This window comes from [Scytonema hofmanni] UTEX 2349 (assembly GCF_000582685.1).
GTDB classification, from domain to species: Bacteria; Cyanobacteriota; Cyanobacteriia; order Cyanobacteriales; family Nostocaceae; genus Hassallia; species Hassallia hofmanni.
This window is the reverse complement of sequence record NZ_KK073768.1, coordinates 4505901-4563571: the sequence shown is the minus strand read 5'-3', so window position 1 is coordinate 4563571 and position 57671 is coordinate 4505901. Positions and strand designations below refer to the sequence as shown.

The window sequence follows — 57671 nt, the reverse complement described above, 5'->3', positions numbered from 1 at the left end:
CCACCAATAGCGATCGCATTAACTACAGCAGCACCAGTTTTAGCTGTTGTTGGTGCTGTGGGTATGGTTTACGAGTTTTTCAAAATCCTCGATGACCATAAACAAACGGTGAGAATCTATTATGAATCTTTAACTCAGCAAGAACTAGAGCATTTGCAAGCAATTGAAAATGAACTGATTTATGAACATAATAAAAATTTAGAGTTTTTGGCTGAAGCGGAAACAATTAATCAAGAAATTACAAATCGTCCAATTGCACCCGGAGTAGAGGCAGCTATGCAACGGTTACGTGAATCAGTTGCTATTGCTGAATCTTTAGGACTCACATCAGCAGATAGTAAGTTATTGCCTGATTCTCAACTTGCTTCCCTTCCTCCTCATTCCTAGATAATTAGTCAAAAATTCCATGATTTTTATACTACCTTTTGTGTTCGGTGCTATAGGGGCAGCGGTTGGTGCTGTTGCAGGTGCTTTTACTGCTCATGCTGCTAGCGAAAAGGACAGACAAGCAGCCAAGCATCACAGACAAGTTGCCAATGAATTAACGGACAAATACGCAAATTTAGAGAAAAAATATTATGAATTTGCCGATGAAAGCAAAAGGCAGATTAATGATTTAACTCGCCAACACGCATTAGATGAAGTTGAAAAAGACTGTTTGCGTTTCGCAGTCCGATTGCAGCAAAATCTCATTTCCTTAATGTGGGAGATTGATAGAGAACCTACAGCAGATGCTTTAAAAAAATTTCAAGCAGCAGTGGAACAAACTAATCAAGTTCTCTACGAATTAAAAGAGGAGTTAATTATTGTTCCTGATGACTACAATGCACGTCTTTTAACAGCAATAGCAGCAACTAAAACAATCAACTCTGTCAAACCCAACATTCTCAGTGTTGATTTAGGTAGAACTTCCACCAAGACTTGTGTAAGCCGCGAACCGAACAATGTGATGTTCATACCTGCCAATGTGAAGCAAATTTCATTTGAAGAAATTCGTAGTGATGTATTTGAAGCTAGAGCTACTGACCCTTTAATGGATTTGTGGCTGGAACATCAAGGCAGTGGTTATCTTGTTGGTCAATTAGCAGCTGACTTTGGTGCAAATCTCGGTGTTGGGCAATCTAAGCTAGAAGATGCATTGATTAAAGTTTTGGCAAGTGCTGGCTATTTTAAACTTAAAGATGAAATATCCGTAGTGATCAATTTACCTTTCTTCTGCTCAAAACAATTTGAGATAGAGAAAGCACAGTTAATTAGTATGATTGCTGGTCCTCATGTAATGAACTTCCGTGGTGAATCTGTTTATTTAAATATTTCTAAGGTATGGGTAATGCCAGAAGGCTATGGCAGTCTTTTATGGTGTGAAGCTCAACCGAAAAAAGGACCCGGAGTTCCCGATTTTACCAAAGTTTCGGTGGCGGTCGTCGATATCGGACATCAAACCATCAATTTTTTAATGGTTCATAACTTCCGCTTTTTTGCACGCGATTCTAAGAGCAAAGACTTTGCGATGAGCCAGTTTTATGAAATACTTGCCAAAGAGATTGAAGGAGGTGATAGTCAGTCTTTAGAGTTAATTTCAGCCGTAAACAAGCCCAAAGGCGATCGCTTCTATTTTCCTAAAAGTGCTAGAAAACGAACTAACCTAGATGATTTTCTCCCCTGTTTTACAGAGCAGTTTTATCGTCAGATATGCGATCGCGTGCTAGCATGGGTGCCAGAATGTGTCACTGATGTGATTATCACTGGGGGTGGTGGTGAATTCTTCTGGGAAGATATGCAACGGCTGCTCAAAGAAGCGAAGATTAATGCCCACCTAGCTGCTCCCTCTCGCCAAGCTAACGCTTTGGGGCAGTATATTTATGGTGAGGCGCAGTTAGGAATAGAATTTAAGAGACTTTTTGCGTAAGTGCTGAGAAATTCCCCAAATATTGTCTAATATCACGTTATGCAGTAGAGACGTTCCGCGCAGAGGCGTCTCTACAATAGACATCTACGGAAATGAGGTGTCAACCCTTACTGCACAAGGCTTTTATATTCTTTTTCGGAGATGTCTAATAGTAAAGAGCGATAACCAAGCTGCACTTGTAGGTGGAATTGCAAGATAAGGAAGAGGGGGAGATGGGGAGAAAGAAGAATTATTCTCTAAGGAGTCCCCTTGTGCCCCTTGTCTCCTTGTCTCCTTCCCACCGCGATCCAATGGTAAACCCTAAGTAATTTCCGAGCTTACACCCCTCTTGACTATTCAAGCGTGTCAGTATATTTTATTAATCAAGTAAGTGGGTAAAATCGCCTAATTCAATCTAGCTTTCGCTAGATTAGAAGCGGAGGAACCAGTAATTGGGGCGAATCTCTTTTTAGAGAAAGACACCTTCCAGTCTTAGCCCGTCAGCTAACTCCGTCGGCATTGGGAGTAGTACCTTTGACATAAGCTTGTTTTTAAGCATTTGTCTTTTTGCTCTTCTAACTGGCATTACTGTTATTATTAGCAGTGATGTATTCTGTTTTTTCACCCACCTCGCCAACCGCAACAAATACACGGAGGCTAGGATGATTAATTACAAACAGTCGATACCGGAATCGAACACTGAGTTGAACGACGTTAGTGTTGATTATACTGAGGCAGAAGAAAAACAGTATCCAGAATCCCAAAGCTATTTTCTCACAGATGCTGAGGCATTGAATTTCGGTAAAGTTTGCATTGAGCGATTAATCAAATTAAAGTCTAAATCCATTAAGAAAGCCTAATTTATAGCTGGGAAAACACGGATAATGTTTTGCAGCGGTTTGATTAGGGAAAAAGCGATCGCTATCAGCAAGCGTGTTTCACTGCTGCATTGCCTCTTCGGTCAGAATAGAGCTGATTTGTTTTGCAGTCACCTGTGTAGTGCTAGGTTCGACTCTGCCAAGCTTGTGTGTCTCTCTGAGCATGGAAAATTGCTATTACAATCACTCGACTCGACACAAAGAAGTAATATACAGCATAGGGAAAGCGTCGCACTAATGAACGTCGAACATCCCGATGTACTACAGCATAAGCTTCAGGAAGAAGACAAATTTGATTCAGTTTATCGTCAACACAATCTAAAAAATCATCTCCAAGTCCCGATTGCTGACTTTCATACCAGTTATAAGCCTCATCCAATTCGTCACGCACCTCTGGACGAAATACTAATACGTAGTTCATTTTTATCTCTTGATCGAGGCTTTAATTTCTTCCCATGTCAACACATTCTCAGGATTAGCTTCATAATCGGTAATGCGACTATCCATTTCTTGCTTTTGCAATTCTGTGATCTCGGGGTAAATTTGCTCTGCTGCAATACTGTCCCAAATTGCTTGCACTAAACGAATCCTATCTTCGATGCTTAAAGTTTTAATCTCGTTCAAAGTGACAGCAATGTCCATATAGCCAAAACCCATTTTATTAGTACACCTCAAATATACCTAATGGGTTAGGCAGACGAAAATATTCAAGCATAAATCGAATTAGGAGAAAAACTAGCCGAAATTGGATAAACCGTCTCAAGAATGTGCCAATCGAGTAATGGATGCGATTCCATTGGTGATGCGGTTTATCCGAGCGGATATGCGCGAAAATAGTCTAATTTGAATGCTGATCAGTTCGTGTCTATAAATACTTCTGCAACAGCAATTCTAACTTCTGTTTCGTTAGCGCCGGCGCTTTTTCTAAATTAGTCAAAATCGCATACTTCAAGGCTGAATGAGCATCACTAGACGGCGGATTTTGACTCAAACGATGGACAGTTTCTTGAATCACTTTTTGAGCATTTACCGCATTTCGCTGTAAATTTGCAATCACCATTTCCACCGTTACACTATCGTGATCTGAGTGCCAACAATCATAATCTGTTACTAGTGCCAAAGTTGCATAGGCGATTTCTGCTTCTCGCGCTAATTTCGCTTCTGGTAAATTGGTCATCCCGATTACCGTGGCACCCCAACTGCGGTAAAGATGTGATTCTGCCTTAGTTGAAAATGCTGGTCCTTCCATACACACATAAGTACCACCGCGATGCAGGCTGACATCTGGTAAATTGAGAGAAGCGATCGCATCCATTAAAACACCAGCTAAATTAGCACAAATCGAATCGCCAAAAGCAATGTGAGCGACAATTCCTTCCCCGAAGAAAGTCGAAACCCGATTTTTGGTTCGATCAATAAACTGATCTGGAACTACCATATCCAGTGGTTTAGCTTCTTCCTTCAACGATCCCACTGCACTAGCGGAAATTAAATATTCCACACCCAATTGCTTCATCGCATAGATATTCGCACGAAACGGCAATTCAGAAGGCAAAAGCGTATGATTGCGACCATGACGCGCCAAAAAAGCTACCTGCGTCCCGTCCAAAGTTCCCAGAATCAAAGCATCAGACGGTGAACCAAACGGTGTATCAACATGCACCTCCTCTACATCTTTAAGTGCATCCATTTTGTATAAACCGCTGCCACCAATAATCCCAATCTTCGCTTGAGCCATGATTCTTAACCTGTAAATTTGCGACAATGCCAAGTTATTTTACTAGGAATTGGGGATTAGTCAATAGTCAACAGTCAATAGTCAAGTGAAGGCAATTTTCAATCAGATTCGCACTTATGATTTTTACCCCCTCAACACTTGCTATTTTACCTGTTTTTGGGAGTGAAACAGCCTTACCCTGGAAGGGCAAGTGGGCGTTGCGCGTAGAAAGCCAGACGAGCGCCGGCTATGATAAGCTAACCTTCTATTAATTTCTTAAAGCGATCGTCTTGGCGAATGGCGTCAAAGTCGGAATTAGTTTTTGCTAATTCTCGGTGTTTATCAACTTTTAAATTAATTGCTTGTTGCAGGCTTTCAAATGCTAAATCATGATTACCTTGTAATGCATGACAGCGGGCTTTATGATGCCAAGCCCAATGAAAATCAGGTTGAAGTTCTAGAGTTTTATTATAGGAGGCGATCGCATCATTATATCTTTGTAATTTTCTCAGGGCATTACCGCGACCAAACCAGGCTATATATTGGTCATATTGTATTTCAATTCCTTTATCATAGGATAAAATTGCTTCTTCGTAACGCCCTAATTTTCTCAGCGTCCAGCCACGATTTACCCAAGCACAAGAAATTTCCGGTTGTTTTTCAATTACTAAATTATAACTGGCAAATGCTTCGTTATATCTAGCTTCAACAAAGAGAGCATCACCTTGTTTTAAATAATCAATTGCTGTAAAAAACAGTTGCGGATTACCACCTTTTAATTTATCTAGTTGTGCAGTTAATTCTTGAAGCTTTTGCTGTATTTCTGGATGAATATAATCTTGGATTAATGTAGGAGGAGGTGTCAATGCAGAAATTTGTTGAAAAATTTGCTCTTTTTGGGTTTGGGCATCTACAAAAAGGTTGTTTAATTGAGATAATTGTCCGACAAAATCTGACTTTAAGTTTTCTAATTCTTGTTTAAAAGCTTCCGTTTGTTTTTGCAGTTCTATTGCTACTTCTTTTTGTAGTTGTGCGTCTACTTCTTCCTCTAATCGCTTTTTTGTTTCCGCTACTAATTCACTAATTACGCTGCGACGAAGTAGCCAAAGACCAGCAGCGGCTAAAATTGGTAACAGAGTTAATACAACTAGCATAATATTCAGCATGGTTGTAGTGTGCCCAAAAGCACGGTCTACTTCCTGGTCAACTTGATCGCTTATTTCTAATTTTTCTTGAGCCGATAGGGTTGGTATCGCTGTAGGTGTTTGGCTCGGTTGGGCTGTAGCAGCACTAGCAGATAATAGAATGAGAGAGAGCGCTAAGGCAACTCGATTCTTGATTCCCATGAAAATTTCCCTAATATAAGCTCAATATACATAGTTATATACAAAGCTAACTAAGTAAATTACGCAAATTTAAAAGTAAGAGAAGAGAAAGTGTAAGTGCTTAATTACTCTTGACTCTTGACTCCTAACTTTAGTACAGACGTTCCGGCGGAACGTCTCTACAACTTCTAATTATTAAACCACCTGAAAAATAAAGCTGAGGCTTGCCCAATTATTCACATTTAAGGCGTAAAAATCGCTACTTTGGCTTGTTGTTTCGGTAGCTGCACTGGCATTGTGTAAGTCAAGGAGAAGGGCTTGGGCTACTTCTAAGGGTTTCGACAATTCGATAATGGGTTGTTTATCTGCGGTGGAATATTTAGCAGCTTGAAGGGCAGCGAGGGTTTGGGTGAAGGGTGCGGTGCTAAAAATTACTTGGTGTTCGCATTCATCAGCGGAACCGGGAATTACCCATTCCGAGTTAGTGGCACTTTTTGGTAAGGTGATAATTTCACCAGGGGCGATGACGACTTGTTTGAACTGTGGTTTTGTTTCGGCGTTAAGTTCTTGGCTGCGGGAAGGGGGGTAAAATGCGATCGCTGTTCTAAGACTCTTTAATCCTAGCAGCATGAAATATATCGGGCGATCGCTCAAATTTTCTACGCGGTATTGCAATCGGCTACCTATTGGTACGATGGGAAGATATCTGGCTTCACTGCTGAGTAATTTGTGATTCGATTGTCCAGTTACTCGCACTGTCTCCCGTTCCATGACTACGCGAGGCGTAATACCCTTAATTATCTCTAAACTAGCTTTGAGTGCCAAGCGAGAAGAACCTTCGTTTTCTGTCAGTCGCCATAATTTCGCTGCTAGCAAAGTTTGCAATCTTCCCCCTAAGCGTTGTACTGCAACTTTTGCCGCTTCTCCCTCAACGCCGGCGGTATTGGGAATCAATTCCCCTGTCAGAGAAAATAAACCGTAGCGAGTGGGAGATGCTGGGGAATCAGAAGGTTTTATTTCTGGTAATTTCCCAAATAGATAATTGGCTGGTTGTTCTCCTGCAATTACAATAGACATGCGAGAAATCGTCGCAAAACCACTAGTAGCATCTACGCGCTCAATTCTTTCTAGTTTAGTATCCAGAGCAACGCTTAAGTTAATATTTTTGGGTAAAACTCGCTCTTGTTCTTGGACTAATTCCCCGACTTGTAAAGGAGTTGCACTTTCAGTTTCGTTGAAGATTTGCGCTTTTGCGATTAATCCGTTACGCGATCGCAATACAATTTGTATATCGGCATTTTCTGTGACTAAACTTAGTCGCGAATTCGCTCCGTAATATTCCACCACTTGTGGAGGTATCCCACCTAACCACACTTGAACCGTTTTGCCGTTTTCTTCTGTTGCGATCACTACCCCTTCAGCACCAATAATGCTTTCTGCAATCAAATTATCGCTCAGTAACCTTGATTGATTTTTTTTCCTATTTAATAACCCTGGCTGCTGTTTCCCATCAAGTTGGCGGATAGAACTTCCTACCCGCGACAAAGTGTGAATAATTGTTGTTGCTGGAGTTGCTTCCCACAAATACTGCGTCAAAGCGTAGGTAAATAATCCAGCGCTGAAACCAGATAATAGTATTTCCCTGGCAAACTCTTGAGAATTCGAGGTGGCAGATAGCAGTAACGGTGGGGTTGGATCGCTTATACCCTCGGTTTTACTTTTAAGTTCTTTTTGAAAGTCTAATTCTGCTGTTGCTAATTCCGCTTCTGCTGGCATTTGATAGGCGCGAATTCGCGATCCTGTTGAAGGAGCGACTAATGGAGCATAATAGCTCGTATCGAGTATTGCTGTTGCTCGTGCAGTCTGCGATCGCCACAATAACATCAATGTTTCTTCTAATAAACAATTGACTATTTTGTTATTTTCTGATAAGTAAGTTCCATCAAAGGGAATGAGAGTGTTTACTGGGGATTCTTCTGCTGGGTTTAATTTAATCTGGCTACCATAACCGCTAAAGTGGAATGTAACCACATCTGATGGTTTAGCATCCAAAACCAAATGATTTAAAAAAGCATTTTCAATGGCTTCTCTTGTCGCTTGTTCATCAGTTAAAGTCAAAATATCTGACTCTTGAAAACCAAAGCGGTAAATCAAAAGTTCCTTTTGCAGTTCGACATCAGTTGAACAACCAGCAAGTGCTAAATTTTGGGGATATTTATTGATACCGATCAATAATGCCAGTTTACGCGGGCTGGGTTGTGCCAAAGCTTGGTAATAGCGATTACCTAAGGACAACCACCCAGCCTCAGTCACTCCCAACGCCGCGATTATAAAGCCAATCCGTTGTAAAAACGTTCGTCGCTTCATCATTATTATTTATCAACCTACCCTACTAGGAGCCACTTCGGGTCTAAGGAACATTAGCTATCAGCTTAAAGGGCTGAAGTCTGTAGGGTAAAGAAAAACTTAGACTTGTTTAACTTTACTATATATGCATATACCAGCTATCTTCCACGCGCATTGCCCGTGTCAACTCTGCTGCTACTTCTGGACGAGAGAATTCTGGTGGAGGTGATTCACCTCGACGCAGCATTTCGCGTACTTTTGTTCCCGACAAGTGAATCCGTTCTTCTGGTTTGCTGGGACTGGTTTTCGTTGTCGCCATTTGCTTGGTGCGCGTACAATAGAAAGCGTGTTCAAACTTCATCGGCACAATCCCTAACTCATTAGGATCAAACTCATCGAAGATATGTTGAGCGTCGTATGTACCATAATAGTTACCTACGCCAGCATGATCCCGTCCGACGATAAAGTGGGTACAGCCGTAGTTTTTGCGGACTAAAGCATGAAAAATCGCTTCCCGTGGACCTGCATAACGCATGGCTGCGGGATTAATTGCTAAAGTTACGCGATCGCGCGGATAATAGTGTTCCAACAAAATTTCATAACAGCGCATCCGCACATCAGCAGCGATGTCATCATCTTTCGTCGCTCCCACCAAAGGATGCAAAAATAAAGCATCCACTGTTTCTAAAGCGCACTTTTGGATATACTCATGAGCGCGGTGAATCGGGTTGCGAGTTTGGAAACCAACGATTGTTTTCCAGCCATTGACTTTAAACATCTCTCGTGATTCGACTGGATCAATTTGGTAGGTGGGAAACTGGGGATGGGGTTTCCGTTCCAATAGCCAAATGTCGCCGGACAGATTTACAGAACCTTGCTTATATAGTACTTGTACCCCTGGATGGTTAATATCATCGGTGCGGTAGACATTAATTGCTTCGCGCTTTTTGTCGTAGTGATACTTTTGCGTCAGTTGCAAAACCCCGATAAACTCACCTTTGGAATTATCCAACCGAATCAAGTTGCCTTCAGTCAGGGGGGAAGCAATTTCTTCAGTTACCGACAGTGTAATGGGAATTGACCACACAACACCGTTAGTGAGACGCATTTGGCTGACAACGCGATCGTAGTCTTCTTGATTCATAAAACCCGTCAGAGGACTAAAAGCACCGATCGCGATCATTTCTAAATCAGAAACCGCTCGCTCATCAAGCTGCACTTGCGGCAAAACATCAGCTTTGGAGAGAAATACCTCTCTTTGCTCTGCGGTAGCGATGCGATTCACTAACTCTCCACCGTGGGGGGCAATGGTATCTGGATAGTAAGTCAACGTAACCCCTTTTTTGCAATGTAATTATTTTCAACCCACGTACTAATTTATCAAAATGCTGGTACGTAGAGAAAAAAAGATTATGGAAAGGGGGAGGGGGGGAGACAACTAACTACTAACAACCATCAGCCAACTACTAACAATTAACCGCTAACATTAAAACAGTCAACGAGCATTGCCCCTTATGACTGCTATATCTCCCGTAGTTAAACCTGTCAGCCAAATGCGGCTATCTCCTGGAAGTGCAGTGACTATCGAGGATGTGACTTGGGAGGAATTTGAGTCTATCTTGCTTGAATTGGGAGAAAAGCTATTCACCAAACAGTGGACAGAACCAGACAACTAGTACTGCTACTGGACAGGTAGCCAGCCAAGCGTGAAAACTACGTTTTGAGAATCATGACACCTCCGGGTGCTTTCCAGCTTGTAGCTCTGTCGTCAACCATCAAACACCTGTATTTGGTTAAGGGAGCGTGGTTGACTTAACAAGTTCTCAAAACATTGGCGTTCGCGAAGCGTCTCCCCTTGGGAGAGGAAAACTTTACCTGAGTTAAATCAGAGGACAAAATGTCTAATTTTGTATTTCTAATTGATGCTAATAAGCAACCACTTGACCCTATTCCACCAGGACAAGCAAGGCGATTATTGAACCAAGGACATGCTGCTGTTTATCGACGTTATCCGTTTACGCTCATTCTAAAAAAGATAATTTCTGATCCTAAAGTCAAGCCACATCAATTAAAAATTGACCCAGGTTCCAAAGTGAGTGGCTTGGCAATTTTGCAAGAAGATAAGGTTATTTGGGGTGCTGAATTAACTCATAGGGGTCAGCAGATAAAAAATGACTTAGAATCTCGCAGAGCCATTCGCTGCAACCGTCGGAATCGCAAAACTAGGTACAGGCAGCCGCGCTTTCTTAACCGCACTAGGCAGAAGGGATGGCTACCTCCAAGCCTAGAGTCTAGAATCAAAAACATTTTGACTTGGGTAAACAGAATAATCCGATATGTACCAATCACTGGTATATCTCAAGAATTAGTAAAATTCGATCTTCAAGCAACAGAGAACCCTGAAATATCAGGTAAGGAATATCAACAAGGAACCCTTGCCGGATATGAAACAAGGGAGTATTTGCTCGAAAAGTGGAATAGAAAGTGTGCTTATTGCGGTGTCGAAAACGTCCCCTTTGAGGTTGAACACATTCACCCAAAATCGAAAGGTGGAACTGATAGAGTTTCCAATCTAACTCTTGCTTGTCATGAATGTAATCAAGCCAAAGGAAACCTAGATATTAAAGAGTTCTTAGCCAAAAAGCCTGCCATCCTTTCTCGGATTTTAAGTCAAGCAAAGCAGCCATTAAAAGATGCTGCTGCTGTTAATTCAACTCGTTGGGCACTGTTTGACAGACTAAAAAAGACGGAACTGCCATTAGAAATTGGGACGGGAGGCAGGACTAAATATAATCGAGTTCGCCTTGAACTTCCAAAAAAGCATTGGATAGATGCCGCAGCAGTGGGCATGGTAGAAAGCTTGCAACTTCTTGCCTCTCAACCCTTGCTAATTACCGCTAAGGGGTGGGGTAGCCGCCAGATGTGTACACCAAATAAATATGGTTTTCCCATAAGACATAAAACGCGATGTAAGACTTTTTTTGGCTTTCAGACTGGCGACATGGTGCGAGCAATCCTTCCCTCTGGCAAGTTTGCAGGTACTCATATTGGCAGGTTAACTGTTAGGGAAAGCGGAGTTTTTGAGATGAAAACGCCAAAACAGAAGGTTAGCCCAGTCCGCTACAAGTATTGCAAGTCGGTGCATCGCAATGACGGATACATGTATTTTTTTTCCACTAATGTCCAGTAAATTGCGTTCTTTGAGGAATAGCGATCGCTACGAGTTGGTTACAGCAAGTGTACATTACGGTTCAGATAAAATTAACCGAACCGTATTGGATGCTAACCTACATCATCATGGGCAAAGCGGTTAAAGAGAAAGTCTAAAGCATAGTTACGCAGTTGATAATATTGGGGATCTTCCATAATCCGAGAGCGATCGCGTGGACGGGCAAAAGGAATAGTCATCACTTCGCCAATTTTCGCATGGGGACCGTTGGTCATCATCACCAATTTATCTGCTAAAAAGAGCGCTTCATCGATATCATGGGTAATCATCAACACTGTACAGCGGTTATCACCCCAGATTTTCAGCAATTCTTCTTGTAATTCTTCTTTGGTAATAGCATCTAACGCCCCAAATGGCTCATCTAAAATTAAAACTTTCGGACGAATTGCCAAAGCACGAGCGATAGAAACCCGCTGTCTCATCCCCCCAGACATCTGCGGTGGCTTTTTGTCCATTGCGTCACCTAGTCCCACCATCGCTAAATGATCCCGGACGATCGCTCTTTTTTCGGCTTCGGGTTTGTTGGGAGAAACAGCATTCACAGCCAAGTATATATTTTCAAAGGCAGTCCGCCAAGGTAACAAGGCATAATTTTGAAATACAACCATCCTATCAGGACCGGGTTTGGTAATCGGTTTTCCTTCTAGCAGCACTTGTCCGGAAGTGGGAAAGTTAAAACCGGATACCATATTTAACAGTGTCGATTTACCACAGCCTGAGTGACCGATGACGCAGATAAATTCCCCTTGTCCCACATTCAGGTTAACACCATCAAGTACGGTGAAGGGTCCTTTCTTGGTCGGATATACTTTGGAAACGTCTTTAATTTCGAGAAAAGGCTTGCGGACGTCGTTAATTTGAGTATTTAATGGTTGTCCGATGTCGGTTGCTCTGTAAGTTCGGTTTTGCATGGGGTTTTAGAAGTTAAAAAGGTCATCGTTCTTGTTTCAAGTGAGAACGTTCTTGTTTCAAGTGAGAACGTTCTTGTTTCAAGTAGGAACGTTCCTGTTTCAAGTAGGAACGTTCTTGTTTCAAGTGAGAACGTTCCTGTTTCAAGTGAGAACGTTCCTGTTTCAAGTGAGAACGTTCTTGTTTTAAGTGAGAACGTTCTTGTTTCAAGTGAGAACGTTTTTGTTTTAAGTGAGAACGTTCTTGTTTTAAGTGAGAACGTTCCTGTTTCAAGTCGGAATGTTCAGGAAAATAACAGTAGTGAGCGCTTCAGCGCTCAAATAAATAAGCACTAAAGTGCTTACTACGCTACTTTTCTCATGGGTGTATCTAGAATCACCTCTGCCACAGAAACATCGCGTTTAATCTGTAAGCTGTTGAGATAAGCTATTGGATCGTCAGCATTAAAGGGAGTTCCATCGAACAATTTAATCGGTTGACGAGTGTAGCTAATATCTAAACCTAATTCGCGAGCTGCGGTGCTGAAAACCCGAACTCGACACACTCTTTCGACAACTTCCACCCAATTTCTCGGAAAGGGAGTATCACCCCAACGTGCTAATTGACTCATGATCCAAATTTGCTCGGTGCGACTGGGACGATTGATGGCAGAATCAGAGTAAAATTGATGATGGGCATAATCCCGCAGTGGATGGTCTAAGCTACAGGTGGCATTATTCGGATCTTCGATTTGAATGTACTCAATATCGTTGCTGACATACTCCCGCCGTGCTAAAATTTGCCGAATTTCTTGGGCATTTGCCGGAATTGAACAATAATAACAAGCTTCTAACAAAGCTTTGGTTAACGCGATGTGGGTGTTAGGATAATTTTCTGCCCAATCTTCACGCACACCGAGAACTTTACCAGGATGTCCAAACCAAACTTCTAAGTCGGTAGCGATAGTAAAGCCAACTTGCTCCACCGCAGCGCGATAATTCCAAGGTTCGCCCACGCAATAACCATCTATACTGCCAGCTTTCAAGTCTGCAACCATTTGCGCTGGGGGAATAGTCTTCATATCCACGTCTAAATCGGGGTCAATTCCCCCAGCAGCTAGCCAGTAGCGCAGTAGCAAATTATGCATTGAGGCGGGATGCACTACGCCCATTGTATGCCGTAAGTCGCGGGTGCGAAGCAGGTAATTTTTGAAGTCTGATAAGCTTTGCACACCTTCTTCATAGAAGCGTCTCGCTAAGGTGATAGCGTTACCGTTGCGGGTCATGGTGAGGGCAGTAACCACGGGCAAAGGTTGGTTGTTATGTCCTCCTAAGGTCAACCACATCGGCATTCCTGAGGGCATTTGCGCGGCATCTAAATAACCGCCGGTCATCCCATCAACGATACCACGCCAGCTACTTTCGCGCACGAGGGTAACTTCATCTAAACCATGTTTGGTGAAGAAGCCTTTTTCTTTAGCGATCGCTAAAGGAGCGCAAGCAGTCAGGGGTAAAAAGCCAATTTCTAAGTTAACTTTTTCTAAGCCATGACGGGCAATATTAGCAGTTTTCCGCGCTCTAATTTTCTTGATGCGTTTTTGCTGGTTGAGGAAGTAAATCATCTCACTTCGCAAGCTGTAGTAACTCGGATGTTCTACTACTTCCATGCGCTTGCGGGGTCTGGGAATATCAACTTCTAAAATGTCACCAATTTTCGATTCGGGTCCATTGGTCAACATGACAATTCTATCAGACAACAGCACCGCCTCATCAACATCGTGTGTCACCATCACGGCGGTAACTTGATTTTCTTGACAAATCTGCATCAATTGTTCTTGCAAATTGCCGCGTGTCAGAGCATCCAATGCACCAAATGGCTCATCTAGCAATAGTAACTTAGGACGAATTGCTAAAGCGCGAGCGATCGCTACCCGTTGCTTTTGTCCACCAGATAACATACCGGGTTGCTTATCTGCGTGGGGACGCAACCCCACCATATCGATATGTTTTTCAACAATTGCTTTGCGTTCACCTGCCGGTAAACCCTTCATTACTGAGTCTACAGCAAGGGTAATATTTTCTCTCACAGTTCGCCAAGGTAACAGCGAATAATTTTGAAACACCACCATTCTATCTGGACCTGGTTTGGTGATTCTTTGTCCTTCCAAAGTTACAACACCTTCGCTTGGCAAATCCAGACCGGCAATCATATTTAACAAAGTCGATTTTCCGCAACCGGAGTGACCAATTAGAGAAACGAATTCTCCTTTTTTAATCTCCAGATTAATCCCTTTGAGGGCAATATATTTTCCACCGCCGGTTAATTCAAAAACTTTATCAATTTCTTCAACAGCAACAAAGATAGACATGGCAATTTGTTAAATGATATGGGGCAATGGGCAATGGGCATTGGGCATTGGGCATTGGGCATTGGGGAGCCAGTGCGTTGCGGAGGTTCCCTCCGTTGAAGCATCTGGCGTCATTGGTAATAATTCTTTCCCTTTGCCCTTCTTCTGATTCCTTACTTACTTCTGTTCTGCTGGTAAAATCTTGTTTTGAATCCAACTCATGAGTTTATCTAGCAATAGACCGACAATGCCGATATAAACTAGAGCCAAAATAACTTCACTGACGTTATTATTTTGATAAGCATCCCAGATGAAGAAGCCAATCCCGACAATACCCGACATCACAATTTCTGCGGCAATAATTGCTAACCAAGCCAAACCAATCGCAATTCTTAATCCGGTGAAAATGTAAGGTAAAGCCGCTGGAATTAGTATGTTTGTGAAATATTCTTTGCGGCTAAGTTGCAGAACTTTGGCGACGTTGTTGTAATCTTGGGGAATTTGAGTGACGCCGACAGCAGTGTTAATTAAAATGGGCCAAATTGCGGTGATGAAAATTACGAATAAAGCAGCCGGTTCGTTTTGTCGCAAAGCTGCTAAGGAAATTGGCACCCAAGCCAAAGGTGGTACAGTCCGCAGTAGTTGAAACAGAGGATCTAAAGCTTTGGACATTGTTTGGTTAACACCGATCAAAATGCCGACACCAATACCGACAACTGCCGCTAAAGTATAGCTAATGGCAACTCTTTTCAAACTAGCTAAAATCTGCCAAAACAAGCCCTTATCTATGCCACCGTTGTCATAAAAGGGCCAAAATATCAAGATCCAAGTATCTTGGACAACCTGTATTGGTCCCGGTAAAGTTGCCCCAGGAATGAAAGCAAATAATTGCCAGATAATTAAAAAGATAGCGATCGCAACAGCCGGAGGAATCAAATTAGGAAACTGCTTCTTCAACCAAGAAATAAAGCTATTATCTAACCTTGCACCAGCAGGACGTTTTTGAGCGATTGTCATTGTCTATATCCTCCTCTTAATTACTTTCTTTCTTCTAGTCCGCGCAGGCGGACTTCGTTTGTGTAGCCGCGACTTCTTTCTTCTAGTCCGCGCAGGCGGACTTCGTTTGTGTAGCCAAGCCACTGCGTTGGGCGGCTCTGCCGACTTGAAGCATGTGGCGCGCGACTTCCAGTCGTCCGGGCTATTATTTACTTCTTAATCTTCAAACTCTTGAGATATTCCTCTGGCTTCTCCGGGTCAAACTTAACCCCATCAAAAAACTCTTCCACCCCACGCGAAGTACTTGTAGGAATATCAGCAGCAGCAATTCCAGCTTCTTTCGCAGCTTCTTTCCAAATATCTTCGCGGTTGACTTTATCAATTAATGCTTTAGCTTTCGTCAAGTAATCTTTCGGCAAAAATCCCCAGCGAACATTTTCAACTAAAAACCACAAATCATGACTCTTATAAGGATAAGAAACACTACCTTTTCCATCTTTCCAGTAATAAGCAGCCATTGATTTATCATCAATTTTGCGACCATCACCCATGTCATACTTACCTTGGAATGGTTCAATCAAAACTTCCGCAGGCAGATTAAAATAATTTCTGCTAGAAAGAATTTGAGCCGCTTCCTTCCGGTTATCAAAATTATCTAACCATTGTTGAGCCGCCATAATTCCTTTTAAAATTGCTTTGGTTGCCTTAGGATTTTTATCAACCCACTCCCCTTTCATGGCAAAATATTCTTCAGGGTGATTCTTCCAAATCTCTGCGGTTAATGCTGCCATGTAGCCAATTTTGTCTTTGACAAGCCGATTGCACCAAGGATCGCCGGTACTAAAGGCATCCATCGTACCCGTCTTCATATTCGCGACAGTTTGCGCTGCTGGTACTGTGAGCAATTTGACATCTGCATCCGGATCTATACCACCGGCAGCTAACCAATAGCGAATCCACAAATCTTGGTTAACATGGGGAAAAGTAAATGCAGCGGTGAAAGGTGTTGAAGATTTGAGTTGTGTAAATAAAGACTTAGCGCCGGCAAGTTGCAAACTAATACCTTTGCCTAAATGCTTGTTAGCGATCGCAATTCCATTTCCATGCGTAATCAATTGACACAGCACATACATGGGAATCTTTTTATTACCTTTGGTAATTAAACCTTCGGTAATTAAATGCGGCATAGGCATTTGCCATTGTCCACCATCAATCCCACCACCAGCAGAACCAATTTCTACATTGTCCCGTGCTGCACCCCAAGAAGCTTGTTTAGCAAGGTCAACATTGGTCATGCCATACTTCGCAAAAAAGCCTTTTTCTTTAGCAATAATTAACGCAGCCGCTTCAACAATCGGGATATATCCTAACTTAACTGTAGTCGTTTCTGGTGTTTGTTCTGGAGTTAAATTGGCAACAGTTTGAACCACTGGCTGTGCTTTGATGCTATTACCTGTAATGCTTGGCGGAGGATTTCCCAAACAGCCTTTGAGAAACACAGTACCCGCAGAGGCTCCGGCTGTTAAGATAAATTTACGGCGGGAAAATTGATCAAAAAATTCTGTCATAATATCTCCTTGATTGGGAAATAAGTTGTTTTTAAGTACGACAAATTAAGCAGAGAAACAATCTTATGTTTCTGGCGTTTTCAATGACACTTTTCAGCTATAACTATAAGCAAATATGCGCCTTTTCCAGTAAAAAAGACTGCTCAATTGCTTACAGAGAAACTGTGGTTAAGTTATTTATTGCTCTTTGGTGTGATGTTTGGGGATCACTTACCTTGTTGAAAACAGTTTACAGGTTTTAATGACAAATTGATATCTTTGAAACTGTAATTATTAAATAAATATTATATTGGAACTATAAGTAAAAACTTATAGTGAAGTTGCAAATGCCGGATTTTTTTTAAGATATAGCTTTTTATTTATGATAATTATTACTCTGAGACTATGAGTGAATGCTTTTAAGCTATATTTATTCGTTTTTAATCAAGATATATAGATAATTATTTATGGAAACTGTCAAGTAAATTTATAGGTAATCATGACTTACGCAGAATAATAAGAAAACGAACCTTACTAGTAAAGGTCGGCGTAAATAAAGCTACCATTCAAAAAAGCCAAAAAGCTTGTATTTCAAGCTTTTTGACTTTTGACTTCTTAATTTTGACTTCCGCGTTCAGGTAGCGTCTCCGATAGGAGAAGGGAAGCGAAATGTTCGCGGAGCGTGTCGCAGACAAGCAATCGCAAGGGCTGGGATTGCTTCTCCTGTCGGAGACGCTTCGCGAACGCTTCATTTCATTACGCTCGCAATGACTGTAAATATTTTTGTCCACCTACTTATAGCGGTTCACCAATCTGTTTGGGTAAAAGGGGAAAGGAAGAAATATTTTAAAATAATTCGACTGATTTTAAATGACTCCACCCCCTTTCCCCTTTACCCCTCTTCATGAAGGTGATAGCCATCGATTCTGACTCGCTAACCATCTTGCAGCAACCAGGTAGCACCACAGACATCCAACTAGGACTATTCTGGCAAATGCAATTGATGCTCTTGATGAAGCTATAATTAAAGGCAAAATGAGCAATCAAATTCCTCAAATTCAAATTGCAACACAAATAAATTCTCAACAAATGGTTGTAATTAAAATTGCTGACAATGGGATTGGTATTCCTGAGCTGGTCAAACAACGGCTGTTTGAACCGTTGTTTACCACGAAACACATTGGTAAAGGCACTGGACTTGGCTTGTCCATAGCCCATCAAATTGTGGTCAAAAAACACGATCGCAATTCCAACTTCCTAACGCGATCGCACTCCTACGCTCTTAAATCATTAGATAATTCCACAATACCCCTATAGCCATCGATTCTGACTCGCTGACCATCTTGCAGCAACCAGGTAGCACCACGGACATCCATCACCGCTGGTATACCATATTCACGAGCAACGATCGCCCCGTGAGATAATCTGCCACCAACTTCGGCAATTAAGCCACCGGCTCTAACTAATAGCGGTGCCCAGCCGGAATCGGTATAAGGTACTACCAATATCGTATCCCGGTCAATCTCTGGTATATCTTGTAAATTTCGCAACACCTTGACTATTCCCTCAGCTTGTCCGTGACTTGCGGGAATGCCTTGTAATATTTGATTGGAAGTGAGTTTAGAAAGAGCTAGCGGCACCGGGGGAGCATTGCCATAAACTAAAAGAGGTATTTGATTTAATTGACTGTCTTCTGTGAGTTGCGATCGCCTAACTAGTACTAAGTCTTGCAACTGCAAAATCAATCGAGCATCCCAACTCTCTATCAATTGCCGTATTTCATTCAATTCTAGAAAAAAGATATCTCCTTTTTCCTTCAACAAGCCTACTTCTAACCAAATCTTCTCTAAAGCCAAAAAACACCAGCGCAACTCACCTAACAAGCGTGAGTATACCTCAGTAACTCGTCCTTTGAGATCCACGCGCCTTTGCACAAATCCTCGCTTTTTATTTCTTTTTTGCGGACGATAAATTCCTTCTAAATTGTCTATCAGCGGTTGGTTATCTTGCATCAGCTGCACAAATAACTCCTTTATCGCTTGGGGATCTTCTTTCCAAGTGGGAACGGCAATATCAGTTCCCACTTCACTTAAATAGCCGTAATCTTGAAGCAATTCGTCAAATTTATGTAAAATTTTCTGCCCTTCTGGGGTTGGTGCTAATTGCTCAAATACTTGCTGTGGTTCGACTTCAGGTAATACCTGTTTGGCATCTGCGGCTAATGCACTTAGCGATCGCATTGCGGCTACTTCTGGTGTCAGGCTGTTATCAATTTTGCCATCTTTGACGCGAAAAATACCTTGGCGCAGCGCTACACTCAAGGGTGCTAAAATACTGTAATAAGTCCCCAGGCGAAGCAATCCTAAAATAAAGTCAATTCTATTTAACAGCTTTGGCGGATCGAAGTCATCGATAAATTCTTGCGTCAACTGGGACAAAGCAGGCACAAAGCGTCTATGATAATCGCGCTTAAAGTCTTTTTCTAAATTTAATTCTCGTCTGAGTAACTTCGCCAATCCAGGTAAATTCTTTAAGGTGGAATTCCAAGGTGGTTTACTCATCTTGGAACCCCTAGTTAAGAATTCTAAACTTTCCGGCGGTAAACCCATTCTTAAAAAAATATGCCCTAAGAGGGATGCATTAAAATATGCTCTAGAATAATGAAGTGTGGCGGTTTCTTTAAAGTCTAATCCTTCAGCGCGATCGCCTAAAACCACAGTAAAAAGTTCTCCCCAGACTCCGCAAGTTAAAGGACGGTTAATCGACCAAGTTAAAGGACGAATCAATCCGGGAATTACTTCGGCAGCGATTTTGCGAGTCCAAATTGGTAGTAAAGTGGTGATAGGTCGTGCTTGTAATATCCAAAGAGTTTGACCGTCATAACTCCACTCGATATCTTGGGGAATGCCGTGAAAACGTTCTTCTATATGTCGGCATAAGTAAGCGACTTGTTTAAGTAAAGCTTGTGGTACAACTCCAGTGCCTTCTAACTGCACAAACTTAAAATTTTCGGTTTCGACAACAAAAGCGCGATATTGTTCTGGTGTGACTCGTCCGGAAACGATTTGCGTCGGACTTCCTGGTAAAGCTTCAATGACGATCGCGTCTCCTTGTCGAGTAATCGGATCGCGGCTGAAAGCTACCCCAGAATATACACTTTGGACTTGTTGTTGAACTAGCACTGCCATTGCTGCTTCTTGGGAACCGCGATCGCGTCGATATTGCATGGCAGATGCATCGTTGTAAGAAGCTTGAGTGCGAGCGATCGCTTCTCGCAACTCTTGTTTGTTGGTAACATTTAAAATTGTTTCATATTGTCCGGCAGCAGAAGCTTGTTCTGAGTCTTCGCCAATCGCCGAGGAACGCACCACTAGAGGCGATAATTCAGAAGGATACATAACTTCTACTAATACTTCTGCATCGTCTTTCGGTGCAAGTACCCACCCTTTTGGTACTGGATAACCCCAGCGCTTAACTTTAGATAAAGTAGCTGCTTTTTGTCCATATAACGCAGCATCCAAATCATCATCTAAAGAAACAATATTTGTCTGACCGCGAAAAAATTCTAAAGCAGCTTTGGAATTTTTTTGGGCGTTTTCGGTTGGTAAATTCAAATCATCCGGAATTCGTTTATAAATCCAGCCAAGTAACACCCCCAAAACAACAGCAGCCATGATTTTCGGTAAATCTTGAGCGTGCATAAGTGTGACAATCAAAGGAAACAACACCAAAACGCCGTATTTTCCCAATTGTCTGTTGGGAAAAACACTAAAGGTAATACTTACCAGAAAAAGTACAAAACCAGCAATCAGCGGATCGTGTACCGCAAATCCCCAAACAACATTTGTCGTTCCTGCCCCTTTTCCTACCCAGTATCGTCCTAATACTAAAGCAATCAGGGCAATCAATTCCCAAGCCGATCCCTCTCCAAAGAAAGCACGGGCAAGTAAGACAGCGGCAATTCCCTTCAATGCTTCTGACAATACTGCCAGAATTCCTACCAGTCTTCCTCCGTGATAAAATGCGGCTGAAACACTAATATTACCAGTGCCCATTTGTGCCAATTGCCGCCCAATCATCGCTTGGGTAATCCAGTTAATTAGCGGTAATGCCCCCAGGAGAGGGCAGACAATTAAAATAATTATGGCACCCCAGAGTTCAAGCATTGTAAATTGTGGGTTTGAGATTTATAGCTTTCTTCGCTCTTTGTGCCGTCAATAAAGGCGATTTTTTCATATATAAACAAGTGGCAGATGCATCTAAAATTTTCGATGCCTTTGCCGATGAGAGTTACGTAAATTAATAAATATAAATACTTTGGAATTGAAACTTAAGTCAATTACTATAAGTAATTTAAAAAGATGTAGACGCGTGCCTTGACGTTTGACTCGGTTTATGTATCGGTCACATCTAGGATACATTTCACACCCTGTTTTGACAATAGCCAGATTTCAATTTTTATATGTGAAGTTTCTACTCGAAAATATAAAATTTTTATAAATTATTTTCAGAGCGTTTTAAGTAGCTGGTGAGAAACACTTAAGACAAAGATAAATTAGTCCAAATAAATAAATTTGGCAAACTGTCCTTGCCAGTGTCCCTCAACAGCTGTTAATATCCTTAGTTTACTGCATAGCCAGCTTGCAGCGCCCAAATAATTAGAGCAGCGATCGATCCCAAAAGAAGCACGGTAGAGATAGTTACCGCTTTTGGAGAATCTGCGCCCTTAAACTTCATGATTCCTCGGTTTAAGTCGGACATAGCGATGTGCGCCTCCTTTGATAAGCGTGCTCATTTGCCCGCTTTGATTGTAGTCTTTCTATTTGCATCTGCAACTAAACTTATAATTAATTTTCAATCTTGCTGGGCAAAATTTACATCAATAATATTATTTATGCCTTTAGAGGTAGATTAACGCTAGGACAATTTTGTAACTGATATCAATAATTTTCACCGTAAATACACTTGAAGCGGAATACAAGCAAGATTGAGGTAGCTAAGTATATATTGCAACTCGTTTTTCCGATTTTTTGGTAGAATTTATTACTTTGTGTCTCCGTTATTTTTCAGGAATCATTTGAGGGCGTTGAAAGGTGAAAGTTGCGCTTATAATAATTTTGACGGTATTAGCCGCACTGTTTGTAATCATAGAAGTAGGACTGCGATCGCTTTTTGGTTTTGGCAATCCTCTAATTTACATCGGTGATGATAAAATTGGCTATTTGTTAGCACCAAATCAGCGTACTCGTCGTTTTGGTAATCGTATCGAAATTAATCAGTATTCCATGCGAAGTGCGCCAATAGAAAAGACTGCTTCACCCTCAACGCTGCGGGTACTGCTGTTAGGCGATTCTATCGCAAATGGTGGCTGGTGGACAGACCAAGATAATACAATTTCTAGCTTGATGATGCGTTCTTGGAACGCGGTAAATACCAGTAAATATCAAAAAGTCGAAGTGCTGAATGCTTCCGCAAACTCTTGGGGACCGAGAAATGAATTAGCCTATTTGCAGCGGTTTGGAACTTTCAACGCTGAGGCGATAGTGTTACTAATTAACACTGATGATTTGTTTGCGACGACTCCCACATCTTTACCAGTAGGACGCGATCGCAACTATCCAGATAGTAAACCGGCTTTGGCATTGGTGGAAGTATTTCAGCGATATCTGACAAAACAAAAGTTAATTCCCGAACTAAAAGCAGTGCAAGACGAGAAAGGCGATCGCGTCGGGATTAATCTCGAAGCAATTAGCAAAATTCAAGCACTGACTCGTGAAAATAACTGCCAATTTCTGTTGGTCATGACTCCCTTACTGCGAGAAATTGGTAAACCAGGTTCGCGAGATTATGAAATTACCGCACGTCAGCGGCTGAAAGATTTTACCGAAGCGCAGCAAATTACTTATATAGATTTTCTCCCGACATTCAACGCCATCAAAGAGCCAAAAGCTATCTATCAAGACCACATTCACTTCAACTTGCAAGGCAACCATTTACTGAGAGAGAAAATTGAGCTGAAGCTTCTTGAGTTATTAAAGGATAATACAGCATATCAAGTTTGATTGAATAACGACATGTTTGTAGAGACGTTCCGATGGAACGTCTTTACTATTGATATATATTTCCATGAAGCAAACGTTCCACAACAGAGAAACTCTAGCAAAATAAGAATACTACGTTGTGAAAGTTCGTAGTAAGCGCTACCCTGCGGGAAAGCTCCGCTAACAGCGCTTAAAATTGAGCGATATCATTGTTATGAAAGTTCGTAGTAAGCGCTGAAGCGCTTAAAATTGAGCGATAAATCGCTCACTACGAAACTTCTAAATTCTTTCTTTATGTCTTCGTGTGGTTTGAGGGTTATTTACAGTACCTGTAGACATAGCGAGGCAAACAAAATGGATACTAACAAACTCCGCAAGTTATATGCAGCGGGAGAACGAAATTTCAACGGAGCAAATTTGCATCAAGCAAACCTTTCTGATGCGGATTTGAGAGGTGTAAATTTAGGTGGAGCCGATTTGAGTGGAGCCGATTTGAGTCGAGCCGATTTAAGTGGAGCCGATTTGAGTCGGTCAAACTTAACTGATGCAGACCTAAATGGAGCCAACTTAAAGGATGCAAATTTGAGTGAGGCAAACTTTATTGGGGCAGACTTGATTAAAGTCAATTTGGAGGGAACTAACTTGAGTCGCGCTGATTTGCGGAGTGCAAATTTAGTGCAGGCAAACTTGATTGGAGCTAATCTCAGCGAGGCAGAATTGAGTGGAGCCGATTTAAGTGGAGCCAATCTTGAAAGGGCAAATTTGATTGGCAGTAATTTGAATGAAGCTGAATTCTACAACACAAATATAAATGGAGCAACCATCACTGAACAGGAAATTGCTGGTTCAACTATGCATGTAGGCTTATCTCACAAATGGGTTACATGGGCTGGTGGTTGCTGATTCCACGGACGGGGTGTATAACTCGTACAGACGTTCCGCCGGAACGTCTTTACATTGTTAGTAATAAACCCGACATCATATCAGAGACTGTTGCTGATTAGATGTATGAAAATGATTGTGCGTGATGTCAAAACCCTTGTAGAGACGCGACCGATCGCGTCTCTTCCAGATTCCTACTGAATTCAGCAACGCCTAATTTCCTTGCAATGGGGCATTTAAGACTTTCTCAATGCGATCGCGTGTTTGTAATAAGTGCGCTTTCGTATATTCGTCTTTTGAGTCTGCACCATTGAGCTTTTCTTGCAATTGTTTTAACTTATACCACGCCATTGTCCGCGCATCTTCTGGTACTCGTTCTTTTCGCAACACCATCCCTGTCAACAAATCGAGATATTCTTGTTGCAAACCTCGGCGCAAACTACTAATTTTCATTTGTTTGCCGTAGGGAGTGAGAACTTCCGTCCAGATGCCATTTTGCAAAGTATCAAATAGTTCTGGCAAAGTCAAAGCTTTCCCAGGAGGACTTTTAAGTTCAATGTCGCTGAGTCGGGAAATGCGATCGCTTGATAGCAGTTCTCGCAACACCATACTCTGCATATTTAATATCAAATCGTGTATCGGATAATCCAAACGCCCAGTACGAGTTTTGCTACCCCAATGTCGCCACCTCGATGGTGCTAATTTATTCAGTAGTTCCGGCGAGAAGGTGAGCGCATTTTCTGCAAACATATATTGTTGTAACGTCGCTAACGCTTGCCGTTGTTTTTCTACTGTTACTGCTTCAAATGGTAATCTACCTTGGCTATCGCCTGCTTTGACTCGGTAAAAAGACTGCCCGCCAATGTATTTAGTAGTATAATAAATATTCTGAAAATAGTTACTTAATATCGTACTAAAGCGTTCCGTCACATCACTATAACTATCGCCAGCTAAGGGATAACGTTTATTGAGCCTATCCCACATCACACGGGAATTTTCTAACTGCCACTCCGAATAAAGCAGCACATTACTACTATTGTCCCAAGCATCGGCAGTCGGGTCGAGGTCAGACACATCCTCATCTGTAGAATAACTTAACTCAGGCTTGTCAGATTGTTGAGCGATCGCATTCAATGCTGGTTTTTCCGCTGCGGGAGTGGCTGCTTGAATTGATGTGTAGCCGTACTTAATTGCCCATTCATCATAAGGTCCCACCATATTTGGAAAATAATCTCCCTGCTTCACCCCGGTCGGTGCGATATTCGGGGGAATATAATCCATTACCGAGGTCGTTAAACCTCTGCTGCGAGTGATTTTAGTATTGTTCAATTCTTCTGGTGGCAGTAAAGTACTACCACGGAAGTTATGACGTAAACCAAGAGTATGTCCAACTTCGTGAGCAATAATTAAACGTATATATTGATGGATATAGTCTTTTATTTGTTCGCTAGTCGGTGGTGTGTTTTGCAATAGTGACATCGCCGTTGTCCCAATCGCAAACTGATTTGCAGCTTCTAAGCCATAGCATAAATCGTACTCACCTGCCATTTTCGATAAACGATTTAACAATTTACTTTCTTGCGGCTTTTGGTTGGGAGTATTTCTACCTTCTAAACCATTTGCACAAAGCAAACGATTTTGCATCAACGCTGATAGAGAAGTGCGGCTTTCTCCTTGACTGGGTTGGACAATATCGCGATAATCTTTTTTGAGGGCGCGGACAAAGCTACCGTCTACTAAAATATCTGCGTCTAAAATTTCCCCAGTTAGCGGGTTGACGCGGGATGGTCCGAGGGCAAAATATCCATCCACCGTGTTAATCCAGCGAATAGTATTGTAGCGGATATCTGCCGGGTCCCAAGTGGCGTTATCCGGCATTTGCTGTACTTGAATCGCATCTTGGAATCCGGCTTTTTCAAAAGCTTTATTCCACATGAGAACGCCTTCTTTAATGGCATCGCGGTATTCTAAAGGGACGGCGTTATCAATCCAAAAAACAATCGGTTTTTTCGGTGGGGAAATTGCCGCATTCGGATTTTGTTTTTCCAACTTCCAGCGATTGATGTAGCGGACAAACGGATCGCCGCGATCGTCGTCAGATAAATCTTGATAAGCGGTGATAAAATAGCCAACACGTTCATCAGCCAAACGCGGTTGATAGTTGTTTTCTGGTAGTTGGGAAATACTGTAATGCACCCGCAGCGTAAAGCCACGGTCATCAGGTAGTGTAGCAAAATTCGCCACAGGTTCGTCCTTACTCCCGCTGCGGGTGAAATTTAAAATCGATTCAATTTCCATATTTGCCGGGAAGGTTTTAGCAGTACCAAAATAAGAATCATCTTTATCAGCGGGGATTCCCAAACTCGCAGATACTCCCGCTATGTCGGTAAGTAGCAAGTCGCTTAAGTCGATGAGAATGGTTTTGCTTTGGGAGTTGATGCTTTTGATGGGGATGGTGTAGAGAACCGAATCACTGAAAGAACGGGCAAGCGATCGCGCTTGTGGATCTCCTTCGCGAGTACGAAAATTAACATTGCGGACAATAAAATGCAACTTATTATTTACTCGTTGGAAGTAAAATAAAAAATCTTGCAAAGGCATCCCGCTATAAATACCGCGTTCCCCAATTCCTGATTCTAGCGTTGCATTGGCTAGATAATTTTTATTGAGTTGCTCAGGTTTAATTTCTAAATAAATTTTATTCTTGTCTTTATTACGGTAAAGAGTAAACAGTCCCTGCTGCTTTTGGGTATCTTTAATTACTTCATCAAATTGTTGCAGTTCATCCTTTTTTGTTGGTTTAGTGGTAGTATTAGGCTTTTCATCCGGTTTGTCGGGGACTTTGCTGATTTGCAAAAATGGTTGCTGTGCAGCTTTTTTGTTGTCTTTAACGACCCAAATAAAAGGCTGACGCAACGGAAGTTTGTTATTCTTGATTACCCATACTTGTTCTCTAGGTAGCCCAAATTTATTGTGTAAATTAGCATTCGCTTTCTGTGAGTAGCGCGGTGTGGAAAGGGAAAAAGCCTCTCCACCTGTCACTTCTGTCTTCTTATAGCTTTGTACTGGTGTCCCTTTGTGCAAAACAAAGGTGTCAACGACCGCATTAACAGACGGTGACTTAGCGCTAACGCTTGCTGATGATAGACACAAACTATGCAACAAAATCACACAAAACGTTAATCTGTTCATTCGATCCATTCCTGAAAGTGACCCCTAATTAATTTTTAGTTTCTTTTAAGCCAAGCAAACTTGCTTCAAGTCCCTTATGTCAACGAAAAACTATATTAGTTGCTTAATATCAAGCAAAAAGCTTTTTGTTTAGTTTTAACTGACATTTTGAGCTTTGTTATACTTTTTTGCTGTAGTATTTTTGCTAACAATTGCCTTGGTAGCACAGAGTACGTATTATTTTTACATCAAATCTGGAAATATGCTGAAAAAAAGTCTAACAATTTGACTAAATCGATTAAGTCTACTGACAATCGAAAAACTTTTCAATCTGATATTCTACTTTTAATCAAAGGAAAAGCAAGTTATAACACTCAAAAAAATAGTGCTAAATAATACCAATAGTTTTCCGGAATAATCAGCAAATCAACCAAAAAACTTTAAGTATTCTCTAAATCATCAGTAGGTGTATAGTAACTACGGACACAATAATGTCACATTTGTCTCAAGTCTGGAAGCGTTTGATAACGTTCTGCAAGGAAACGGAGTTACAACAGATGCCAACGACAACATCTGTGGGAACCCAAGTATTTTTACCTTTAAAAAAGAATGTCAAAGAACAAGATAAAAGTATTGAGTTTTCGCAAAAGAATTTGCAGGAATTTATATTTCCGGAACAGCTGCAAAAAAAGTTAGAAGAATGGACAAAAGCAGGTAGTGGTTTGAGCTTTCATATAGGCGATCGCCAACTGCACGAGCAGATTTATAATATTTTCGGCAACTCCACCCTGACAACAGAAATAGTCGAACAAGTAATCAACTTGCTTACTACCAGTCAAGAATTTCGACCAATTCCGCTTTTCCAGCGTTTAGAAAATTTTTATTGCCGCTGGTGTCGCGGAGAATTTATCGATGCTGCACCTGATGATAACTTACCACAGAAAAAAATGTTACAGTTGCAAGCACAAAACATTACCTTCCGACTGCGACAAATAGACATACAGACCGGACTAAACGTGATGATTTTGCTTTTAGAATTACACCGTTATGCTCAAACAAAAGACGACTTAAAGCAAAAAATTAACTTTTATCCATCTTCCCAACCAGGAAAAGAAAATTTTTTCACATCTCAACTACTGCGGATTATTAACTATAGCGATGCCATTGAAATTGGCAATTTTAGCAATATAGTCGGGGAATTTCTTCGAGGTGGCAACTTTAGCGGTGCTTACCTTGGTGATGCTAACTTAACTGGTGCTAATTTCAGCCAAGCCAACCTAAAAAATACTTACTTCGGTGATGCCAACTTAACTGGTGTCAACTTTAGCAATGCTAACCTCAAAGGTGCTAACCTTGGCGATGCCAACCTCAGCGGTGCCAACCTCAGCGGTGCCAATCTTAGCGGTGTTGACCTCAGCAGCACCAACCTCAGCGGTGCCAACCTCAGCAATGCCAACCTCAACCGCGCTGATCTGAGTAGCGCTGATCTCAGAAGCACCAATCTGAGTGGTGCCAACCTCAGTAGCGTCAACCTTAGCAGCAGCAACCTTAGGGATGCTGACCTCAATGGTGCTAACCTCTGTGATGCCATCCTTTTTGGTGCCAACCTCAGCGAAGCCAACTTGAAGGGTGTCAACCTCAACCATGCCGACCTTTGCCGCGCTGACCTCAGCGGTGCTAACCTGAGTAACGCCAAACTCAACGGCACCAACCTCAGCGATACAATTCTTTTCAGCACCAACTTGAGTGACGCCATCCTGGTTGCGGCTGACCTCAGCTATGCCAAACTCAATGGTGCCAAGCTAAATCATGCCAACCTTACCAGTGTCATGTTTTTAGGTGCTGACCTCAGCGACACCGATTTGAGTGGAGTGACTCTCAACCAAGCTGATTTGAGTGGAGTAACTCTCAATGATGCTGACCTGAGTGGTGCTGACCTCAGTGAGGCTGTACTCTTTGGTACAGACTTCAGCGGTGCCAACCTCAGTGGCAGCAACCTCAGTGGCAGCAACCTCAGTGGTGCTATTTTCAGCAGTGCCAACCTCAGTCATAGTAACCTCAGCTACGCGATTCTTGGTAATACCGACCTCAGCGACGCTAATTTAGAACAGTTGACTTGGAATGAAAATCAATACTGGCAAGGTGTGCGCGGGTTAGATACAGCAGTTAATGTACCAAAGGAGTTAAAGCAGCAACTGGGATTGGGGTGAGGTAGTAAGTGTTGAAGTGCTTATTTTAAGCACTACAGGACTTACGCAAAAACTCTCTGCAACTCTTATTACTTGGCGCACTTGGTATACTTGGCGGTTCATTTTATCATGACGAGTGCGTAAGTCCTGCACTAAAGTGCTTACTACGAAAGAAAATCAGGATTTCCGCACGAACTACGTATTTCCGTTAAAGTTTGAAATTCAATGTGCAAAATCTGGTTAGCCGCTTGCACAAACGTAACAGCATCTGCACGAATTGGTTCCAAAGTCAATTCGGTTTTCAAAACTGTTATTTCCTGCACCTCAACCCCAAGTAGCCAACGAACAAACTCAGATGGATACTGTTCCGCTAAATATTTACAAGCATTGTCGTAACTCAATCCTGTCCTCCTCTGCCCCTGGTGCGGTTCGTTTTATATAACTCAAAACAACTCCTTAATTCCCGCGCTACCAATCTCTATTGCCAAAAAAGTATCGGTATATTACCCACTGCATCAGCAAGAACAAACACAGCAACAAAGGTTTTAACGAAAACAGAAATATCCACAGCAGAAGCTTTATCAAGGTTTTCTCACAACCTAACCTCAAATTCGTTGATTTTTCTATAACCCGTAGGAAGATTAAGATGATGATAAATTTGAGTAAAGTGTTCGTTGGTTAATAAATTCGGGGAAGATAAAGTATATGGAGAGCAACTGCACAAAGTAAAGATATATTTAATAATCTACCCCTCACAACTCCACTATTCGTTATTGGATCTATGAAGTCATATTTAGCCGCCGCTATTCAAATGACCAGTGTACCAAATCTGGAAAAAAATTTGGCACAGGCAGAGGAATTTATCGATTTAGCCGTCCATCAAGGTGCGGAATTAGTGGGTTTGCCAGAAAATTTCTCGTTTATGGGCGAAGAAAAGGATAAACTTGCTCAAATTGAAGCGATCGCCAAAGAATCGGAAATATTCCTCAAAAAAATGGCGCAACGCTATCAAGTTACCATTGTTGGCGGCAGCTATCCTGTACCTGTAGATAATACCGGTAAAGTCTACAATACTTCCACACTCATTGACCCAAACGGTCAAGAAGTTGCCCACTACCAAAAGGTACATTTATTTGATGTGAATGTCCCTGACGGCAATACTTATCGTGAGTCGAGTACGGTGATGGCTGGGAAACAAACACCCCCCATTTATTTTTCCGAAAAACTCGGCAATATCGGACTTTCTGTTTGCTACGATGTCCGTTTTCCCGAACTTTACCGCCATTTATCTCACAAAGGGGCAGATATTTTATTTATTCCGGCAGCTTTCACCGCTTTTACTGGTAAAGATCATTGGCAAGTATTACTACAAGCGCGGGCAATCGAAAACACCTGTTATGTCATCGCACCGGCGCAAACTGGAGTAAATTACGCTCGTCGTCAAAACCACGGACACGCGATGATTATCGATCCTTGGGGAATGATTTTAGCCGATGCTGGGGAAAAACCGGGAGTAGCGATCGCCGAAATTAATTTCTCTCGGCTAGAACAAGTACGCCGTCAAATGCCGAGCTTACAACATCGCGTATTCATCTAGCTAATTATTTGCCAAAATTTACATCTCCACGTAGAGACGTTCCGGCGGAACGTCTCTACGAGGGTTGCGATATTTTTATTAATGTTAACGTGAGTTCGATGAACTAAAAAACGGCACAAGGAATGGCAGGTAAGTCTTTAGGATAAATATCAAGCGAGGCTTTTTGGCTTTCAGTGAGACAATGGAGGTGCAGTGCCGTCTATATTAAAAAAAGTTTATCACCACAAAATTTGGAGACCCCAGCATGATAACAAATAGTCACTTAATTCCAGGTGAAACATTTCTTTTCCGAGATAAGTCGGATATTTCTCAAGTCTCTCTTTCGGACGACGAGATTAACGAAAAATACAAGAAGGGAGAGATAAGAATTGTAACGGAACAAGCTCGTTACCCACTTGATAGTATAGAACCTATGCTTGACAGTCAAAAGTATATCCTAAATCCTGAATACCAGCGCAGAAAAAGGTGGGACAATACTCGAAAATCTCGTTTGATAGAATCCTTGATAATGAATGTGCCGATTCCGCCTATCTTCCTGTATGAAGTAGATTATTCTATTTATGAAGTAATGGACGGACTGCAAAGGCTAACTGCTATTTATGATTTTTATAAAGGAAAATTTAACTTAGAAGGATTAGAATATTGGCAGGAACTTAACGGGAGAAATTATAAAAATTTACCCGAACAAATTAAAAGAGGAATAGATAGGCGTTATTTATCATCTATCGTATTGTTGCAGGAAACAGCAAAAAGCACAGAAGAAGCTGATTTTCTAAAACAAATAGTTTTTGAAAGATTGAATAGTGGTGGAGAGAAACTAACTCCACAGGAAACAAGAAATGCTTTACGCAATGGCAAGTTTAACCAATTGTGTATAAAACTTGCTGAAAATGACTCTTTCCGTAAAATGTGGAAGCTACCTTTAGAATCAGAAGGAGAAGAAGAATTACTTAAAAGCGAACCTTATCGCAAAATGGAAGATGTTGAATTGGTTTTGCGATTCTTTGCTTATCGTCATATAGCTAACTTCAAATCCCCAGTGGATAAATTTTTGGATGGCTATTTAAAGCAGGCAAACGGTTATCCAGAACAAACAATAAAAAATCTTGAAACCCTTTTTAATGAAACCATTAATTTGATTTATTCAATATTTGGAGATTCAGCTTTTATCCTACCAAAAGAAAAGCGTGACAATAAAGCGCCATTAAAAATTATTTACGATTCAATGATGCAGGTGTTTGCAAATAATATTTCTTACAAGGAAAGTTTTCTCAACCATCGCGAATCGATAAAAAATGCTTTATATTCAAATCAAGAATTGTTATACATCAAGGAAGAGAATAATAGACCCCTTTTTGATAGTAGATACAATAACAGAAAAGATGTAGAAGCACGTATAAATTATTTTCATAACTTTCTACAAGGTTACGTATCATAAACTTTAGTAGAAATTATGAATACAACCTCAGTGGAGAGCTTCAAAAAAGAAATCAATAAAGTCCGAGAATATTTTAAACATATTCAGTATGTGAACGATTTGGTAGTTTATACTGTGTCCCAGACTGATAATGAACAAATTAAAGCCTTGCTAAATACTTTGAAAGACCATCATAGAAGTTTTAGAACAGATCAACGTATATTTGAATACAAAGCATCTATTATTTCACTTTACGGGTTGCTAGAAAAGTATATAGAAATTTGGATTAAGGAATATCTTGATTCACTTTCGGGTTTAGTAATTGAGTACAATCAAATAGATGAAAAAATTAGAAACAATCATTTTGAACTTTCTTTAAAACTAATAAGCACTATTACAAGTAGAGAAAGTGCCAAATATCAGCATCTGACAAAAGAAGAAGTTTTAGAAAAGCTAAATAAATGTATTGTAAATCCTACAAGTTACAAATTCAATACAGAAGCTTTTGTTCTTTCATCAGGTAATTTGAAGCATAAACAAATTGTTAAACTATTTGAGCTTATAAATGTTAATTTGAATGAAGTTTTTAAAAAGAATCAGACATTAATTGAATATATCCGAAATGAGAAGCAAATTAAAAATATTGCAAATATAAATACAGATACTTTATACAATACAATCAATGATTTGGTTGAAAGAAGAAATCAAATTGCTCACGGTTCAGAAATATTAGATATTTTAAGCATATCTCAATTAGAAGCTTATCTCGACTTTTTAGAAACATATTGCCAAGCTATTTTTGAGACATTAATTGAGGAATTTATTAAACAAGAATCAATATATACTTTTCAAAAAATAGAAAAAGGGTTTCAAATATTTGGCAATAAAATATTGGCGTTTGAAATCGAAAATTATAGAATAAAAGTTGGAGATATACTTATTATTGAAACGACAGAAGGTAACTTTTACAAAAAGCCTATTTTGACAATTGAATTAAATAAAGTATCATCTACAGAACTTATAATTACAGAAAAAACAAAGATTGCTGTCAGTGTTGAGCCTAAAATCAAAGAAAATCAAACATTTTATATAGTAAAGCAATAATTCCAGCTACTAAACTTTCAAATGCACCTGTCCCACACCCAATATCAAATAAGACAAAAAACCGGGTATATTCCAACCCGGTTAAATAATCTTAATATGAAGAACCCGTAGTGAGCGCTTTAGCGATCATTATTAAACCTTAGCAGTTGCCTTGGTGACAGCATTAAGTTCGCCCTTAGCATACTTAGCAGCAAAATCATCCAAAGAGATTTGCTTAATCTTGCTAGCGTTACCAGCAGAACCAAATTGCTGATAGCGATCGCCACAAACTTTCTGCATATACTTAATCGAAGGCTTGAGGAAGTGACGGGGGTCAAATTCCTTAGGATTTGAAGCCAAAGCTTCACGTACAGCAGCAGTAATTGCCAAACGGTTATCAGTATCGATGTTTATCTTACGTACACCGCACTTGATACCTTTTTGGATTTCTTCCACAGGTACACCGTAAGTTTCGGGAATTGCACCGCCATACTGGTTAATGATAGCGAGCAAATCTTCAGGAACTGAAGAAGAACCGTGCATTACCAAGTGAGTGTTAGGCAAACGGCTGTGAATTTCTTCGATACGGCTGATTGCTAAAATTTCTCCAGTCGGCTTGCGGGTAAACTTGTAAGCACCGTGGCTAGTGCCGATCGCAACAGCCAAAGCATCTACTTGAGTTTGCTCAACAAAGTCAACAGCTTGGTCGGGATCGGTCAACAGTTGGGAGTGGTCGAGTTTACCTTCAAAACCGTGACCATCTTCAGCTTCACCCATACCAGATTCTAGAGAACCCAAGCAACCGAGTTCACCTTCAACGCTGGCACCTACAGAGTGAGCTACTTTCACCACTTCGCGGGTGACGTTGACGTTATACTCATAGCTTGCTGGTGATTTAGCATCTTCTTCCAGCGAACCGTCCATCATTACGCTGGTGAAGCCGTTGCGAATCGCGGAATAACAAGTTGCAGGGCTGTTACCATGATCTTGGTGCATGGTAATGGGGATATGAGGATAGGTTTCTACCGCTGCCAAAATCAAGTGGCGTAAGAAATTTTCCCCAGCATAAGAACGAGCGCCACGAGAAGCTTGTAAAATCACGGGGCTATCTGTCTCTAGAGCAGCCTTCATGATTGCCTGGATTTGCTCCATGTTGTTCACGTTGTACGCCGGGATGCCGTAACCGTTTTCAGCCGCGTGATCCAACAGCAGCCGCATTGGTACGAGCGCCATAGATAGTCCTCCTAATGTGGTAGTCAGCTAGTCGGTTTCAGAGAAGCGCAATTATTACGCTAATCTTAATTGTTTCAACTTATTAGGAAATTATAACTAGTGTCGGGTGCTAATGCTGAAAAAGTTTGCACCTTCAAGCCTGATTATAAGGGACTGGTGACTGCAAGAAGTCAACTACAAACTTTCATGGCGATCGCATAAGTTATAACAGTTGCCCAACCGTTCGCCAGAAGTTAGTAAAAATTCGTTAATTATTCCTTTAATATGGGTCGCCCGGGATTCGAACCCGGAACTAATCGGTTAAAAGCCGAGTACTCTACCGTTGAGTTAGCGACCCGTTATTTAAACTTGCAACTTTGCTATTGTACCACATATTTTATAGATATGTAAAGTGGTTTAGAAAAAATTTGCTGTCAGCTTCATTGATGCAGAACAACTGGCTCCAGGTTCAAGTATAGTCAGGTGTTCACCAGTATTGAGCGAGTTTCGAGCAGCGCTCCACGGCTCTAGACAGTAGAAATCTTTGCCCTTCACCGTCCAAAAAACCAAAATCGGAAAAACATCATCGTAATCTAGAGTCAATTTTAACTTTCGGCTGTGGTCTGTCACACTAGCAGATTGACTTGTTAGCTGTTTAAAAGCAACGTCAATTTCATCAAGGTTGAAGTCAAAATTACCGTTAAAAGAGTGGATTTCCTTGGTTTTCTGGTCTAGATACTCACCACTGGGGATTTCAAATTCTAGCTGAGTTTTATCACTGACGGCAAAGTAGGGATGAAACCCAAAAGAAAAAGGCATCGGTTCAGATGATTTATTTGTATAATTCTGCTGAACTTCTAAAGTATTACCCACCAGATGGTAAGTAAAAGCCAGTTCAAAGTCAAAAGGATAAACCGCTTTTGTTTGTTCGTTGCTATTGAGGACTACGGTCAGGCTAGCTTTATCTTCGGTTGCTTGGTCAGTTACTTGCCAAGGTAATTCTCGCGCAAAGCCGTGTTGTTTGAGAGTATACTGCTTTCCTTGATAAGTATAAGTATTATCCGGTAAGTTGCCGCAGATGGGAAATAAAATCGGATTTCCACCTCTAACGCTCAATTCTGGATTAGTAAGGCGTTCTGCATCGAGGTAGAAAATTTCTTCACCGTTAACGCGCCATTTGGTGATGATACCACCACGTTCTGGTATGACCTCTAATTGTGAATTAGTCTCAGTGTCGGTGAGGACGTAGGTTTTGTATTGTTGCTCTTGGAGTGCGATCGCAAACATTGCTTTCCTCTTTGTAGTGATTACTCAAGTCAAACAGTAACATTCAGCGGTCTACTATCAGTTAAGCTAGAGCTAATTGGTCAACTCTGTTCTTTATTATGTACCAAGTAGACCCTCCTCTTTCTCCAAAAGAAGTTCTACCAACGATGTATGATCTTCCCAGTGAAGATCCAAAGGAGCCAGGTTTGCCCGACGAATTTCATCATTTTCAACCTCAACTGTTGCGAGATACCTTTCATCCGCCTAATTATCGACCAGATGAGGTATTCGTCGCCAGCGATTTAAATCTTTATTACGATACTCGTCATCCTTTGTGGTATAAGCGTCCTGACTGGTTTGCAGTGGTGGGCAACTCCAGATTATATGAAGATAGAGATTTACGCTTAAGTTATGTAATTTGGCAAGAGGGTGTAAATCCCTTTGTGGTAGTTGAATTACTTTCCCCTGGTACAGAAAAAGAAGATTTGGGGCAAACTCTACGCACTGTAGATGAACCACCTACCAAATGGCAAGTTTACGAGCAAATTCTACGTGTTCCTTATTACATCGTCTTTGATCGCTACACAGATCGGCTGAGAGCCTTTATGCTTCAGGCAGACCGTTATATGGAAATGAGCCTAGAAGAAACACGTATTTGGATGCCAAGTTTAAAACTAGGTTTAGGACTATGGCAGGGTAGTTATCAAGGCATTGAGCGGCTCTGGTTGCGTTGGTATGATGCTAAGGGAAATTGGATGTCAACCCCAGCAGAAGAAGTGCTACAAGAGCGTCAAAGAGCCGATCGCTTGGCAGCGCGGTTAAGAGAGTTAGGTGTTAACCCGGATGAAGTGTAGGGGAATGGGGGGACAAGGAGGCAGGGGAAGCAGGGGGAGAGGAATTTTGCCCAATGCCCAATGCCCCATGCCCAATGCCCAATGCCCAATGCCCAATGCCCAATTTTATTCGTCTTCTGCAAAGACAAAGCGATATAATTCGCTGCTATCAGGTTCGGGACTGCTTTCGGCAAATGTCACCGCTTCGGCAATTCTTTGTGTGATTTTGCGATCGATTGCTTTGAGTTCTTCGGCAGAGGCTAAATTTTCCTCAACTAAATAATTAGCTAACTTCTTAATTGGGTCACGAGCAAACCAAAAATCTTTTTCGGCTTGCGATCGCATTTCATCTGGGTCAGCTAATGAGTGACCCCGGAAACGGTAAGTTAAAGCTTCAATTAATGTCGGACCTTCACCAGCACGAGCACGAGCTACAGCTTCTTCTGCTACTGCTCGCACCGCTAGTACATCCATACCGTCTACTTCCACGCCTACCATGTTGAATACACTGGCTTTTTTGTAAATCTCTGGTTGGGAAGTAGCGCGATCGTGAGCCATACCGATCGCCCATTTATTATTTTCTACCACAAAAAGAATCGGCAGTTTCCATAAAGCCGCCATATTCAATGTCTCGAAAAACTGACCGTTATTTGCCGCACCATCCCCAAAAAAGCAAGCTGTTACTTGGTCTGCGCTTTCATCTTTTAAAACTTCACGACGGTATTTACTCTGAAAAGCTGCTCCCGCTGCTACAGGAATACCTTCAGCCACAAAAGCATAACCACCCAGCAAGCGATGTTCCGCAGAAAACATGTGCATCGAACCACCGCGTCCTTTACTACAGCCGGTGGCTTTACCAAATAATTCCGCCATTACCTCTTTTGCTGGTACTCCCGCACTCAAAGCATGAACGTGGTCGCGGTAAGTACTGCAAACGTAATCTTCACCCGGTCGCATTGCCTGGATAACACCAGTGGAAACCGCTTCTTGACCGTTGTACAAATGGACAAAACCAAACATTTTGCCTCTATAATACATCTCGGCGCACTTATCTTCAAACAGGCGCCCTAAAACCATATCTTCGTACAACAGTAACCCAACTTCTTTGGTAATTTGCGCGGATGCCGCTGTAAATGTGGGTAATGTGCGTTCTTGAACCATTATTTTGTTAGTATCCCTGTGGTAAAACTTAAAGTTACGATGTTAGATAAGTTGCTCACATTCGGCGTAAGCTTGTACAAAGATAACGTTGTTAGGAGTTAACAAGTCACAAATTCACTCTCAAAAGTCAAAAATAGTGAGAATAGGGAATTGGTGAATAGTTTTTAATTTGATTTTTAATTTTCACTCCTCCTTGGAAGTTACCATCTGCGGAAGTTCCGCAGTTCGGACTTTTCACCACTCACCCTTATAGATTATCAGTCAGAATAACTTGCTTTCTGCATATCGATTAACAATTTAGAGAAGTTGGTGGCGGTAATTCATATACTTATGTAAATAGTTGTATTTACAACAAGGTTATGATAAACTACGCTACGCTTGTTATCAAGATGAAATTTATCTAGCGGTGCTTGTTAGTTTTGACTACCGGGGAAATTTCCTCTGAATTGTTTGCGGGAATACAATCTATCGATCTCACAAAGATAGTTATATTTATACTCCTGCCAGCAGAAGATTTATGGAACTACCCCATGTTGTAGTATTGTTTGATGTATAAAATTCATGACAAATTGTTAAAAAAGAAAAATTGAATAAAAATCACCAATAAGGCAAAAAATAAAGTAGTAAAGTACAAACTTATTTTTACGCAAGACACTAATCAAATTGTGGCAATACGCACACTATGAAAGTGTGAACTCAACAAGTTAATGTGATGGCACGGATTAGGTTGCCTTCTAATGCTTGAAATGAATAATGATGATCATGCACCAGAGGAAGTAAGCCGTGCGAATTCCGCTAGATTACTACCGAATTTTAGGATTACCGTTAGCGGCAAGTGATGAACAATTGCGGCAAGCATACAGCGATCGCATTGTACAACTACCGCGACGTGAGTATTCGTCAAGAGCAATCAGTTCCAGAAAACAACTTTTAGAAGAAGCGATCGTGGTTTTATCAAATCCCAAAGAACGTAGCAGCTATGACCAGCTTTATCTTGCCAACGTCTACGATCCGGAAGGAAGCACGACATCTGTCGCGATCGCAGTCGAAAATCGCTCTTTAGAGAACAACTATACTACTGAAGCAAAAAGTCTGGGGATTGACATTTCCCAAGATGAATTAGTTGGTGCTTTACTAATTCTGCAAGAACTTGGGGAATACGAACTTGTAGTCAAATTAGGTCGTCCTTACCTCGTTAATAAAAATGGCACAGTAAGTGGTGCAAATGTCAATGGTCTAACCAATGAAGAATTTCATGAACGTCCAGAACGTCCAGATATTATTCTCACCGTTGCCCTTGCCTGTTTAGAACTCGGTCGTGAAGAATGGCAGCAAGGTCATTATGAAAACGCAGCGCTTTCTTTGGAAACAGGTCAAGATTTGTTAATCAAGGAAAATTTATTTCCCAGCGTGCGAGCCGAAATTCAAGCAGACCTTTGTAAATTAAGACCATATCGAATTCTAGAATTACTCGCACTACCCCAAGAAAAAACCGCCGAACGACGTCAAGGCTTGGAATTATTACAAAACGTTTTAGAAGAACGTGGGGGAATTGATGGTACTGGCAATGACCAATCTGGTTTAAATATAGATGACTTTTTGCGATTTATCCAGCAACTACGTTACCACTTAACAGGCGCAGAACAACAGAAAATATTTGAAGCTGAAAGTAAACGTCCTTCGGCAGTTGCCACATATTTGGCTGTCTATGCCTTGATAGCACGGGGATTTGCTCAACGTCAACCTGCTTTGATTCGTCAAGCAAGGCAAATGCTGGCACGTCTGGGCAAGCGTCAGGATGTACATTTAGAGCAATCCTTATGTGCCTTACTCTTGGGGCAAACAGAACTCGCAACTCGTTCTTTAGAACTTAGTCAAGAATACGAAGCTCTAGCTTTTATTCGCGAAAAATCTCAAGACTCTCCTGACATGCTGCCAGGACTGTGCTTGTATGGAGAACGTTGGTTGCATAACGAAGTGTTTCCTCACTTTCGAGATTTGGTAAATAACCAAGCTTCTCTAAAAGAATACTTTGCCGATGAACAAGTGCAAGCTTATTTAGAAGGTTTGCCGACGGATGTACAAAAAAGCAATGAATCTGTAACTAATCGGCAGTCTTCTTCTCAAACACAAACAAATACTTATCCACAACCCAGTAATTTAACTACCAGTTATCATCAATTTTCCAGCAGAACAGAGAACGGAGAAGTTTTAGAAACACCAAACAAAGTAAAATCAGTTCATTCCAACTACTCACCACCCAGCTTTACAACATCTAATACATCAGAGCAAAATAGTGTGGCACAGTTTGCAAGTGGTGAACATATTGCTCCTAGAAAAAATCATAATTTGAATGGTTTAGCTAAGGTTAATGCACCCGCTCAAACGAATAAGCGAAGGAGGCGAAAAGCTCCTCCAACTCATAATTCGGGGCATATACGCCAGTTTTTTCCTAACACCTTAGAAGGAAAAACACGCCTAGTGTGGATGATATTTGGCTCTTTTGCGGGTGTTATAGTTTTGTGGTTTTTGCTCACTACATCTTTTGGATTATTAAAAAATCTATTTTACCCTGCCCCATCTTTAAAAGGCGAACAGTTGTCTGTGCAACTTAATGAACCACCAATACCAATTCCTGACTCAAATAGCAAGCTACAGTCACCACCAGGACTTTTGACAGAAGCCACAGCACAGGAAGTCGTTCAAAGTTGGCTATCTATTAAAGCCGCAGCTTTGGGAGTCAACCACGACATTAATAGTTTAGACCAGATTTTAATCGGTTCAACTTTATCTAAATGGAAAGGAATTGTTCAAGAGGATAAGGCAGAAAACCGCTATCGCAAATACACCCACACTGTAAAGGTGGAATCTGTAAAGACAACTGAAACTGAGCAAAATAATGCGACAGTAGACGCTACGGTGACAGAATTAGCAGAGTTTTATGATAACGGGCAAATTAATCACGAAAAGTCTTATAACGAAAAAGTTCGTGTTAGATATAATTTGGTTCGTGTAGAGGGTAGCTGGCACATCCGAGATATGTCAGTCCTCAATAAAACAAGTGGGAGCTAAATTCAATCATGTATATGTGAAGATTATATTAAGAAATATTAAGAAAAATTAAATATAGATTTAACTCTTGCTTTATGAGTGTGCAAACTCTATTATACTTACATACTACGGTAATTCGCTCAAGATACCGTATATCAAGGTGTAAAAATGAGCAGATGGGAACTTTTGAGAGAATCAGTAGGTAGAGTGAACGCGCAAATGCAGACTTATGTAATCAAAAGCAGGTCAAATAGACGTGTTCAGAGTTTTCTGTGTCTATTTGCCGTAGGTTTAGTTTTGAGCATGGCAATAAGTGCCTGTGGAAATGCTTCAGCTTCCAAATCTGATATTAAACTGCGCCTGGTTTCCTTTTCTGTTACAAAAGCTGCTCATGACCAAATAATTCCTAAATTTGTTGAAAAGTGGAAGAAAGAACATAACCAAAACGTCACTTTTGATACTAGTTATGGTGGTTCTGGTGCTCAAGCTGCTGCTGTGATCAACGGTTCTCAAGAAGCAGACATAGTACACCTAGCGCTTCCCTTGGATGTGAATAAAATTGAACAAGCAGGTTTGATTAAACCAAGTTGGGAAACGAGAGCGCCGAGAAATGGTATTGTCAGTAGATCAGTAGCCGCAATTGTTACCCGCGAAGGAAATCCCAAAGCTATCAACACTTGGGCAGACTTAACAAAAGATGGTGTGAAAATAATTGCAGCTAATCCAAAAACTTCTGGTATTGCGATTTGGGAATTCCTGGCTTTTTGGGGTTCAGTGACTCAAGCAGGAGGTGACGAAGCAGCAGCACTAGATTACGTCACCAAAGTTTATAAAAATGCCCCTGTTTTAACAAAAGACGCTCGTGAAGCTAGCGATTTATTTTTCCAAAAAGGTGAAGGGGATGTTTTAATTAACTACGAAAATGAGGTAATTTTAGCGCAAACAAATGGATCGAAATTACCTTATGTAGTACCGGAAATAAATATTTCCATCGATAACCCTGTAGTGGTAGTTGATAAAAATGTCGATAAGCATGGTACCAAAGAAGTTGCACAAGCGTTTGTTGATTATCTTTACTCAACAGAAGCACAACGCGAATTTGCGCTCTTAAGATATCGTCCTGTTAACCCCACCGTTACTCAAGAAGTCGCATCACAGTATCCTAAAATCAAAACTTTATTTACCGCTCAAGATTTAGGTGGCTGGGATAACATTCAGAAAAAATTCTTTGGGGACGGAGCAATTTTTGATATAATTCATCCTCCAATTAAGGCGTAAGAGATTTATGAGTTTTACCAATAGATTAAAAAAAAGCTTCACTTTTATATCTTTGATATTGACATCATACAGTCTGACAGCTTGCGCTAATCAAGGAAACCAAAAACAGGTAAGTATTGATGGTGCTGCGGTAGGTTTTCCTATCTCTCTAGCAGTTGCAGAAGAATACCACAAACAAAACGAAAACGCTGTAGTTAGTGTTGCTTCCAGCGGAACTGGTGGGGGGGTTAGCAAGTTTTGCGCTGGAGAAATTGATATTGTTGCGGCTTCTCGTACTATTAAAGATGAAGAAGTAGCCAAATGCAAAAAGAAGAATATTGAATTTATAGAGTTACCAATTGCTTTAGATGGAATCGCCGTAATTGTAAATCGTCAAAATGATTTTGCCAAATGTCTGACGATTGCAGAACTAAAAAAGATGTGGAGTTCTAAATCAAATGGTAAAGTATTAAGTTGGAATCAAATTAATCCAAAGTTTCCAAATGAAAAAATGAAGCTTTACGCTCCCGCTTCGGATACTGGAACATTTGATTATTTTACCCAAGCTATTACAGGTAAAGCCAAAAACAGCCGCACAGATTATAATCCTAGTCACAATCAAAATAACCTTGTACAAGGAGTTGCTGGTGAAAAATATGCCCTTGGTTATGTAGGGATTTCTTATTACATTCAAAACCAAGATCAGCTAAATCTAGTTGCTGTTGAAAGTCTGACAGGCAAGTGTGAAAAACCTGTTCCAGTTGATAATGTAGTAAAGAATATCTATACACCTTTGTCTCGTCCTCTTTTCATCTACGTTAGTAAAAAAGCTCTGGATAAGAAACCATCCGTAAAAGAATTTGTCAACTTCTATCTCGAAAATTCTTGGAAATGGGTAGATAGTGTTGGTTATGTAGCGCTACCTGATGATGCTTACGTCAAAGTAAAACAAAAGTTGGCTACAGGTGAAACTGGTACAAAATTTAAAAAAGCAAAACCAGGTCAACCAATCACGAATTTCATTTAATTTTTAGTATTGGGAATTATGCAAGCTACAAATCAAGATAATTTTCACTTTTTTCAAGAATCACTAGAAAAGAAACCATCGGAAGATATCCAAGAAAAAATTGTTGCCGCAATTTTATTTTCCTGTGCTTTAATTTCCATACTGACCACATTTGGTATTGTCTTCATTATTTTCCAGGTGGCATTTGAGTTTTTTCAAGAAGTTTCTTTTGCTGATTTCTTTTTGGATACTAAATGGACTCCTCTATTTGCAGAAAGACATTTTGGCGTTTTGCCGCTGATTAATGGCACTTTCTTAACTACAGCGATCGCTATGTCAGTTGCGATTCCTTTAGGTTTATGTTCTGCTATCTATTTAAGTGAATATGCACCACCAAAAGTAGCAGCAATTCTCCGTCCAGCATTTGAACTTTTAGCAGGGATACCTACAGTTGTTTACGGCTACTTTGCACTTTTATTTATTACACCACTGCTCCGGAATTTTCTACCCTTGGAAATTTTCAACGCTTTAAGTGCGGGGTTGATGATGGGAGTAATGATTACTCCTACAGTTGGTTCTATCAGCTTAGATGCCATCAAAGCAGTACCGCGTTCTTTACGTGAAGGTGCTTACGCTTTAGGTATCACTAAACTCGAATCGATTTTTAAGGTAGTTTTACCAGCAGCACTTTCTGGAATTAGCGCTTCGATTATTTTAGGGATTTCCCGTGCTGTAGGTGAAACGATGACTGTTGTTATTGCTGCCGGACAACAGCCTAAAATAACAGTTAACCTACTGGAATCAGTAGAAACGATGACAGCATATATGGCGCAAATTTCTGGTGGAGACAGTCCGCGTGGTAGTCTTAATTTTAAGACTTTATACGCTGTAGGTGCTGTTTTGTTTATACTCACCCTGAGTTTAAATATTATCAGTTACTGGATTTCTAATCGCTTTAAAGAAAAGTACGATTAACAAACATGACTACCACATATAGACCAAACGATCCTCTAGATCGAGAGAGAGAATTTACTGAGAATATTGAAACTAGAGAAACACTAGGTAAAGTCTTTGAAATAATCTTTCTATTAGGGTTGTTAGTTAGCTTATTCGTTCTTTCCTTGCTAATTTTTGACATCTCTAAAGATGGGTTAGTCAGGTTTTTTAGTCCAGGTTTTTTGATAGAAACTCCTTCGCGTTTTCCAGACCAAGGCGGTATTCGTCCGGCAATAATTGGTAGTATCCTTTTAGGAATTATTGTGATTTTTACTGCTGTACCAATTGGTGTAGGAGCAGCTTTATATCTGGAAGAATACGCACCAAAAAGCTGGTGGGCAACGATTATCGAGATTAATATCAGCAATTTAGCGGGAGTGCCTTCTATTGTCTATGGGTTGCTAGGTTTGGGGGTTTTCAATTACTTGCTAGGGTTTGGTCCAACTTTAATTTCTGGTGCGTTGACTTTATCTTTGCTATCTTTACCAGTAATTATTGTGACGGCAAGAGAAGCAATTCGCTCAGTTCCTGATTCTTTAAGAAATGCTTCTTACGGGTTGGGTGTAACCAAATGGCAAACTATTAGAAGTCATGTTTTACCTTATGCTGTTCCTGGTATTCTCACAGGAGTAATTATTTCTGTATCTCGTGCTATTGGTGATGCAGCTTCTTTGATTGTGGTTGGTGCTGTTAGTTTTCTCACCTTTAATCCTGGTTTATTCCAGAGATTTATGGCATTACCCATTCAAATTTTCAGTTATATTACTCGTCCCGAACCGGGTTTTGCTAACGCAGCAGCAGCGACAATTATTACTTTGATTCTTTTGATTTTGACTTTGAATGGAATAGCAATTTATGTGAGACAACGCTTTTCTATAGATTAATCAAGCATTTTTTCAAAGAAGATATAACAGACCTAACCCCCAACCCATTAAGAGCAAGGGAAGGGGAGTAAGACTCAAAGTTTCTCTTCTTGTAGGAGAGAGATTTAAAAAGCAAATTTGTACAGATGAAAATTGGCATTTACAGATATTAGGACATAGAAACAATGACATATAGCAACAATAAAATTAGCCAGGGCAATACTACTTTCAGCCAACCAGATGAAGCCGTTTTTAAGGCTGAGGGTGTGAAAGTATTTTACAACGGCTTCTTGGCACTTCAAGATGTCTACATGGATATTCCTGATAAACAAATTATTGCTTTTATTGGACCTTCTGGTTGTGGCAAAAGTACGCTTTTACGTTGCTACAATCGGATGAATGATTTAATTACTGGGGCAAAAGTTGAAGGGAAACTAAATTATCGCGGTCGCAATATTTACGATCCGAAAATTAATTCAGTTAAATTGCGACGACAAGTAGGAATGGTTTTCCAAAGACCAAATCCTTTTCCTAAGTCAATATACGAAAACATTGCCTTTGGACCGCGTTCTAATGGTTATAAAGGTAATATGGATGAATTAGTCGAAGATTCCCTCAGACGCGCTGCAATATGGAATGAAGTTAAAGATAAACTGAAATCAAAAGGTACAGCTTTGTCTGGTGGACAACAACAACGGTTGTGTATTGCACGAGCGATCGCTATGAAACCAGATGTATTATTGATGGATGAACCTTGTTCTGCTCTCGACCCAATTTCTAGCCGTCAAGTTGAAGAACTCTGCTTAGAACTCAAGCAACAATACACCATCATTATGGTGACTCACAATATGCAACAAGCTTCGAGGGTAGCAGATTGGACGGGATTTTTTAACACAGAAACCGATCAACGTGGCAAACGCTACGGGAGATTAGTTGAGTTTAGTCCGACAAGACAAATTTTTGATTCTCCAAAAACCACAGAAGCTGCGGAATATATTAGTGGACGCTTCGGTTAAGCGATGATTTCTCCGCTTGCTGTGCTACTAATTTCTAATCCTAGATGGGTATAAATAAACACTCTTTAACGTAGTAACGGCTTAAGCCGTTAAATTATGATGAGCGGTAAACCGCTCACTACGAACTAGGAGAGTATTTTACATTTAATTTTGCCCACTTACTTATGCAAATGTAGTTTGAAGACTAGGTTTAGAGCTAATGTCAAGAAAAGAGGACATTAGCTTTTAATTTTTTGGTTGAAAAATGGGCATTTCCGCACAAAAGTCATGAAATTATGACATTACGATCCCCGAATGGCTGATAAATTCGTGAAAACGACAAAAACGGGTCTTGAGACCCCTTGATCCCTGTGCGGGTTTGTCAGTTAATATTCATTAACAAAGGGACTTTTCCGATCCCAAGTAAATGCCGATCGCATTTGTAGGGAATTTCTAGGAAGTAGACCTTAATTTAAAAACCGACTAAAAAAACTTCAAAGCTGGGTAAAAACCACTCCTTCAGGAATAAAAAATTCATCTGGATTGAATGGCATTTATTACACCACTCTTTAACCAGGGGAAATCATTTACTTTTTAAACTACTGGAGGTCAAAATTATGGCAAAAGAACGCCCACCCTTAGAAGAGATGACACTAAGGCAACTACGTAGAGTTGCTAGCGAATACAGTATCTCTCGCTATAGCCGGATGCGTAAATCGCAATTGCTGGCATCGATTCAAGAAGTTCAGCGCAGTAAAGTTTCGCTTACCCCATCTCGTTCACCAGAGGCACAGGAAACCGTGGAAGCAGCAAAATTTGAATTAGGTCAGATAGATCGTAATGGTGGCTCTTTAGCAGATGTTGACGAAGGACTCGCTGATTTGCCAGCTGGTTACGGAGAAAGCCGGATTGTATTGATGCCGCGAGATCCTCAGTGGGCTTACACTTACTGGGATGTTTCCAACGAACACAAAGAAGAACTGCGTCGCCAAGGTGGACAACAATTAGCACTGCGGATTTATGATGTTACTGACATCAATATTGAATACCAAAGTCCCCACAGCATTCAGGAATATCCTTCTGATGAATTAGCGCGGGAATGGTATTTACCGGTGCCGGTGAGCGATCGCGATTATGTGCTTGATATCGGTTATCGTTGTGCTGATGGTCGCTGGTTGATATTGGCGCGATCGGCACCAGTACATGTTCCTCCCGTGTATCCTTCTGACTGGATTGAAGACGTTTTCATCACAGTTAACTTTGAAGAAGATTTGGCTGGCAAAACTCAGTATGAACTGGTTCCCCCAGCCAAGAAAGTTGCCGAAACAACCGCATACGGTAACGCATACGGTAACGGTAACGGTAGCAATCCTATCTATGACCAAATCTTTGGCATGGCTGAATCTACCGAAGCGATGCGGGTTGCTGGTTCTATATTTGGCTCGATGCATCAAACTTCCATCCACGAACAAACGATCAGTTCCTACGTGTTCCCCTCTGGTGTAGGTATGTGGGCAGTTCCCACCGCATCTGGTTTAACCATGTCTGGTGTGGGAATGTCCGGTGCTGGTTTCTCTGGAGACGTACCAATGCGTCCGCGTCAGTTCTGGTTAATTGCCGATGCTGAGTTGATTGTTTACGGTGCAACCGAACCCGATGCTACCGTCACAATTGGCGATCGCCAGATTAAGCTGAATCCAGATGGTACATTCCGCTTCCAGATGTCCTTCCAAGATGGTTTAATCGACTATCCCATTAAGGCTGTCGCTGTTGATGGTGAACAAACACGGTCAATTCAAATGAAGTTTACTCGTGAGACACCATCTCGCAACACTAACACCAAAGAAGAAGCTGTTGTTGAGTGGTTCTCTTAATTTTGGATTAACTAAAATCGACATATAAACTTTTCCCCCGCTAAAGCATTACTATAGCGGGGGTTTTTATTTTCAATTGGTCTTTTTTGCTTTCATCATAATATTGCTGCTCATTGCTATTGGAAACCAGCTAAATCACGGTGTATTATTTCCTGCTTGTGAATATGTATAATGTGATGTTTGTGCGTGCTATGTCAAAATTGGCTTACTTAATATATCAATGAAAACAAGACTTTTCTTATCTATTTTTGTGGTGGCGATCGCCTTTTTATCTAGCTGTAAAGATTTGCAAGACAATTCAACAGTTGAAACTGAAAAAATTTGCCCTGGTGACGATACAAAATTTAGTCTAGAATTCTTAAAAACTAATAATCAAGGTGAGAAAGACTCAAAAGGTATCAATCATGTAATTATTTTTAATCCCAAATCTGAAGAATTAGATTTTAAAGTTAATGTCGGTTTAGCTCATAATCTTTACGTCAAAGATGATAAAGGTAAATTGCTCAAAGAATATATCCCTACACAGTTTCATGAAATCATCGCTAATGAAAATGCGAAATTAAACGGAAAAATGCCTATTGCAGCAATTAATGCTGACTATATAGAAACTGATAATAAACCACAAGGTTTAAATATTTCTCGCGGAATAGAGTATTCTGGAATCTTTAAAAATAAACGTTCTTCTTTTGGCATATCAGGAGGTGAACCGAAAAACCGAACGGCTACAATCCAAGCAGGAAGAAGAAAAAATGATATTCTAAATTACAATTTAGTCGGTGGTAATGGCAGATTTTATCGTCAAGGGCAGTTTAAAGATATTTGCCAAGATTTAGGAGACGTTGCTTGTAAACAAGTTACAAATCGTTCTTTAGTAGCTACAACTAATAAAGGTTATGTAATTTTGTTGGTTAATGATTCAAAAGCTAATTCAGATATTAGTTTATCTGAAGTTAATCAAGAATTGCTTCCAGATAATTTTGATGATGTTCTTGAGGGAATTGCCAAAAATAATTGTTTAGGTAAAATTCAAGAAGGAATGTTATTTGATGGCGGGATGTCTCCAGGGTTGTATTACAATAACAAAGTATATGTAGAAAATGGGGGACCTATAGGTTCAGTATTTTTAATATATAAAAAATGAAGCGATCGCCTAGCTTATCTGCATTACTGTAGCCTTGTATAACATCAATCCAGCAAGCTAGAATCAGCAGCTTTGGGTACGCTCAATAACAGTGAAAACAAACAGCATTTTCTCTAATTCAGATATTGCACCAGCCCTGATTATGACGACTTATGGAAATACTTAGTTTTACTGGTTTTATTAGAGATATTGTTTATACACCTGTTCTCATACCTAAAATTGAGATTTATGAGATAATTAATTTTAATATTAATCATGTTAAACCATTTGGAATAATAACTTTAGATTCTTTGCAAAATAATATTGCATTATGGTGTCAAACATTTAATAATTACGAATGATAATCAATGACTCTATGGAATTTTGTAGAAATAATATTGAGCGAATGCTCAAGTTTTCTCAAACAAAAGTTATTTTTCCAATAATTACTCTTGGATTAGTCCAAGCTTATTATGAAACAAAACAATATCAATTTTCCGATAAAGAAATTAGGATTTGTTATGTAAAAGCTGTGAAATATATGCAAGCTTACTTACAACATAATTTACATATTGGAGGAAAGTATTACGATGCTTATCCTTCTCGAAATTTACCAAAGTATGGTGTAGTCAAAGCAATTGATAATAAATGTTATGAGCTACTCCCAGCATATAGCACAAATGCTGAGATGCTTATCTCTTGGATTCCCGAAAAAATCAATCAGTATATTACCGATAAATTAGGTTTGATTCCTCAACTGCTCAACTATGAGTACAGACATGAGTTAGCTGTAAATCAAATTGATTTTATTAACTTAATTAAAGTTCAGATCGAAATAAATCCCACAAATTTTGAAATATTTAGTTTTGCCATAATCAAAGTTCATCTAGAAAAGTTTGCTTGTAAAATTTACCGCGATACTCGCACTTCTGCAAACGATGGAGGGATAGATATTTCTACAAATTTTGGCGTTGTTTACCAAATAAAAAAACTTAAAGTATATAGTTATGATACTGCTGATAACATTTATGAAGAATTAAAGATGAATTTTAACAAAGAGAGATTGAGTGATGGGAACGTAATTTTGATAATTGATGATATTTCTAAAGAAATTAAAAATTATTTAATTAATATGAAAGTCCAATCAATTAATAAAAATGAAATTTTAAAATTAGCAGACCAATTTGAAGATGTAGAGGATAGAGAAAAAATTTTAAGAATTGCTTACGAAGAGTTTGAAAGAGAGTATCTAAGCAATATAAAATGAATTATACAATTTCTGGAATAAATTATAATTTTCAGATAATTATAGAGAAGGCTTTTAGCCCATCCGAAGATTTAGAAATGTTTTCGTTTTACATAAAGGCAATGTGTAAAATTACAAATTGTTCTTCATGTATTAATAACTTGAATGCTATTCTTTCATATTTTAATATTGAAGATAGCGATCCTAGACTAGAAAATCTGATTTGGTACGGTTCGTTGGCAGAAATTGAAGATTGGGCAAGGATTACGTATGACTTTCTTTCTGAAAAATATTCTCTTTATTATTTAGAAAAAAAATTAAATGAGGATAGAGAAGAAGGTGAGTGGGAAAGTGAATAATCAGTAATTATAAACAAAAAAATGCTGCTAAAGGCAAAGAACTATTAATCAAAAATTACTCTTGTTCTTTGCCAAAAGATAAACAGAAAAAAATCGAGCGATCGCATGAGTGAAGATATACAAACAATAAAAGACCAGAATATTAATATTGAGGATTTTTGATGCTAAAAGTCTTTGTTTACGGCACGCTTAAACCAGGTGAAGCAAATTATCAAAGATACTGTGCTTTTCAGGTGGTAGATGCGAAGAAGGCTTACACTTTTGGGAAACTGTTTGCTTTGCCGATGGGCTATCCAGCAATGACGCTAGGAGATAGCCTTGTTTACGGATATTTACTAACATTTGTTGATTCAAAGGTTTTAAATAACCTAGATATCCTAGAAGATTACCAGCCCTCCAGACAAATGTCGCAAAACCTTTATAATCGACAAGAAGTTGAAATATACGATCTAGAAGGGCGATCGCTTGGTATGTCTTGGGTCTATTTAATGACACCAAACCAGGTTAGTCAACTAAAAGGCAGCCGACAACAGCGCGATGGCTGGTGGAGTGGCTGCGGCTTAACAGTTGAGCATTCGTTGTCCCTTCATCAAGAGCGGAATTAACAATTAACTCCGCAATTAATTTAGTTCCTGTTCAGTATTTTCTGGTTGAGGTGCAACCCGATCAACTGAATTTTTCGGAGAGGATTCTGCTGTTTTGGGAATGGGAAAGACAGGAGTATTAATGGCAACCATCAGTGGCGAAGCGGCTACAGGCGAGGGCGTCTGTTGTGTCGGTTCGATTGAAGGTTTTTGAGCCATTTGAGGTATACTAGAATCTCCACCTGGTAGCCAGCCAGAAACCGCACCAATGACGCAAGCTGCGACGGCGGTACCTCCACATACCCAGACTAGCCGGGAACGGCGACGTAAAGAAGCCATTACTTGCTGGACTGTTTGTTCTATTGGCTGTAGTGGCTGTGGTACCGGAAGATTCCGCACCCCTTGCCGTAGCTTTAACAGTCGAGCATACAATAGTTTTACTGAGGCATCATTTGCCAGCCATTGTTCAACTTGCTTACGTTCGGCAGCTGTCACTTCACCATCGAGGTAAGCACTTAATAACTCGAAGCGATCGCGCTTCACCATATCCATAGCACCCGTAGATTCATTGGTTTGTTTAACTCCCTGTATTTGCACATCAAAATTAGCTGGCAAATCGGAGCGAGGGGAAAACTGAGAATCAGTAGTCATCTTAACATTATTACCAATTCCAACACGGGTTAAACGAGCGGACAGGGATGAGAAATTAATCAATTTTTCTCCTGGCGGCAGAAGCACTCTACAATTATTTTAAATTTTATGGAAATCAACCCTTAAATTCTGCCATTGTAGCAGAGACAGGATAGATTGACATTAGTTACGAATCTAAATAATTCTGCAATTGAGTTTGCAATCTGGATCTAGCTCTGGCTATTCTCGATTTAACTGTTCCCAAGGAAACACCAGTGATTTCGGCAATTTCTTCATATGCCATTCCTTCGATTTCTCTCAGAACAATTGTAGTGCGGAATACTTCAGGTAAATCGGCGATCGCGGAGCGCAATTGCTCGTAAAATTCTCTCGTTGTTAGCTCTTCTTCTGGTCCTGGTGTATCTCCAGCTATTTCCCAATCCATCTCACCGTCTTCTAAGGTACGGGGAGCATCAAGGGATAAGGGACTAACAACACGCTTACGTTTGCGTAACTCATCGTAAAACAAGTTCGTCGCAATACGGCTTAACCAGCCCCGGAACTTAGCTGGCTCTTGCAATCGGTTAACATTCCGATATACTCGAATCCAAACTTCCTGAGCCAAATCAGCTCTGTCAGCCCAATCAGGAGCGAGGTGATATAAAACCCTATCAACTTGAGTCTGAAAGCGACGCATAAGTTCTGCAAACGCGACACGATCTGGGCGCAGTCCAGTTTGACAGCGCAAAATTAAATCGTGATTAGAGAGTTTGTCAACTTGCACTGACGCTTCTGGAAGCCTCGCATCAACCGTTGACCAGGATACAGGAATCGATTGACTCATAGAACGCACTGACTCTAGAACATCCCTATCTATTAGACCTGCTAATCAGTAAGAAGTTCCTCTGGTGAGTGACGGATTTATGACTGTAACAATAGTAAACTATTATGAACACACAATGCTAATCAAAGCATTTTTTTGTCACTTATAATCAAAAATGCTGCTGAAATTTATTTGGTTGTATACGCTCTGCTACTTCTTTTGTGGATAATTCCTTTGAGGCAACAAGCTGTAAGATAATTAAGGAAGTTCTCTCACATAAAAATTAGTTATAAGTTGGATAATCTCTTATAGGGCAAAGGTTATTGTGATTTAAATTATTAAGATATTATCTTTTGATAGATATGAAAAAAATATTTATATATATTTTTTTGCAATTATATTTTATAACTACATTTAGGGCAAAATCAAATTATAATTATTGTTGTTATCGTTGGGATAGCCGTTTTTTTATCTCTTATCTTTCACTGGCAAGTTGCACAGCAATGTTACTTAGCCATGTGCAATATTCAAAACTGACCATCTACGGTTGACAATTTATTAGAAAAGATTAGAAAAAAAGTCCGTGAATTAGATGGTAAAAGGAAAACTTTAGTAAGTTGACAATTTTGTAGAAAAGGTTAAATAAAAAAGGGCGGATTGTCTTCAGGTCTGAGAACTTCACTTATTTCCCGCCCTTGTCGCCAAGTGTCCGCAGACAAGAAGGCATTTTCTATTTTCTCTCCTTTGTGTGCTTATTCTTTCTTTATCTTGCCATTTTCAGCTGCTGTAGCTACTATGACTGTTATTTTTTCAGCTTCGTTGCCAAAATCGTTAGTGGAGTTTGTGTATGTACCTGATAACTAGTATCAGCATTAATTTGAGCAGGTACGCGAACTTGTAAAAAGAAATTAAGGGAAAATGTAATTGTGACCGCTAGCAATAATTTTTCAAACATGATTTTTCTCTCACCCACACCATTAATGATTGATTACTATAGTTCCAGAGTTCCTGAAAACGAGGTTTTTCACCAAAATTTTTCTGCTGGAATATCTGACATAGCCCTAGTTTGCCCACTGGTGTTGGGATATTCATAAGGAAACGGATAATTATTTGTGAATTTTTCATAACTGTTCAGAAAGCAGAAAGAATAAATGCGATGACGATGGGAAGAAATGAATCTGTAGCTCGTATAGTCATGTTGTTCTGTTTTGGCACAGCAATTTTATCTCTGGCTATGCATTGGGGCATGATTGCAGGAGAACGGGAATCTCAGGAGTCAGCCTCTACTAGGTTGCAAGGAGATCCGACAATAGCTTCATCCGCAGCCAATGCCTCTACGTTGACTTCAATCCCTGCTGCTAAGTCGGGAAAAGTGGAAAAAAATGTAACTAGGGAAGCGCAGTTAGCAAAAAATAATCGGCTGGTGGTAGAGGAAGCAAAAAAGCCAAAGTTCTTTTTAGCGCAAATCGCAAAACCAAAATCAGCTAATAGCGTCGCTACCAAATCGCAAGTAGTCGTAGATTTAAGCGATCGCCGTACCTATGTTTATGCTCAAGATGAAGTGATAGCCAGCTACCCAATTGCTATTGGTAAAAAGGGTTGGGAAACACCCACAGGTTCTTTCCAAGTGATGCATATGCTACACTATCCCGCGTGGCGTCACCCGATTACAGGCAAAGTGTTTGCGGCAGGAACTAATAGCCCTTTGGGAGATAGATGGATTGGTTTTTGGTCAGATGGACGCAATCAAATTGGTTTTCACGGCACACCAGATGTTGAGGTGATCGGAACTGCCATATCTCACGGGTGCTTAAGAATGCGTAATCCTGATGTGCGAATGCTATACAAGCAGGTGGGTTTGGGGACAACTGTGATAGTACGGCAATAATCAGTTTAGAGTCAATAGTCAATAGCTAATGGACTGTTGACTATTGACTTTGGATTATTAACTTTGGACTGTTGACTCTTGACTATTATTTTTGTTCAAAGTTAGGCGCACATGCCTGAAGTAAAGTGCTGATTTCTTGCAGAATGTCATTACTAGTATTTTTGCTTAGAGCTTGCCGTTCTGGGAAGAAATTCGGTCGATCCAAATAACGGGAAATCGCCTCATCTATTTGCTGGGCAATTAATTGCTGAAGTTCTGCGTGAGCGCGTTTGCGTTGATAGCTAGCACCTTCTTCTGTGGTTGCATATAGGGGAGGAAGACGGTTGAGAGCATAAGCGGCAATATCTCCGACTTCAAGAGAACTTTCGCTAGTAGCTTCAATTTCTGCTATTCTAGCGATCGCCTCCGTCAGTACCAATTCTTCCATAACATTAATGAATTCTTTGCGAGGTACCGCCTCTACCTCACCAGTCAATAGCGCTCCCATTAGCTTATCTAATGCCATGTACTCTTCAATTGAAAGTTCGCTGGCGTTATCACAGATTCGCCCGACTTCTGCTTCCATAGCTGGTGTGAGATAACCATCCTGGAGACATTGTTCTACAATTTTTTCAATACTACTCATAAGGCTCATTATTTTTACGCCACCAGGCAAGGTAGAGACGGTAGTAAATCAATCAATTTTATTTTGCCTAATTGTTGGCAAAATGCAAACAAATTGCATAAATATATTACGTAAAGACATGGGCGATCGCTTTTCTTGGTGCGTCAATAAAGCCAAGGGGCGATCGCGAAGTGCGGTTGCCCCGTTGCAAACCAACGAGGGAGGCATTTTTTCAAAAAATGCCTCGGCAACATAAGGGCGATCGCGTTTGGGCTATTGAACTCCAGGAGTTCGCCAGGGTGTTGGGTCAACAGATTTCCCGTTGACATATAATCCCCAGTGTAAATGTGGACCGGTGGAGGCGCCTGTTGATCCGACTGCACCAATTAATTGACCAGGTTGCACCATATCGCCTTCTTTAACATTGATTCGACTCAGGTGCATAAAAATGCTAGTTACTCCTTGACCGTGGTCAATCCCGACTACGTTACCGTGAATGCGGAAACCTTGGGATACTCTACCAACTAAAGCTACTCGTCCACCGGCTGGAGCTACAACGGGCGAACCGGCTGCACCAGCGTAGTCAACACCACGATGATAATAGTCCTTTGCAAATTTACCATTATAGTAGCGACGTACACCATAAATTGTAGAAATTCTTCCGGCGTTTGGCTTAACAAAAGCACCATTCCAATATTTTTCTGGTGTTATTAATGCTTTAAAAGCCGCTACCCGCTTGAGTTCGTATTCTGTGGCATCGATTCCGGCTTTTCCAGGTGGTAAATTAATTCGTTGTACGGGAAATTTGCGATCGCCCACCGGCACTGATAAGTTTTGTTCCTGACCATCCCCAGAAACCCGGAGTGTTCTATTTCCCGCACTTTCTAATGGTGTTGTCGGCACAAAAGCACGATATTGATTAGGGGCAATTTCAAATGCTGGGTAAGTTTTTTCTCCACTAGTTACCGTGGGATTACTACCATTAGCCGGATTATCTAAATTAATTATTACTGATAGGGTATCGCCTAAATCGGGTTTAGTTGGCGTAACTTTTACTTGCAGGGCATTTACAGGCAATGCTACGACTGGGAAAGCAGCAAACATGCCTATGAATAAACTGGCTGCACGGTGATAAGTTTTTAAGCCTTTGAGAGAAAAACAGAGCAACTTATTTTGAGAGTTACTGGGGCGATGGTCGATAGTCATATTACACAAAAAATCTTAAGCCTTCTGTTGAACAACAGACTAGCCTATTATCAGTTGTGTTTCCTAACTCAGCCAGATATTTTTGCATTGAGTAGGTTGGTAAAATTAAGGTTGGGCAATGGGAAAAAGCCCTCACCCTAAAAGAGCAGGGCTGTTTCATTCCACAAGACGGAGAAACTTGTCAATATCATGAGAGTGTTATTTGTTGAAATGATTAAACATTTCATTTAGTATTAATACCAATTATTTGTGAAGCTGCATAGAAAGAACCCCACCCCGCGAAGCCCCTCCCCGCAAGCTCTTAGGGGAAAATCCGGTTCCCTCCCCGCAAGCGGGGAGGGTTAGGGTGGGGTTCTTCCTATTCCCAAACGTCTAATTTCATCATTGAAATTAAACATGAGATATCGTGCTACATTCCTATGTGCTCTAGTCGCTTCCACTTGAACAATCTCGCCATTCACAAGTTCAAAAATACCATAGCCATCTGGGTACTCGGCGAGAAATTCCTCAAAAGTCAGCTTCTTGGTGGTCAGCATAAAATCTCCGCGCTTTTATTTCTTTTAGCTTATAATTAGGGATCGTGTCGAATTAAAGTTAGTTTATGCCTAAACTAAAAACCCGGAAAGCTGCGGCGAAACGATTCCGCGTTACCGCTACTGGTAAAATCATGCGTCGCAAAGCCTTCAAAAATCACCTTCTACAGCACAAAACTGCGAATAAAAAGCGTAATTTGTCTAAGATGGCAGTTGTAGACGAAAGCGATGCCGAAAATGTCCGCTTAATGCTTCCCTATTTGTAAATTAATCCAAAATTAAACAATGACAAGAGTAAAACGCGGTAACGTAGCTCGTAAACGCCGCAAAAAAATTCTCAAACTAGCCAAAGGCTTTCGTGGTTCTCACTCAACTTTATTTAGAACCGCTAATCAACAAGTGATGAAAGCGCTGCGGAGTTCTTATCGCGATCGCAAAAACCGCAAACGCGATTTTCGTCGTTTGTGGATCACCCGCATCAACGCTGCTGCACGGCTACACGGTTTGAGTTATAGTCAGTTAATTGGCAATCTCAAAAAAGCCAACATTGAACTCAATCGCAAAATGTTAGCGCAAATTGCAATCCTCGATTCAGCCGCTTTCACCAAAGTCGTTGAATTAGC

At 40.6% G+C, this 57671-nt stretch carries 51 protein-coding genes, 1 tRNA gene, 4 pseudogenes and 1 riboswitch (1 of these 57 only partly in view); of the genes and pseudogenes, 30 read left to right on the top strand and 26 right to left on the bottom strand.

Features of this window, described 5'->3' with window-relative positions:
• The 3 genes from TOL9009_RS0125695 to TOL9009_RS40470 form a co-directional block, all read left to right on the top strand.
• A protein-coding gene (locus TOL9009_RS0125695; RefSeq protein ID WP_029635826.1) for a hypothetical protein crosses the window boundary here: on the top strand, positions 1 to 387 show its final stretch. 624 nt of this gene lie to the left of the window's left edge; the window shows 387 of its 1011 coding nt (coding positions 625-1011); the start codon falls outside the window, past its left edge; the stop codon is at positions 385 to 387.
• A gap of 457 nt (positions 388 to 844) precedes the next feature.
• Positions 845 to 1909 carry a ParM/StbA family protein gene (locus TOL9009_RS0125690; protein WP_051503132.1) on the top strand — a complete coding sequence of 355 codons (1065 nt, stop codon included), beginning with the start codon at positions 845 to 847 and terminating at the stop codon, positions 1907 to 1909.
• Between the two features lie 371 nt (positions 1910 to 2280).
• Positions 2281 to 2422, top strand: a riboswitch (cyclic di-AMP (ydaO/yuaA leader).
• A 128-nt stretch (positions 2423 to 2550) separates the two neighbouring features.
• On the top strand, positions 2551 to 2748 hold the full coding sequence (locus TOL9009_RS40470) for a hypothetical protein (RefSeq protein WP_029635822.1): 198 nt from the start codon (positions 2551 to 2553) through the stop codon (positions 2746 to 2748).
• 142 nt (positions 2749 to 2890) lie between these two features.
• On the opposite strand, the gene TOL9009_RS0125680 is transcribed toward TOL9009_RS40470, so the two are convergent.
• Together TOL9009_RS0125680 and TOL9009_RS0125675 are read right to left on the bottom strand one after the other, a co-directional pair.
• On the bottom strand, positions 2891 to 3187 hold the full coding sequence (locus tag TOL9009_RS0125680) for a type II toxin-antitoxin system RelE/ParE family toxin (protein ID WP_029635820.1): 297 nt from the start codon (positions 3185 to 3187) through the stop codon (positions 2891 to 2893).
• Positions 3188 to 3189: 2 nt separating this feature from the next.
• Positions 3190 to 3408 carry an addiction module protein gene (locus TOL9009_RS0125675; protein ID WP_029635818.1) on the bottom strand — a complete coding sequence of 73 codons (219 nt, stop codon included), beginning with the start codon at positions 3406 to 3408 and terminating at the stop codon, positions 3190 to 3192.
• 103 nt (positions 3409 to 3511) lie between these two features.
• On the opposite strand from TOL9009_RS0125675, the pseudogene TOL9009_RS49680 reads away from it, so the two are divergent.
• Positions 3512 to 3604 (top strand): annotated as a pseudogene (locus tag TOL9009_RS49680) (MarR family transcriptional regulator); the annotation flags it as partial.
• Between the two features lie 27 nt (positions 3605 to 3631).
• Here TOL9009_RS49680 and TOL9009_RS0125670 read toward each other — a convergent pair.
• The 4 genes from TOL9009_RS0125670 to sat all read right to left on the bottom strand — a co-directional run bounded on the left by TOL9009_RS0125670 (position 3632) and on the right by sat (position 9484).
• Positions 3632 to 4504, bottom strand: a complete 873-nt coding sequence (locus TOL9009_RS0125670) for an S-methyl-5'-thioadenosine phosphorylase (protein ID WP_029635816.1) — start codon at positions 4502 to 4504, stop codon at positions 3632 to 3634.
• Between the two features lie 236 nt (positions 4505 to 4740).
• Positions 4741 to 5829: a tetratricopeptide repeat protein gene (locus TOL9009_RS42310; protein WP_051503028.1), complete on the bottom strand. Its 1089-nt coding sequence runs from the start codon at positions 5827 to 5829 to the stop codon at positions 4741 to 4743.
• 174 nt (positions 5830 to 6003) lie between these two features.
• On the bottom strand, positions 6004 to 8175 hold the full coding sequence (locus TOL9009_RS0125660) for a caspase family protein (RefSeq protein ID WP_029635814.1): 2172 nt from the start codon (positions 8173 to 8175) through the stop codon (positions 6004 to 6006).
• Positions 8176 to 8293: 118 nt separating this feature from the next.
• On the bottom strand, positions 8294 to 9484 hold the full coding sequence (gene sat, locus TOL9009_RS0125655) for a sulfate adenylyltransferase (RefSeq protein WP_029635812.1): 1191 nt from the start codon (positions 9482 to 9484) through the stop codon (positions 8294 to 8296).
• Positions 9485 to 9668: 184 nt separating this feature from the next.
• Between sat and TOL9009_RS46180 the strand changes: the two genes are divergently transcribed.
• The 3 genes from TOL9009_RS46180 (at position 9669) to TOL9009_RS49675 (ending at position 11468) form a co-directional block, all read left to right on the top strand.
• Positions 9669 to 9830, top strand: coding sequence for a hypothetical protein (locus tag TOL9009_RS46180; protein WP_242055324.1), 162 nt, complete (start codon positions 9669 to 9671; stop codon positions 9828 to 9830).
• A 221-nt stretch (positions 9831 to 10051) separates the two neighbouring features.
• Positions 10052 to 11344: an RNA-guided endonuclease IscB gene (gene iscB, locus TOL9009_RS0125645; RefSeq protein WP_029635810.1), complete on the top strand. Its 1293-nt coding sequence runs from the start codon at positions 10052 to 10054 to the stop codon at positions 11342 to 11344.
• A complete protein-coding gene (locus tag TOL9009_RS49675; RefSeq protein WP_260675942.1) occupies positions 11334 to 11468 on the top strand; it encodes a hypothetical protein in 135 nt (44 codons plus the stop codon). Before iscB ends, TOL9009_RS49675 begins: the two co-directional genes overlap by 11 nt.
• Here the strand turns inward: TOL9009_RS49675 and TOL9009_RS0125640 are convergent.
• From TOL9009_RS0125640 to TOL9009_RS0125620, 5 genes are all read right to left on the bottom strand, one after another.
• Positions 11437 to 12294, bottom strand: coding sequence for a nitrate ABC transporter ATP-binding protein (locus TOL9009_RS0125640; protein WP_029635808.1), 858 nt, complete (start codon positions 12292 to 12294; stop codon positions 11437 to 11439). The two genes, TOL9009_RS49675 and TOL9009_RS0125640, sit on opposite strands and share 32 nt — an antisense overlap.
• A gap of 22 nt (positions 12295 to 12316) precedes the next feature.
• Entirely contained in the window at positions 12317 to 12565 is a 249-nt protein-coding gene (locus TOL9009_RS0125635; protein ID WP_029635806.1) for a hypothetical protein, read from the bottom strand.
• 70 nt (positions 12566 to 12635) lie between these two features.
• On the bottom strand, positions 12636 to 14639 hold the full coding sequence (locus TOL9009_RS0125630) for an ABC transporter ATP-binding/substrate-binding protein (RefSeq protein WP_029635803.1): 2004 nt from the start codon (positions 14637 to 14639) through the stop codon (positions 12636 to 12638).
• Between the two features lie 156 nt (positions 14640 to 14795).
• The gene (gene ntrB, locus TOL9009_RS0125625) at positions 14796 to 15635 is read right to left on the bottom strand and encodes a nitrate ABC transporter permease (protein ID WP_029635801.1); all 840 of its coding nucleotides are present in this window, start codon (positions 15633 to 15635) and stop codon (positions 14796 to 14798) included.
• Positions 15636 to 15823: 188 nt separating this feature from the next.
• Positions 15824 to 17182, bottom strand: coding sequence for a CmpA/NrtA family ABC transporter substrate-binding protein (locus TOL9009_RS0125620; protein ID WP_029635799.1), 1359 nt, complete (start codon positions 17180 to 17182; stop codon positions 15824 to 15826).
• Positions 17183 to 18145: 963 nt separating this feature from the next.
• Here TOL9009_RS0125620 and TOL9009_RS0125615 point away from each other — a divergent pair.
• A pseudogene (locus TOL9009_RS0125615) lies at positions 18146 to 18403 on the top strand (ATP-binding protein); the annotation flags it as partial.
• A 32-nt stretch (positions 18404 to 18435) separates the two neighbouring features.
• Here TOL9009_RS0125615 and TOL9009_RS0125610 read toward each other — a convergent pair.
• Entirely contained in the window at positions 18436 to 21327 is a 2892-nt protein-coding gene (locus tag TOL9009_RS0125610) for a glycerol-3-phosphate acyltransferase (RefSeq protein ID WP_029635795.1), read from the bottom strand.
• A 454-nt stretch (positions 21328 to 21781) separates the two neighbouring features.
• Positions 21782 to 21898: an RNA polymerase subunit sigma gene (locus tag TOL9009_RS47755; RefSeq protein ID WP_186227720.1), complete on the bottom strand. Its 117-nt coding sequence runs from the start codon at positions 21896 to 21898 to the stop codon at positions 21782 to 21784.
• A 356-nt stretch (positions 21899 to 22254) separates the two neighbouring features.
• Here TOL9009_RS47755 and TOL9009_RS0125600 point away from each other — a divergent pair, with 356 nt between their 5' ends.
• Both TOL9009_RS0125600 and TOL9009_RS0125595 read left to right on the top strand, forming a co-directional pair.
• Positions 22255 to 23223 carry an SGNH/GDSL hydrolase family protein gene (locus tag TOL9009_RS0125600; RefSeq protein ID WP_029635791.1) on the top strand — a complete coding sequence of 323 codons (969 nt, stop codon included), beginning with the start codon at positions 22255 to 22257 and terminating at the stop codon, positions 23221 to 23223.
• 333 nt (positions 23224 to 23556) lie between these two features.
• Entirely contained in the window at positions 23557 to 24105 is a 549-nt protein-coding gene (locus TOL9009_RS0125595) for a pentapeptide repeat-containing protein (RefSeq protein ID WP_029635789.1), read from the top strand.
• Between the two features lie 192 nt (positions 24106 to 24297).
• On the opposite strand, the gene TOL9009_RS0125590 is transcribed toward TOL9009_RS0125595, so the two are convergent.
• A complete protein-coding gene (locus TOL9009_RS0125590) occupies positions 24298 to 27276 on the bottom strand; it encodes a zinc-dependent metalloprotease (RefSeq protein ID WP_029635787.1) in 2979 nt (992 codons plus the stop codon).
• Positions 27277 to 27746: 470 nt separating this feature from the next.
• Here TOL9009_RS0125590 and TOL9009_RS0125580 point away from each other — a divergent pair, with 470 nt between their 5' ends.
• Entirely contained in the window at positions 27747 to 29465 is a 1719-nt protein-coding gene (locus TOL9009_RS0125580; protein ID WP_029635783.1) for a pentapeptide repeat-containing protein, read from the top strand.
• A gap of 185 nt (positions 29466 to 29650) precedes the next feature.
• On the opposite strand, the pseudogene TOL9009_RS0125575 reads toward TOL9009_RS0125580, so the two are convergent.
• Together TOL9009_RS0125575 and TOL9009_RS49670 are read right to left on the bottom strand one after the other, a co-directional pair.
• Positions 29651 to 29845, bottom strand: a pseudogene (locus TOL9009_RS0125575) (hypothetical protein); the annotation flags it as partial.
• Positions 29846 to 29934: 89 nt separating this feature from the next.
• Positions 29935 to 30012 (bottom strand): annotated as a pseudogene (locus tag TOL9009_RS49670) (MarC family protein); the annotation flags it as partial.
• A gap of 213 nt (positions 30013 to 30225) precedes the next feature.
• On the opposite strand from TOL9009_RS49670, the gene TOL9009_RS0125570 reads away from it, so the two are divergent.
• The 3 genes from TOL9009_RS0125570 to TOL9009_RS0125560 all read left to right on the top strand — a co-directional run bounded on the left by TOL9009_RS0125570 (position 30226) and on the right by TOL9009_RS0125560 (position 33562).
• A complete protein-coding gene (locus tag TOL9009_RS0125570; protein ID WP_029635780.1) occupies positions 30226 to 31041 on the top strand; it encodes a carbon-nitrogen hydrolase family protein in 816 nt (271 codons plus the stop codon).
• 244 nt (positions 31042 to 31285) lie between these two features.
• Positions 31286 to 32479 (top strand): DUF262 domain-containing protein, encoded by a 1194-nt coding sequence (locus TOL9009_RS0125565; RefSeq protein WP_051503027.1) that lies wholly within the window; start codon positions 31286 to 31288, stop codon positions 32477 to 32479.
• A gap of 15 nt (positions 32480 to 32494) precedes the next feature.
• Entirely contained in the window at positions 32495 to 33562 is a 1068-nt protein-coding gene (locus TOL9009_RS0125560; RefSeq protein ID WP_029635777.1) for an MAE_28990/MAE_18760 family HEPN-like nuclease, read from the top strand.
• 132 nt (positions 33563 to 33694) lie between these two features.
• Here TOL9009_RS0125560 and fba read toward each other — a convergent pair whose 3' ends face one another.
• From fba to TOL9009_RS0125545, 3 genes are all read right to left on the bottom strand, one after another.
• Positions 33695 to 34774, bottom strand: coding sequence for a class II fructose-bisphosphate aldolase (gene fba / locus TOL9009_RS0125555; RefSeq protein WP_029635776.1), 1080 nt, complete (start codon positions 34772 to 34774; stop codon positions 33695 to 33697).
• 265 nt (positions 34775 to 35039) lie between these two features.
• A tRNA-Lys gene (locus TOL9009_RS0125550) sits at positions 35040 to 35111 on the bottom strand.
• 59 nt (positions 35112 to 35170) lie between these two features.
• Complete coding sequence (locus TOL9009_RS0125545) at positions 35171 to 36040, bottom strand: aldose epimerase family protein (RefSeq protein ID WP_029635774.1); 870 nt, start codon at positions 36038 to 36040, stop codon at positions 35171 to 35173.
• A 98-nt stretch (positions 36041 to 36138) separates the two neighbouring features.
• On the opposite strand from TOL9009_RS0125545, the gene TOL9009_RS0125540 reads away from it, so the two are divergent.
• A complete protein-coding gene (locus TOL9009_RS0125540) occupies positions 36139 to 36873 on the top strand; it encodes a Uma2 family endonuclease (protein WP_029635772.1) in 735 nt (244 codons plus the stop codon).
• 105 nt (positions 36874 to 36978) lie between these two features.
• Here TOL9009_RS0125540 and pdhA read toward each other — a convergent pair whose 3' ends face one another.
• The gene (gene pdhA / locus TOL9009_RS0125535) at positions 36979 to 38013 is read right to left on the bottom strand and encodes a pyruvate dehydrogenase (acetyl-transferring) E1 component subunit alpha (RefSeq protein WP_029635771.1); all 1035 of its coding nucleotides are present in this window, start codon (positions 38011 to 38013) and stop codon (positions 36979 to 36981) included.
• Between the two features lie 783 nt (positions 38014 to 38796).
• Between pdhA and TOL9009_RS0125530 the strand changes: the two genes are divergently transcribed.
• The 11 genes from TOL9009_RS0125530 (at position 38797) to TOL9009_RS0125475 (ending at position 51385) form a co-directional block, all read left to right on the top strand.
• A complete protein-coding gene (locus TOL9009_RS0125530; RefSeq protein WP_029635770.1) occupies positions 38797 to 41085 on the top strand; it encodes an ARC6/PARC6 family protein in 2289 nt (762 codons plus the stop codon).
• Positions 41086 to 41283: 198 nt separating this feature from the next.
• The gene (locus tag TOL9009_RS0125525) at positions 41284 to 42342 is read left to right on the top strand and encodes a sulfate ABC transporter substrate-binding protein (protein WP_242055327.1); all 1059 of its coding nucleotides are present in this window, start codon (positions 41284 to 41286) and stop codon (positions 42340 to 42342) included.
• Positions 42343 to 42349: 7 nt separating this feature from the next.
• On the top strand, positions 42350 to 43348 hold the full coding sequence (locus TOL9009_RS0125520; RefSeq protein ID WP_029635766.1) for a PstS family phosphate ABC transporter substrate-binding protein: 999 nt from the start codon (positions 42350 to 42352) through the stop codon (positions 43346 to 43348).
• Between the two features lie 18 nt (positions 43349 to 43366).
• Entirely contained in the window at positions 43367 to 44302 is a 936-nt protein-coding gene (pstC, locus tag TOL9009_RS0125515) for a phosphate ABC transporter permease subunit PstC (protein ID WP_029635764.1), read from the top strand.
• Between the two features lie 5 nt (positions 44303 to 44307).
• The gene (gene pstA / locus TOL9009_RS0125510; RefSeq protein WP_029635762.1) at positions 44308 to 45207 is read left to right on the top strand and encodes a phosphate ABC transporter permease PstA; all 900 of its coding nucleotides are present in this window, start codon (positions 44308 to 44310) and stop codon (positions 45205 to 45207) included.
• A gap of 164 nt (positions 45208 to 45371) precedes the next feature.
• Positions 45372 to 46202, top strand: coding sequence for a phosphate ABC transporter ATP-binding protein PstB (gene pstB, locus TOL9009_RS0125505; protein ID WP_029635760.1), 831 nt, complete (start codon positions 45372 to 45374; stop codon positions 46200 to 46202).
• Between the two features lie 596 nt (positions 46203 to 46798).
• Positions 46799 to 48055 carry a DUF4912 domain-containing protein gene (locus TOL9009_RS0125500; RefSeq protein ID WP_029635758.1) on the top strand — a complete coding sequence of 419 codons (1257 nt, stop codon included), beginning with the start codon at positions 46799 to 46801 and terminating at the stop codon, positions 48053 to 48055.
• Between the two features lie 220 nt (positions 48056 to 48275).
• On the top strand, positions 48276 to 49196 hold the full coding sequence (locus TOL9009_RS0125495) for a phosphodiester glycosidase family protein (protein ID WP_029635756.1): 921 nt from the start codon (positions 48276 to 48278) through the stop codon (positions 49194 to 49196).
• Between the two features lie 337 nt (positions 49197 to 49533).
• Positions 49534 to 50442 (top strand): hypothetical protein, encoded by a 909-nt coding sequence (locus TOL9009_RS0125485; protein WP_029635752.1) that lies wholly within the window; start codon positions 49534 to 49536, stop codon positions 50440 to 50442.
• On the top strand, positions 50439 to 50780 hold the full coding sequence (locus tag TOL9009_RS0125480) for a hypothetical protein (protein ID WP_029635750.1): 342 nt from the start codon (positions 50439 to 50441) through the stop codon (positions 50778 to 50780). Before TOL9009_RS0125485 ends, TOL9009_RS0125480 begins: the two co-directional genes overlap by 4 nt.
• Positions 50781 to 50941: 161 nt before the next feature.
• Entirely contained in the window at positions 50942 to 51385 is a 444-nt protein-coding gene (locus TOL9009_RS0125475; RefSeq protein WP_029635748.1) for a gamma-glutamylcyclotransferase family protein, read from the top strand.
• A 15-nt stretch (positions 51386 to 51400) separates the two neighbouring features.
• Here TOL9009_RS0125475 and TOL9009_RS0125470 read toward each other — a convergent pair whose 3' ends face one another.
• The 3 genes from TOL9009_RS0125470 to TOL9009_RS47750 all read right to left on the bottom strand — a co-directional run bounded on the left by TOL9009_RS0125470 (position 51401) and on the right by TOL9009_RS47750 (position 53772).
• Positions 51401 to 52015: an anti-sigma factor family protein gene (locus tag TOL9009_RS0125470; protein ID WP_029635747.1), complete on the bottom strand. Its 615-nt coding sequence runs from the start codon at positions 52013 to 52015 to the stop codon at positions 51401 to 51403.
• 166 nt (positions 52016 to 52181) lie between these two features.
• Complete coding sequence (locus TOL9009_RS0125465) at positions 52182 to 52838, bottom strand: sigma-70 family RNA polymerase sigma factor (RefSeq protein WP_029635745.1); 657 nt, start codon at positions 52836 to 52838, stop codon at positions 52182 to 52184.
• 781 nt (positions 52839 to 53619) lie between these two features.
• Entirely contained in the window at positions 53620 to 53772 is a 153-nt protein-coding gene (locus TOL9009_RS47750) for a hypothetical protein (RefSeq protein ID WP_186227648.1), read from the bottom strand.
• Positions 53773 to 53973: 201 nt separating this feature from the next.
• Here TOL9009_RS47750 and TOL9009_RS0125455 point away from each other — a divergent pair, with 201 nt between their 5' ends.
• Positions 53974 to 54705, top strand: a complete 732-nt coding sequence (locus tag TOL9009_RS0125455; RefSeq protein ID WP_029635743.1) for a L,D-transpeptidase — start codon at positions 53974 to 53976, stop codon at positions 54703 to 54705.
• 85 nt (positions 54706 to 54790) lie between these two features.
• Here the strand turns inward: TOL9009_RS0125455 and TOL9009_RS0125450 are convergent, their stop codons facing one another.
• Positions 54791 to 55339, bottom strand: a complete 549-nt coding sequence (locus TOL9009_RS0125450) for a late competence development ComFB family protein (RefSeq protein WP_029635741.1) — start codon at positions 55337 to 55339, stop codon at positions 54791 to 54793.
• 73 nt (positions 55340 to 55412) lie between these two features.
• Here TOL9009_RS0125450 and TOL9009_RS47745 point away from each other — a divergent pair, with 73 nt between their 5' ends.
• Positions 55413 to 55565 carry a hypothetical protein gene (locus tag TOL9009_RS47745; protein ID WP_186227647.1) on the top strand — a complete coding sequence of 51 codons (153 nt, stop codon included), beginning with the start codon at positions 55413 to 55415 and terminating at the stop codon, positions 55563 to 55565.
• A 17-nt stretch (positions 55566 to 55582) separates the two neighbouring features.
• Here TOL9009_RS47745 and TOL9009_RS0125445 read toward each other — a convergent pair whose 3' ends face one another.
• Together TOL9009_RS0125445 and TOL9009_RS0125440 are read right to left on the bottom strand one after the other, a co-directional pair.
• The gene (locus TOL9009_RS0125445; RefSeq protein ID WP_029635739.1) at positions 55583 to 56515 is read right to left on the bottom strand and encodes a M23 family metallopeptidase; all 933 of its coding nucleotides are present in this window, start codon (positions 56513 to 56515) and stop codon (positions 55583 to 55585) included.
• A gap of 341 nt (positions 56516 to 56856) precedes the next feature.
• Positions 56857 to 57051 (bottom strand): hypothetical protein, encoded by a 195-nt coding sequence (locus TOL9009_RS0125440; protein ID WP_029635738.1) that lies wholly within the window; start codon positions 57049 to 57051, stop codon positions 56857 to 56859.
• 65 nt (positions 57052 to 57116) lie between these two features.
• On the opposite strand from TOL9009_RS0125440, the gene rpmI reads away from it, so the two are divergent.
• A complete protein-coding gene (gene rpmI, locus TOL9009_RS0125435) occupies positions 57117 to 57314 on the top strand; it encodes a 50S ribosomal protein L35 (protein WP_029635737.1) in 198 nt (65 codons plus the stop codon).
• Positions 57315 to 57333: 19 nt separating this feature from the next.
• Positions 57334 to 57671 (top strand): 50S ribosomal protein L20 (gene rplT, locus TOL9009_RS0125430; RefSeq protein ID WP_029635735.1); only part of this gene is annotated, 338 nt, incomplete at its 3' end.

Bases quoted from the DNA above. Each gene is read 5' to 3' on its own strand.
- TOL9009_RS40470 (WP_029635822.1), top strand. From the start codon at position 2,551: ATGATTAATTACAAACAGTCGATACCGGAATCGAACACTGAGTTGAAC.
- TOL9009_RS0125680 (WP_029635820.1), bottom strand. From the start codon at position 3,187: ATGAACTACGTATTAGTATTTCGTCCAGAGGTGCGTGACGAATTGGAT.
- TOL9009_RS0125675 (WP_029635818.1), bottom strand. From the start codon at position 3,408: ATGGACATTGCTGTCACTTTGAACGAGATTAAAACTTTAAGCATCGAA.
- TOL9009_RS0125670 (WP_029635816.1), bottom strand. From the start codon at position 4,504: ATGGCTCAAGCGAAGATTGGGATTATTGGTGGCAGCGGTTTATACAAA.
- TOL9009_RS42310 (WP_051503028.1), bottom strand. From the start codon at position 5,829: ATGGGAATCAAGAATCGAGTTGCCTTAGCGCTCTCTCTCATTCTATTA.
- TOL9009_RS0125660 (WP_029635814.1), bottom strand. From the start codon at position 8,175: ATGAAGCGACGAACGTTTTTACAACGGATTGGCTTTATAATCGCGGCG.
- TOL9009_RS46180 (WP_242055324.1), top strand. From the start codon at position 9,669: ATGACTGCTATATCTCCCGTAGTTAAACCTGTCAGCCAAATGCGGCTA.
- iscB (WP_029635810.1), top strand. From the start codon at position 10,052: ATGTCTAATTTTGTATTTCTAATTGATGCTAATAAGCAACCACTTGAC.
- TOL9009_RS49675 (WP_260675942.1), top strand. From the start codon at position 11,334: ATGTCCAGTAAATTGCGTTCTTTGAGGAATAGCGATCGCTACGAGTTG.
- TOL9009_RS0125640 (WP_029635808.1), bottom strand. From the start codon at position 12,294: ATGCAAAACCGAACTTACAGAGCAACCGACATCGGACAACCATTAAAT.
- TOL9009_RS0125630 (WP_029635803.1), bottom strand. From the start codon at position 14,639: ATGTCTATCTTTGTTGCTGTTGAAGAAATTGATAAAGTTTTTGAATTA.
- ntrB (WP_029635801.1), bottom strand. From the start codon at position 15,635: ATGACAATCGCTCAAAAACGTCCTGCTGGTGCAAGGTTAGATAATAGC.
- TOL9009_RS0125620 (WP_029635799.1), bottom strand. From the start codon at position 17,182: ATGACAGAATTTTTTGATCAATTTTCCCGCCGTAAATTTATCTTAACA.
- TOL9009_RS0125610 (WP_029635795.1), bottom strand. From the start codon at position 21,327: ATGCTTGAACTCTGGGGTGCCATAATTATTTTAATTGTCTGCCCTCTC.
- TOL9009_RS47755 (WP_186227720.1), bottom strand. From the start codon at position 21,898: ATGAAGTTTAAGGGCGCAGATTCTCCAAAAGCGGTAACTATCTCTACC.
- TOL9009_RS0125595 (WP_029635789.1), top strand. From the start codon at position 23,557: ATGGATACTAACAAACTCCGCAAGTTATATGCAGCGGGAGAACGAAAT.
- TOL9009_RS0125590 (WP_029635787.1), bottom strand. From the start codon at position 27,276: ATGAACAGATTAACGTTTTGTGTGATTTTGTTGCATAGTTTGTGTCTA.
- TOL9009_RS0125580 (WP_029635783.1), top strand. From the start codon at position 27,747: ATGTCACATTTGTCTCAAGTCTGGAAGCGTTTGATAACGTTCTGCAAG.
- TOL9009_RS0125570 (WP_029635780.1), top strand. From the start codon at position 30,226: ATGAAGTCATATTTAGCCGCCGCTATTCAAATGACCAGTGTACCAAAT.
- TOL9009_RS0125565 (WP_051503027.1), top strand. From the start codon at position 31,286: ATGATAACAAATAGTCACTTAATTCCAGGTGAAACATTTCTTTTCCGA.
- TOL9009_RS0125560 (WP_029635777.1), top strand. From the start codon at position 32,495: ATGAATACAACCTCAGTGGAGAGCTTCAAAAAAGAAATCAATAAAGTC.
- fba (WP_029635776.1), bottom strand. From the start codon at position 34,774: ATGGCGCTCGTACCAATGCGGCTGCTGTTGGATCACGCGGCTGAAAAC.
- TOL9009_RS0125545 (WP_029635774.1), bottom strand. From the start codon at position 36,040: ATGTTTGCGATCGCACTCCAAGAGCAACAATACAAAACCTACGTCCTC.
- TOL9009_RS0125540 (WP_029635772.1), top strand. From the start codon at position 36,139: ATGTACCAAGTAGACCCTCCTCTTTCTCCAAAAGAAGTTCTACCAACG.
- pdhA (WP_029635771.1), bottom strand. From the start codon at position 38,013: ATGGTTCAAGAACGCACATTACCCACATTTACAGCGGCATCCGCGCAA.
- TOL9009_RS0125525 (WP_242055327.1), top strand. From the start codon at position 41,284: ATGCAGACTTATGTAATCAAAAGCAGGTCAAATAGACGTGTTCAGAGT.
- TOL9009_RS0125520 (WP_029635766.1), top strand. From the start codon at position 42,350: ATGAGTTTTACCAATAGATTAAAAAAAAGCTTCACTTTTATATCTTTG.
- pstC (WP_029635764.1), top strand. From the start codon at position 43,367: ATGCAAGCTACAAATCAAGATAATTTTCACTTTTTTCAAGAATCACTA.
- pstA (WP_029635762.1), top strand. From the start codon at position 44,308: ATGACTACCACATATAGACCAAACGATCCTCTAGATCGAGAGAGAGAA.
- pstB (WP_029635760.1), top strand. From the start codon at position 45,372: ATGACATATAGCAACAATAAAATTAGCCAGGGCAATACTACTTTCAGC.
- TOL9009_RS0125500 (WP_029635758.1), top strand. From the start codon at position 46,799: ATGGCAAAAGAACGCCCACCCTTAGAAGAGATGACACTAAGGCAACTA.
- TOL9009_RS0125495 (WP_029635756.1), top strand. From the start codon at position 48,276: ATGAAAACAAGACTTTTCTTATCTATTTTTGTGGTGGCGATCGCCTTT.
- TOL9009_RS0125485 (WP_029635752.1), top strand. From the start codon at position 49,534: ATGATAATCAATGACTCTATGGAATTTTGTAGAAATAATATTGAGCGA.
- TOL9009_RS0125480 (WP_029635750.1), top strand. From the start codon at position 50,439: ATGAATTATACAATTTCTGGAATAAATTATAATTTTCAGATAATTATA.
- TOL9009_RS0125475 (WP_029635748.1), top strand. From the start codon at position 50,942: ATGCTAAAAGTCTTTGTTTACGGCACGCTTAAACCAGGTGAAGCAAAT.
- TOL9009_RS0125470 (WP_029635747.1), bottom strand. From the start codon at position 52,015: ATGACTACTGATTCTCAGTTTTCCCCTCGCTCCGATTTGCCAGCTAAT.
- TOL9009_RS0125465 (WP_029635745.1), bottom strand. From the start codon at position 52,838: ATGAGTCAATCGATTCCTGTATCCTGGTCAACGGTTGATGCGAGGCTT.
- TOL9009_RS47750 (WP_186227648.1), bottom strand. From the start codon at position 53,772: ATGTTTGAAAAATTATTGCTAGCGGTCACAATTACATTTTCCCTTAAT.
- TOL9009_RS0125455 (WP_029635743.1), top strand. From the start codon at position 53,974: ATGACGATGGGAAGAAATGAATCTGTAGCTCGTATAGTCATGTTGTTC.
- TOL9009_RS0125450 (WP_029635741.1), bottom strand. From the start codon at position 55,339: ATGAGCCTTATGAGTAGTATTGAAAAAATTGTAGAACAATGTCTCCAG.
- TOL9009_RS47745 (WP_186227647.1), top strand. From the start codon at position 55,413: ATGCAAACAAATTGCATAAATATATTACGTAAAGACATGGGCGATCGC.
- TOL9009_RS0125445 (WP_029635739.1), bottom strand. From the start codon at position 56,515: ATGACTATCGACCATCGCCCCAGTAACTCTCAAAATAAGTTGCTCTGT.
- TOL9009_RS0125440 (WP_029635738.1), bottom strand. From the start codon at position 57,051: ATGCTGACCACCAAGAAGCTGACTTTTGAGGAATTTCTCGCCGAGTAC.
- rpmI (WP_029635737.1), top strand. From the start codon at position 57,117: ATGCCTAAACTAAAAACCCGGAAAGCTGCGGCGAAACGATTCCGCGTT.